Raw genomic sequence first — 57,671 nt, forward strand, 5'->3', positions numbered from 1 at the left:
AAGTATAAAAGTGCTCCTGTTACAATTGCTAAAAGCGCAGCACCAATGACTAACTTATGCCACGTTTTTAACGATTGGAAAACATTTTTTATCTTTTCCATTTAAACACACCCGTCCATTTTCCTAAATTTGCATATTAATTAGTGACTTATAATTTTCGATAAGATTATCACGTACGAGAGCAGCCGTTTTCATTTGGGATTCAGCTTTCTTTTGCTGAATTAAAACATCATGTGTTTCTCCTACCCCTTTTGTTAATAAATCATATACCGCTGTTTGCGCATTGTTTTGCGTTTGATTCATATCTTCCAATAAATCGATAAACTTTTTCCCCGGAGCTACAGATGTTTCCGAAGTTTTCGGTGCACCAATTGACTGAATCGCTCCAAATGGCTGTGCATTTAACATTGGTTGGATTTTCATATCCCCAGATTCCCCCTTTATCCTCTGCCGATTTCTAAATCTTTATCAAGCATTTTTTTATTCGCATTTAACACACTTGTATTTGCTTCATACATTTTTTGGGCAACCATTACATTCGTCATTTCAGCAGTCACATCAATATTCGGATAACGTACATATCCTTCTTCATTTGCATGCGGATGTGTCGGGTCATACACTAAGTTTTCCGTTTTATCTGCTTCAATACTTTTTATTTTCACTCCGTTAGTAGGAGCCCCGTCTAACATATTCGCAAAACTATTATTATTAGATTCAAGTACTACACTACGGCGCTCATACAAATCTGCCCCTGGAGCTGCTGTTGTATTCGCATTTACAATATTGTTAGAAGTAACTTCCATCCACTTTCTCGCTGTCGTTAGCCCTGAGCCACTTGCATTAATTGCCTGAAACATCGTTGTCTCTCCTTCTACTTTTAACGCCCACGTGCTGCTTGGTTAATTGCATATTGTGTATTAATCGCGTTAATTGAAATACCATATAATTGGTTTGCTTTCATTAAATCTAGCATTTCTGTCGTTACATCCACACTATTTCCATCTTTATTCGTTTGCATTGACTTCGTTTGAATATTTGCATATGTATTTTTCGTATTTACTGTCGGCAAGTGCATTTCATTCGTTTGATATAAATCTGGATTGCTCTTTAAATCCGCAGCATTGTTCTTATATAAAGCACTACTCTTATTCATTTGCTCAGCAAATGTAACGTCTTGTGCTTTATAGCCAGGTGTATTCGCATTTGCAATATTACTAGAAACAGTATTTCGTTTCGTCACTAAATAATTCATATAGTGGCTTACATCACTCACTAAATCCGGCATATTCCACACCCTTTCTTTTCTAACTTGTCATTTTGAACATAATGATCCACTGATGGAAGTTTCACTTCATTATTTATTTTCTTATATGTATTTATTAAAATATTAACGATTATGTACCCTTACATATTTTATTCCATTTTTTCATTGTTGTCTTTAGAAAAATACAAAAATATGAAAAAGAATACAAAAAAACTGTATACGCGCAGTAATCTATGTAACATTTCAATATATTTACGACAATCCGTAGTTTATTTTCATATTTTTTAGATTACTTCTATTTTTTACAGTCATAAAATGAAACCTCAATCAGCGGAATTCTTTATTTAAACGACGGAATGGATCCCCTTTTAAAAAGGGGCCCATTTCCAAACTTTATTATTAATATTTACCGTAAAATGAATTTGCTTTCATTCGCCCATCATTTGTCATAATCATTTCTTCCAAAATCTTTTGCTTATCTCGAATATGCTGGGCCGCTTTAATAATTAATGGACTTACTTCCGCTGCAACTTGCGCGCGCGTTTCTTCATCCAATGTCATCATCCAGCGATTCAACATCGCACTCTTCTCTGCAAACTCTTCATCTGATACTTGCAATTCACCAATTCCGTTAAAACAGCCGACAAACGTTCGATAAATATCATTGTTCATTCTCAAGTGCTCCACGGTAACCGTCTATTAAATCTTGTAGCACTTGTACAATTGCATCAATGTCTTTTGCTTCACGTGTTACTTTCATCGTTTGAATTTGAACGCTAATCCAATCGTATAAACCATAAAGACTATCATATAAATCCTTTGTAATATCGGGATTTAATTGTAACTTTAACTCTTCAAAAATACGTTCTAATTTTTCAAGAATAGCATCGCCATCTTGTAATTTAAAACCGTTTAACAAATCTTCTAATTTACGAAACTCTATGATACATCTTTCATAAATATAAATTGTATTTTTAATCGGATTACTCGTCATAATATCATTTTGCATATAACGTTGCCATGCTTGCATATAATCACTTCCTCACATTTCATTAATCGTCACTTTTTGTTTTTGTCATTGCTTGAATTGTCTTCAGCTGACTATCAAGTAATGCTAACTGACTTTCTAGTTTTGCATATTTATCGATAATTGTTTTTTGTTTTTCCTTATTAATTGTATCAATATCTTGAATTTTTCTCTCTAAATCAGTTACTTGCTTTTCAATGCTTTTAGAGCGTTTCCCAATAATCCCTTCATCTCCAAATATACCATCAAACTTTTTCTCAGCATTATGACCTAAACCATTGAGACCAAAGAAAAATTGTTTCGTAGTTTCTGGATTCTCTTTAAAAGCAGCTTTTAATTTCTCTTCATCAAGTGTCATGTTCCCAGATTTATCAATTTGAATCCCGAAAGAAAATAAAAATTTATCATCTTGAGAAAATTTAAAAATACTTGTCATTGCATTACTGATTGCAAACGAAACATTATTACCTTGCATCACTCCATTTTCACCAGCAAATAAATCTAAACTTTTAACAGCCTTATTATACTCATCTTTCATTTTTTTAATTAAATCTATCGAATTTTTTATATCAGAATCTTCGATAGTTAATGTAATTGGCTCTGTAGTTACCTTTTCTAAATTAATGGTTAATCCTGGCATCGCATCTATCTTATTTGTCTTACTAGTCCCTTTAACTCCATTTATTGTATATTCAGCATTTGTCGCTCCTGTCACTTGATGTGCAATGTTATTCACTCCATCCGTTGTTTCAGAAGTAACCAATCCTATCTTTTGTAAAAATCCATTTGGACCATCACTTAATTTTAACTTCCCGTCTTCTCCGGCAGTAGTAGATGTAAAAAACAGTTGATCGCCTAACGTATATACTGATGCACCATAATTTCCGTTATTAATTTTATTGACAAGATCTTTATACGTCATATCTTTCGAGATTTCAACTTCTTTTCCATTTATCTTAAATACGTCATCTACTCCAAGTTTTAAATCTAAACTAAATTTTTCTTGTGTACCTTCAGGAGTTTTTGGTGGAGTAAGTGAAGCTGTAGTTATTTGATGCCTTTCTGCTAATCGTTCTACTGTAATTGTATGAGTTCCAGAAATTGCAGCAGCATCCGTTTGTGCTGTCATAAACCCATCTTTCGATAGCGTTATTTTCTTTTCATCACCTTTAAATGCGTGAAAATCTTTAAATACTTGCATCAAGTTTCCAAACTCTTTTTTCATACTTGCATATATATTATTTTCATTTGTTAATGTTTGCTTTTGTGTAGTATATGGTGATTTTCTCATTTCCAAAGCTTGTAGCTCTAAATCTACTAACTTAGATGTATCTATCATGTTATTTCCTAAATTCCATATTTGCTGCCTGCCACCATAATCAGATATTGTTCCTGCCATCTTCCTCACTCCTTATCCTTTACATATAATCTAAAATACTCGTTTTACTCATCGTACTAACCGCCTTAAGCGTCGCTTCGTATGTTGCGTTTATGTATGCTAACTCTGAAATAGCTGCTGCTAAATCCACATCTTCAATCTCTTTACGATTTTCTTGTAGCGCTAAGTTTTGCTCGCTTAAAATCGTCTTAAACGTATCAACAGTGTTCATCGTTGAACCAACTTCCGTCGTACGGTTAATGACACTATCTAAGTTTTTCTTATTTTCCTCTAAAAACGGTTGTAATGCTTTTTGATCACCGCTTTGCAAAGCATCTTTCATCTTAGCTAACGTTTGAATAACTGGAGTTAATAACTCATCACCTTTACGAAACGCTTTAATTTCATAGCCGTCATTCAGCTTCCACATTACATCCTTTTCGCCACCTTGATATGTACCATCATCCGCAAATGGCGGTTTCTCTGCACTATCCCCACCAAAAAGGTAACGACCTTGTTCTTTTGTATTCGCTAAATAGACGACTTGTTTTAGAATTTGATCTACTTCTGTTCCAATTGCTTTCAATTCTTTTTCACTATTCGTCCCATTTAATGCTTGTATCGTTAATTGATCTACTCTCGTTAAAGACTTCACAATACCTTGCAATGTATTTTCTGTTTGACTTAGAACATTTCTAGAATCCGCTATATCTTTCTGCATTTGTTCAATATTCGCCAATGAATGTTGAATCGCAAATGATTTACCCGCTGCAAGTGGATCTTCACTCATAAGAAGGTTTTTCTTCCCTGAAGTTACTTGATTTCGGTGGTATTGTTGTTGTACATTCAAATCCATTAACTGACTCTTTGCCCAGTTTGCATTTTGAAATGTAGATACTCTCATCTCTATCTTCTCCTTTATCTATATTTGAAGTAGCGTGAAGAAGAAACCACAACTATCTACGGTAATTTCCTTCTCTAACTTCACTGGCCCCTCTCTCCCAACATACAGAAAGAGCCTTTTTGTTTTTATTTAACTTATGAAAGTTATATTTACTAAACATGAATTTCCTATTAGCTAACTTACCCAATAGCCACCTCATATCTCTGGGCTTACTTGGCTTGGTCCACTTAAAGGCTCTGTCCGCTTCTATCCTTCGCCGGATTCTCTCTTCCAGCATAAAGAAAGAGCTTTTGTTTTTATTTAACTTGTGAAGGAGATATTTGCTAAACATGGCTTTCCAATTAACTAACTTATCCTATAGCCATCTCATATCTCTGGTCTTACACGGCTTGGTCCACTTAAAGGCCCTGTCCGCTTCTATCCTTCGCCGGATTCTCTCTTCCCACATAAAAAAAGAGCTTTTTTCTTTTTATTACATGTTATCTAATAATCGAAAATAAACTATCAAACACTTCATTCATCGTAGTAATAGCTTTAGAGTTCGCCACGAAATATTTCTGGAAAGCCATTAAATTAACCATTTCCTCGTCCATATTCACGCCTTCGATACTCATTTTTTCTTGCTGAATACCTTCTAATAAGTCCTTATGTATATTTTGGTAAGCATTTACTGAACTTTTATCAGAAGCTACACCAACTAAAAGTTGATCTAAAGCTTTCTTATACGTCAGTCCACCCTTATAGTCTTTTTCTGTTATACCAGCAAGTTCGTTGGCAGTTTCAGCTGAAATTTTCATTTTTGAAATGTCTTTTGTAAAATCAGGGTTTATTTCAATCTTTTTTGCATCTTCTCCTACAAAGAACTCTTTTTTCATAACTGTATTCACTTGTTGTTTTAACGAATTTACAAATTCATTTAGATTATCTTTATAACCAGTAATCTTTGCTTTCGTATCAATTGCCGATTGAATTGCCCCACCACTTAATGGAATATCTGTTCCGTATATTTGTACAGACATAGGCTCTTTATTCTTCTGTAATTGAAGTGGATATGTATCTTGACCATTTACAGCTAAAATACCATTTATTCTAACACTTGTGATATTAGGATTTGTAGATTCATAAGATACTTCGATATCTGCATATTTAGACATTTCCGTCGTAATACGATCACGTTCATCTAATAGTTGATTCGGTACTTGTGTGCCTGCTTGACCAATTTTCTTGTTCGCTTCTGCTAAACTAGCGGCAAGTCGATTAAACTCATCTACGTGTGCTTCTATATCGGCTGTTGTTTGCATTTCTATTTCTTCAAATTGCTTAGCAAGACGATTTACTTGATTCGTAAACTTCCCAGTTTCAGCAATTAATGTATCGTAGTAGTTTGATTGCTCTGGATTTTTTGCAACTTCACGAAAAGCATTGAAGAATCCGTCCATTAAACTAGATAATGAGTTTTCCCCTGTCGTCCCGACCATAGACTCTACTCGTGCCAAAGTAGAATTCATGTATGCATAGTAAGAGAACTGTGACATTTGATCATTATATTGCTTCGTTTTCACTTCGTCTGTAATACGGTCAACGCCTAATACTTGTACACCGTAACCAATTCTCTGTTCCGGTGAATGGCCATTACTTGCTCCAGCTGATCCGTAATTCACCGCTTGACGCACATAGCCTGGTGTATGAATGTTGGATAAGTTTTGCTTTGTTGTTTGTAGTCCCATTTGGGCCGCTAACATACCTGATAGCGGGGTATTATAATCTGATAATCTCATAATGGTTCACTTCCCCTTTACAAAAGTTCGTTCATAAAGATTTGCGAATTATTGTTTCTCTCCAAATTATATTCAGAAACCGAATCCACAATACTTTCTGTAGTTTTTAATAGTACGTTTAAGTAATATTGATTTTGCAAAAGAATCATTTTTACATTCTCTTCTAATTCAACTATGTTTTTTTGTAATTTTTCCATTTTTTCAATTTCTTCATGAGAAAAATACGAAAATAACGCGCTCACGCGAAATGACTCAGCTCCCTGTTCTTTACAAAACTGAATAACCGTTTCTTCAAATGAGCTTGATAATTCTTTTAAACCATCAATGTACTGCAATTGCTCTACTTGCAACTTTTGAACTGCATTTACATTTTTATGTTTTAAATTCTCATATATTTGTTCTCCAAGCGTTTGAATGTTTTCATATGCTTTTTGAATAATAACGAGTTTTTCATATAATTGTATGTACATATAGCTTCCTTCCCTTTTATAAGACTAAATTTACAATTAAACCATGAATTTCCCCAATTTGATTTAACATTTCTAAATGTCCCGTTTTTGTATTAATTAAATTCATAACATCTTCTAATTCATTTAATCCCATTTCTGCCTGTTTCACAATCGTCATTTTCTGTGAATAGCCATAACGTGGATGACGAGACATAACATCTTTATATTGCAATACATTATCAACGTAAAAATTCAAAAATGATTTTACTGTATTTTTGTATTCCATAACATTATCAAGCGTTAATTCTAATTCTATTTTCTCTTTAATTTCTCCAATGTTATCAACAAACGCTTCCATTTGTTCTAGCAATTTATCTTTTTTCGGATCTGCATGCAAATTATCCGAAAATGCAAGTCCTGTCCTGACATTTGCTTCTTTCGGCATTTGAGTAGCAGGCGGTATATGCGATAAAATTGGGTTATGCGAGATAGAACGCAGCATATATATCACCTATTTATTTTTTTATTTCTTCCTAAAGTTAATCGTAAAATCCAGTTATTTATAATTATACTCTGAACACTAATATTTTGCAGTTATTTTTTATAGAAGATATGTTACAATTTAGCATGAGGTGGCACAATTCTATGAATATTTTTCTTTGTGGTTCAAATCAATTAACAGTATTAGATCAAGAAGAAATTAAAAAATTTTTAACTGACTATGCTCACAAACATAAAATTTACATATTATGTTATAAATCTATTGAAAATGAGGTTCTTCGTTTTTTCATCGAAAACGAAAGACTTGCTCAAAATTTATGTCTTTATACGCTACAACCATTACAAGCAGTTACAGATGAATTTCAAGAAGTCGTTGATTACTTAAAAAAACACGGAGCCGAGTACGTTGCTTTTAATCACCCTACCGAATCCATTTACCGATCAGATTATATGTTTTTTGTAAAACAAATTATTGAAGATACCGATTTAGTTCTCTGTTTTTATAATGGAGACAAACATACATCAGTCATTCCGGTTGACGTTGCAAAAGAAGCAGGGATTGATGCTGTCATTTATGATCTACCAGGTTTACATGAAAAGCAGATGAAAAAAAGCTTTGAACAAAAAATCCGTATGATGTAAAGGGGGAGGCACAATTTCGTTATTGTGCTCATTGTAACTATGATAATTGAACAAGATTATGATCATTTTATCGCGAGTTTTAAACAACAATTCAATATGGATATCGCTTCGTATAAACAAGATAGAATGCGCCGTAGAATCGATGCTTTTATTACGAGAAAAGGCTTTGAAAACTACACTAATTTTTTAAGCAATTTACGTGCCGATCAAAATTTATTTTTAAATTTTATTGACTATATCACAATTAACGTTTCAGAGTTCTTCAGAAATAAAGAACGCTGGCAAACGTTAGAGTCGAAAGCACTCCCAAAATTACTCGAACAAAATAATGGGAAATTAAAAGTATGGAGTGCCGCTTGCGCTGCCGGTGAAGAACCATATACACTCTCTTTAATTTTGTCGAAACATCTAGCTCCATTTCGCTATGAAATACAAGCAACAGATCTTGATTTTCATATATTAGAAACTGCAAAACGTGGGCAATATACAGAGCGTTCTTTAAAAGAATTACCTACCGATTTAAAAGAGCGTCATTTCACAAAAGAGAATGATATATATTCATTGCATCAAAACATTAAGCAAAACGTCACGTTCAAACAACACGACCTCTTAATGCAGTCATTCGATACAAATTACGATTTAATCATATGTCGTAATGTAATGATTTATTTTACAGAAGAAGCAAGAGTAAAGCTGTATGAAAAGTTTAGTCGTTCTTTACGAAAAGGCGGTGTGCTATTTGTTGGTAGTACAGAACAAATTTTAACACCTGAACGCTACAATCTTCAGCGATTCGATACATTCTTTTACGAAAAAATATAAAAAAAGGTCGTCACTTCAAATGCAGTGACGACCTTTTTTTTATATAACTCGAATCAAAATGATACAAACAACCCATATAAAGAGAAAAAGAAACGTCATAGACCATTTATGATCTTGCATCGTTCGTTTCAATGCCTGTGATAATTGTGTCATATTCATTTCTGCAAGCGCTCTCCATACACTTGCATCTCGCTCTTTAGCCGTGCGATCTGTACTGCTAATTAAAATGGTTTCATTAGACAATTTCGTTATATAAGCAGTAATAACCGTTACCATTAAATTTATATTTCCTTCCGATGAATCACTTTCCACTCTAGAAATGAGCGCACTTACATCTAGTAACGGAATATGCACCTTTCTACCAAATGATAGTTGTACTTCAGCGAAATCATACGTTCCGTCTAAGAGAGGCAGTTCTTTTATATGTGCCTGCTTAACAAGTCCTTGCAGGCTTCTCATTACTTGTTCAAATATTTTTTCTGTTTGCTTTCCTTCTCCAGATAACGTATGTAACTTTTTAAAGAGTTGCAACACCGTATCCATCTCTTTAGAAAGCATTTCCTTCATAATCTTTCCATCACCTAAACTTGCAAGTAAAATTCCTATTTCATTATTTTTCATAATGATTTTAGACTGTCCAGTAAACACTAGGTTACTACGCTTTCGTTCTTTCTGAATTTCATGTTCCGAAATAGCTGCAGGCTGTTTTAATGGTTGTAGCGTCTTATTTTCAATTGTTGTACGTTTAATTTCCATTTAAGCGCCTCCATTACTATGAAATAATTAGCCCCATTCTTTATTACTCTTTAAAACTAAAAACAGTACGAATAAACCTGACATTATAGCAAACACATTAGAAGCTTGTACTCCTTGTTCACTATTTTTTTCTTGTTTCTCTTCCTGTTCTTCTATTTGTTCTTTCTTTTTAGAAACGACTTGATTGTCATTTTTGCTTTCGTTCTCTTTTTGCGCCTTTACATTCGTTATTCCTTTGTTGTCTGGCAATGGCTCTTTTATAACGTAAGTGAAATCCTCTTTCTCTTTCAACGATTCTTTTATAAAATCGTTTACTTTCTCGTCTTGCTTTGGAATTTGAACAACTGGAAGTTTTTCTTCTGGAAGCGGAATCTCTACTTTCAAATCTTCCTGCTTCTCAGTTTCTTTCTTATCTTCTAACTTATTTTCATCCTCTTGTTCTTCTATCTTTTTATCATCTTCCGCCTTTTGCTCCAAAACAGAAACGATATATTCACTTTCCATCACAAGTTTATTGCCTGCTGCATCTATTATTTCTACAAATAGTTTGTATGGTCCAATTGGCAAATCATCCGTTATTTCGAATGATTTTTGCCAATCCATGTCGCGCTTATTGTAGTCTAATAAAAAGGTACTCTCTTTATCTTCTTTTCCTTTTAATGTAACGCGAGCTTCTTTCACAACCGATTCTATATCTGACGCTTTTACTCGTATATGTATAGACTCTCCCTGTTTCCGTTCAATTAAGTTCTCTTTCGCCTCATCAATAGTAACTTTATGTAACGTTGGCAATTCTGTATCAATAGTCGGTGTTTCATTTTTAATACGAATAAGCGGGACTTTCACTTCATTTTCTATGAGCTCTTCTTTCTCATTTTCTTTATAACTTTGAATGAGCTGAAGGTTCCAATCACCTTGTAAATCAAAAATCCCGGCTTTATAGTTAGCAATCCATCGCTTCGTTTCTTCTTCATACTCAAAGGATAGCATTCTTTCTTGTGCATATTGCTCGCCGTTTTTTTGTAACTGCAATACACCTTTCATACTTTGAATATTTTTCTCGTTTCGTTCTACAGTAATCCGCACTTCTTCGCCAACATTTAGCTCGGACTTACTTACTGTAATAACCCCTTGATCCGTTTCTATCTTTCTTTCAATATCTTGTTCATTCGCTACTTCTTTTTTTTCCTCTTCAACCGGATTCATTTCCACTCGTTCCGGCTGTTCTTGCACGTTCACTTCATTTGTATTTTGATCTGGCACACTTTGTTCTTCCGCCTTACTTTGCAAGGGAAAGAACAGACACACATGTATGCATAGCCAACCAATTAGAAAAAACTTTACGTTTTTCATCTACTAATTCAAACTCCTATTTCAACGCCTTATAGCGATTTCGTCACTTTTACTCCGAAAAATCCATCTACATTTACAAGTTCCCCATACGCCACTAACACATCATTTACATAAATACGAATTGGTTCATCCATATCTTCATCTAGTACAACCGCTTCATTTTCTTGTAAACTTAATATATCTTGAATGGTTTTCACTGTACTACCAAATACAAATTTCACATTCATTTCTACATTTTGTAGTATGGATGTATCCATATATACTGGCTCAATTTGTTTTACTTCTTTATATTCAATAGGCTGTACAACAGGTTCTACAATTTCTTCTTCTTCAATTTCTTCCTCAATAACCTCTTCTTCCACCATTGGATACAGAAGTCGTCTTACCATTTCTTTCGCTTCTGAAATTGGTAAAATTTGATACATTTTTGATTGAAGAAGATCGCCGATTTCAAGGTTGAACGTAATTTGAACGAGCTCGTCCACTTCCATCGCTTCTCCCAAATACTCCATTTCTTCTTTTAACGAAACAAATTTAACATCTGGTGGTGTCATATCCATCTTTTCTTGAAACATTTCTGACATCGCTGTTGCAGCATGCCCCATCATTTGGTTCATGATTTCTTTAATACCGCTTAGCTCCAGTTCACTAAGTTCTTTCTCTGGGTCAACTTCCCCCGTTCCCATCATCATTAAATCTACCATTGTCAAAGCAACATCTTTCGTAAATACGAATACGTTCTCATTCTTTAGTCCTTCAACAAAATCAACATTTAAAATAACAAACGGAACTGGCACTCCATCATAATGACGAACGTTAATCGCTTCTACATTTGGTGTACTAATCGTAACTGGCTGATTTAAAAGTGTCGATAGTACTGTTGAAGCTGAACCAATTGAAATGTTCGCAATTTCACCAAGTACGTCTTTTTCCTCTTGCGTTAACTGCTCTTTTTCCACATGTTCTTCTACAATCTCAGTTTCCACTACTGCTGCTGGCTCGTCTTTTTCTTCCGCTTCACCAGATAATTGCAGTAATTTATTTATCATTTGTTTCGTATGTTCAACCGAAACAATTTGCACAAGTTTAGAGTTTACAAGATTATCTATTTTTAAATCAAACGATACTTTAACAATCGTATCATTCCCATCAAAACCAGAGATTTTCTCCATCTCTTCTGATAGCTTTACAACTTTAATTGTCGGCGGAGACATGTCTACTGTATCTTGGAAGAATTCCGACATAGACGTTGCGGCGAATCCCATCATTTGATTCATCGCTTCTTGTACAGCACTTAGCTCTAACTCACCAAGTTCTTTTCCTTCTTCCACTTCACCTGTCCCCATCATCATTAAATCAGCAATTGATAAAGCAACATCTTGCTGGAGGACAAGTAGATTTTCCATATCTAGCCCTTTTGTAAACTGAATGTTTAATACAACATGAGGAACTTCAACATCACTTGTATCATATAAATCTACTAACTCTACATGAGGAGCAGTTATACTTACTTGCCTATTTAAAATTGTTGATAATACTGTCGAAGCTGAACCGAATGATATATTTGCGATTTCGCCAAGAATATCGCATTCTTGAGGCGTTAAATGCTCCTTTTCTTTCTCTAGCACAATTGTGCCCGTATCCCCTTTTGTCTGTTGCTCAGGCATTTTTCCTGCCTCCTCATTTCTGTTTTTCTATCCAAGTAATATAAAGTGAAACTTTAATCAGTGGGGCTTTGTTCATCGCCTACTAATTGTTAACCCACACCAACCGGACATTTACGGATAGCCCGACTTCCACCTCGCATTCTCCGAATTTTTGGATGGAAGTCTTACTGCGCGCAAATAACGGGATAAACTCCAATTTATTACACTTATTATATTTTAACAAACTTATTATACAAATCGTGAATATGTATTTATTTCCAGCTATATGTGATTACTTTCTTCATATTAGTAATGATTAGCCAAAAAGCTCCCCAAATGTATACAAGTGGGGAGCTTTCCGTCATTCCTATTATAAACCTTCTGGGTTTAAAATGAGAACCACTCGTCCATCGCCAAGAATCGTCGCACCAGAGAAATAGTTAGAACTCTCTGCAAAGAAGTCACCTAACGACTTTAAGACTATTTCTCTTTGACCGATAATTGTGCTTACAATAAGTCCATAGCTGCGATGTGTATTACGAACAATTAACACAGGAACCATTTGACTATCATATGACTCAAACGCCTCATCTACTGTTTTTTCACCAAATACAGTACTTAAATGCTTCACTTCAATAATTTGATCGCGATAGTTTAACACGTCTTTCCCTTGTAAGGATTGAATGTCTTCTTTCTTAATTCGAACTGCTTCAACAATATTTCCAAGGGGTAAGGCATAACGCTTATCATTCGTTTGAACAAGCATCGATTGAATAATCGATAATGTTAACGGAAGTTCAACTCTAAATGTACTTCCTTTTCCTTCCTCAGAATCAATAATCAAATGCCCACCTAGACTATGAATTGTATGTTTCACAACATCTAATCCAACGCCACGTCCAGAAAGATCCGATACTACTTCAGCTGTACTAAATCCTGGCTGGAAGATTAGATCAAATACTTCACGGTCCGTTAACTTATTTGCCTCTTCTTCTGTTACAACACCATTTTTAATCGCTTTTTCTAATACTTTTTCTTTATGAATACCATTTCCATCATCAGTAATTTGAATAATGACATGATTTCCACTATGAAACGCCTCTAATTTAATCGTACCTGTCTCATTTTTACCTGCATCACGACGTTGCTCAACAGTTTCAATACCATGATCAATCGCATTACGAATTAGATGAACGAGTGGATCACCGATTTCATCAATAACAATTTTATCAACTTCAGTATCTTCGCCTGTAATTTGTAAATCGATTTTTTTCCCTAAATCTTTCGCTAACATACGTACCATGCGCGGGAAACGATTGAAGACCGTTTCAATCGGCACCATACGCATGTTTAGTAGCACATTTTGAATATCTTTTGAAATATCGCCTAATCGATTTAAATGCTCAATTAACTCCTTGTTTTGAATCGTTTGTGCCAATTCATCAATGCGTCCACGTTCAATTACACTTTCTTCAAACATATTCATTAATCTTTCGATTTTCTCTAATTGAACACGAATAGAACGATTCTCACCTTTAGAGTTTTTCGTTTTCGCAGTACTTTTAGCTGGCGCAACACTTGCAGGTTGCTTAGCTGCCTCTGTCGGTGATTCCATCTGTGTAACCACAGCCGGTTGTATCATTTCTTCTACATGCACAACCTCTTGTGTAACGACTTCTTGTCTTGTATGGTTTCCTTGTTTCACTTCTACTTTCTCAATTTCAGAAACATGAAGCACTACTTGTTTTAATTCTTCCACGCTACGATCAGTATCCATAAGCACTGTGAATTCAAATCCGAAAGCATCTGCTTCGATTTCTTCAATACTTGGAACTGTTTTTTGTATATCACCTTGATTTTGCAGTGCTTCAATACACATAATGGCACGTACTGCTTTTAAAATAGCTTGCTGTTCAACAGTTATATGCACTTCATGCGAAACTGTATCATTATTGTTTATATAATTTTGTTCTATATGTTCCGTAGAAGCTTCTACATTACTGTTCAACAACTCTTCTAATTTATGTTTAGTTGAGACTACATCAATATTGCCCATTCCGCCTTGCTGCACATCTGCAACCATCTTCTCCAAATTATCAATGCACTCAAAAATCACATCAATAATATTCACATTTACCACTATATTCCCATGACGGATTTCATCTAAAACATTTTCCATTTTATGCGTTAAATCCGCCATTTCCGTAAATTCCATACTCGCAGACATACCTTTAAAGGTATGAGCTGAACGGAATATTTCTCCGACTACGCCCATATCAGTAGGATTCTGTTCTAAAATTAGCACATTTTCATTCAGCGACTGTAAATGTTCTTCTGATTCTTCAAAAAATATATTTAATAGATCTGTTTGCATTTTAATCCCCTACCTGTCTAACAAACATTTCATTGATGTATAACAATTTAGTGTTTTAAAACAAGAAAAAAGGGGGCCACACGTCTATTCGCTATCATTGTTTCGATTCCTTGTGGCACCCCTTCTATTTTGATTAACTGTTTGCTACTTTTGTTAAAGCTTCGATTACACGATCCGCTTGGAATGGCTTTACAATAAAGTCTTTTGCCCCACCCTTAATTGCATCTAATACCATACCTTGTTGTCCCATTGCAGAACAAATAACAACTTTTGCACTTGAATCAATTTTCATAATTTCTTTTAATGCTTCCAGTCCGTCCATTTCTGGCATAGTAATATCTAATGTTACAATATCTGGTTGAAGTTCTTTATACTTTTGAATTGCTTCTACTCCATTTTCCGCTTCACCGATAACTTCAAATTCAGTATTACTTTTTAATAAGTTTTTAATCATCGTACGCATAAACATTGCATCATCTACAACTAAAATTTTATGTGCCATTCTTTTAGATTCTCTCCCTCTATGTATAAATATATCTTAATATTTCACCTTATCATTCTCACTCATTATACAAAATAAAATGATAAAATTTAATATTTTTTTAAAAGAATTTCTGTATTTTTATTATTTTNNAAAATATACTATTCTTTTATATAAATGACAACGCGACGGTTTTTCTCCCAATTTTGCGGTGAATCATTTGGTACAACTGGCTTTGTATCTGCATATCCTACCGCAGCTAACCTTTTATCATCCACATGATACACCTCGATTAAATGGTGAATCATATTAGCTGCTCTTGCTGAAGATAATTCCCAGTTAGAAGGAAACTTCTCATTATGGATGGGTCTACTATCTGTATGTCCTTCCACAACAATCGGATTTGGTACCGATTGAAAAAATCCGACTAATTGACTAATGATCTCTTTTGCTTCCGGTTTAACGTTTGCATCTCCCGTATCAAATATTAAATTATCTACTATAACGACGCTTACCCCTGTATCCTCTCGATATACATTCACTTGACTAATACCATTGTTATCTACATATGCTTTTAACTTTTTATACAAGTCGTCCATTCGCTTTTTCGAGACCATTTTTTCATCATTTTTTTCATGTGAAATATCTGGTATTGTATTTTCTATTACTTTTGCATCTACTTGCTCCGCGTCACTAAAATTTTCAAGCATCTTTGACAATTTTACTGTATCTTGCTTCGATGTAGCAACTAATAATACAAAGAAAGTTAATAATAACATCGTTAAATCTGTAAAAGTCGTCATCCAACGAGGCGATCCCTTTTGCGGTCTTGTTTTCATCATACCACTCCTTGCAATGTTAGGCTGCTCGTTTTACTTTTTTCATCTTCGTTTCGTAAACATATGTATCCAGCTTTAACTTTAATTTAGAAGGAATTTGCCCACGATACAATTCTGAAATTGCTTCAATAACAAACTTCTTCTCTGTATACAAATCCTCAATACCACGATACACCTTTTCAGCAAGAGGTATTGCAATCATATTCGCAAGTACAGATCCATACAATGTCGTTAACATTGCAACTGCCATCCCTGTACCAATTTGCGATGTATCTTGCAAGTTTTGAAGCATGATAATAAGACCAATTAAAGTTCCTATCATTCCCCAGGCTGGAGCAAAATCACCAATTTTATCTAATAAAGTTGCTCCTTTTCTTAACTCATACACTTCCGTTTCTACATCTTTCATTAACACTTCTTTTAATTCATCTTCATCGTAACCACTTAACATGAGTTGAATTCCTTTTTGAATAAAAGGATTGTCCACTTGCTCTCCATCAACTTCTAAAGAAAGTAAACCATGTTTTTTAGACTTTTTTGAAAAATCCACAAACAAATCTGTTAACTGCTCTAAATCTTCTTCTCTTCTATGTAAAACCGTAAAAATACTTTTCGTATATTTTTTTATTTCCCCAAATCGATATGCTACAACAACCGTCGCTGTTGTTCCACCTAGGACAATTAAAATAGATGAAACATCCAAGAAATTTTTAAAAGCTTTTATTCCACCGCCGCCAAGCATAATCGCCACTATCACTATGGCAAAACCTACTATAATGCCAACTGGGCTAGAAATATCAACCTTCCTTTTTTTTCTTTCTGGTCTAGCAAACACTTGATTTTCGTCTCCCATATTCCTGCCCTTCCCTTTTCATTTTTATAAAATATTTTTTCATTTTAATAATACGTTTTCACATATAACATTTATTATACGCTTATCATCTATTTATCGCAATATACTCATAAAATTGACACATTTCATTTCCATATTAGAATTATGGTATGGAAATATGAGGAGGATCACGATGGAACATAACATTTTACAAGTCATTGCACTAGCAGAAAAACTAAAATACGAAATGCGACATAGCTGGCTTTCTAACGGACGCCAAGAAAGTGTTGCAGAACATACGTGGCGCATGTCTCTAATGGCCATTTTAGTTGAACCTTATTTAGATCAAAAAGTAAGTATTGAAAAATTACTTAAAATGGTTATTATTCATGACCTAGTCGAAGCTGAAGCTGGTGATATTCCTGCCTTTGATACAATGAATAGTCACGAATTACAATTGCAAAAACAACAAAATGAGCAAGAAGCAATTTTAAATATTAAACGAACATTAAAAGGTTCTCTCGGTGAGGATTTATATGATTTATGGATGGAGTTTGAAGCGAAAGAAACGTACGAAGCGAAAGTTGCTAACGCCCTTGATAAACTGGAAGTGAAAATTCAACATAACGAAGCTGATATTGATACGTGGCTACCAATTGAACATAAAATGACATTCCAAGTGGCAAAACATACAAACTTTGATTCTTTCCTATCTAAGTTACAAAAAATTATTGAACAAGATGGAGAAAAGAAATTAGTAGCTGCTGGCATTGACGTTGAAGCCTGCAAACAATAATGAAATAAGACANNTGTCTTATTTCATTATTGTTGATACAGCCTGCTTATAAATAAGTTGTTGCTTTCCATCTACTAGTATTAAAATTGTAAATTTATCTACCCCGACAACTTCTCCCACTATTCTAACGCCACTCTTCAAGAAAATTGTAACAGTACCCTTTTCTTCTCGTATTTGTTTATACAACTCTTCTTGTAAATGTTCCAATTCTTATTCTCTCCTTCATCCATAAAATATCTTAATATAAAAAACTATAAATTATTTATTTATGTACATCTTTTACATTCATAAACTTATAAATTAGTATATCTAAATCTCGACTAAATAACAAAACTTTATCATGATCCAAACCATGTCTAGCGACAAGTTGAATTAGCTCTTTCTTTTTGTTTTCTATTTTATTTTGTAATTGTCCCATCTCCATCTCTCGACTAAAACTCCCTTTTCCCATAATATTACTTGTAAAATTATAGTACAAATCTCTTCATAAAAAAATATAAAAATGGTTTTTTTTACAATTTTTTATAAACAAATTGCAAATTTCATAACATTTCATTTGTATATAACCATATAAATTCAACTAAACATATAATCCAAATGAGCTTACAGGCGTTTGTCTAATTACAAATCAGACTGGCTCCTTTTCCATACAAAAACATACTGTATATAGTAGTCCATGAACTATATAGATTAATTTATTAAAAAGGAGGAAAAAACATGAGCTTTGGTGGTAGTTGCGCTGGTTTCGGCGGTGGATTTGCTTTGCTTATCGTACTATTCATCCTTCTAATCATTATCGGGTGTAGCTGTTGGGGTGGCGGCGGCGGATTCGGATATTAACATATCATATCCTTTGCGCTAACTCTAAAGGAATGCAGTAAGAAAACTAAAAACTATATGAAAACAGCTCATATTTGAGCTGTTTTTTCATACTTTCGTATGAGTGAATGTACCCCTTATTTGCGATTTCACCTAACAAAATATCGTTTACTATAGAATAAGAAACATTTTTACTAAGGAGGATTACAATGATTAAAGGTCTTTATGAAGCACATTTACCCGTCCGTAACTTAGAAGTATCTATATCTTTTTATGAATCACTAGGGCTCAAATTACATAAAAGAGGAGAAGATATTGCTTTCTTTTGGATTAAAGAAAATGAAAGTTGGCTCGGCCTTTGGGAAGGAACAGAATACAAAGTTAATTATCACCCATCTTTACGACATATCGCCTTCCAAGTAAGCTTACACGATTTAGAAAATGCGATACATTGGCTAAATCAAAAAGGAATTTCAGCACGAAAAGACTTTGGAATGGAACCAATTGAACCCATTGTTTTTCCAGAATTAGCACATGCCTCCGTATACTTTAACGATCCTGATGGAAACAGTTTAGAATTGATCACACAATTACCTGTTGGACTTCCTACAAAGGAGAAAGTGTATTTAAGCGAATGGAAAAAACAAGTTCAAGCATCATTATTACATAAGGATTAACCTTTTATGTCAGTTTCTTATTCCACACTTCTTAAAACAAATACAAACTTCAAAAAACTATTTTATGGTCAAACATTAAGTGTACTTGGAGATTGGTTTCATACGGTAGCTTTATTAACATTCGTCTATAGCATAACGGAATCTCCGTTTATGATAGCGCTCACTTTTATAAGTAAAGGATCTTCTTAGTCCTTTCATAGGCGGAATTGTAGATCGTTTTTCTAAAAAAAAGATTCTGATTTTCACCGATGTTTTACGGGATGGCTTTTAGAGATTCTTTCTCCGCAAGTTATTGGTAGCCAGTTAGCTATATGCTGTATTTTCGTTAGTTTTATATGGATTTTCTTATTTTATCGTGGGGAACTTAGTGAAGAATCTACTATCACTTAATGAGGTAGACCCAAAAGTAGCTGAATAGCTACTCGGGCTAACCTCTTTTTTATTTGCAGGAAAAACCAAAAATGAGTACTGAGTATAAAACGAACAAAAGAACCTATCTTTGTACAGAATGTTTGGATTGTCCATTTTAAGATAGTTGTGGACTGTCTATTCATGAGTTGATATGCATTGTATTTCCTAAAATTAATTAACCAGATTTTATAGGGGTAGATTTTGATAAAGAATCTATGCATTGTTTTTTAATATAACGGTAAGTTCTGTGAGTATAATAAACTTTTGCAGTAGCAAGATTATCACAAAGAGAACACTTAATTTGATACGAAGCTTTGCTAACATGGGGAGTGTCTAACAATAGTAATGTTTCTTTCATGTGTGAGGTACAGACCCACATAACGTCACCCCTTCATTAATATTTCACAGTAATCTTTACTCTCAAAACGAAAAATGAAAAAATCTTTACTCTGTGGAGTCACTTTCCTCTTAAGTTTATCTGGCTTTCATTTCTTCAATTGTTCTGCAATTATCTAATTCCAATAGATCGAAATATTTTTTAATTGTTTTATAGGGCGTTTAACTCATTATTTCTGCCTGCCTACGATTATTGTGCTTTCTTTCGGAAAAATTTTTATCAGTTTTATATGATAAAGATGATTTCTAGAAACATCTATTAGACATAAGCTACTACCCAAGTTACTCCTGTTTGTTTACTTCGGAATATTTTATCATCATGAATTCATTGACCACTAAATCTAACTTTTGGCTGAATTCAACGGTTTTTTGGTTAGTTAATCCATATTTCTGCGCTGATATTTCCATTTCGCGTTTGAATTGATTGTATTCATTTAAATTTTTTTTCAGCTTCATGAAGCTGCCTCCAATCATAACGTAAGCATACTACTTTCCGTAAATTGTATAAGGGTGATACGTGTAAAAACTCTCATTCTTTCAAAGATAGGAATTTTATGTTTATTTACACTTTTTGCTCAAGAAGTTTTCGTGTATAGATGGTTACCCATTTCCTTGGCAGCAGGCCCACAGATTTAGCCATGAGTTTATTTTTAAAGCCCGGAATGATTACCCTTTTATTCTTCATTAATCCTTCAAAGCCGCACTTGGCAACCATTTGCGGATCCAACATGTTCTTATTGAACACTTTCGTTCCTGCTCCGGCGAATTGCTGCGTAAGTGTTGTTTTAGTAAAGCTTGGACATAATACTGAAACTTGAACCCCAGTTCCTTTCAGTTCTTCAGCAATCGCTTCCGAAAAGGATAAGACGTACGATTTACTCGCTCCATACATCGACATTCGTGGAACTGGCTGAAAGGCTGCTAGTGAAGCCACGTTTAAAATTTTACCTTGCTTTCGTTTCACCATGTCATCCGCAAAAAGTCTGGTTAAATACGTAAGTGAAATCATATTTAGCTGCAAATATTCCATTTCCTTCTGAATATCCACTTCCGTCATAAATCCAAATCCGCCAGCTCCGGCATTATTAATCAATATATCAATGTTAATTCCCTCAGTTTTCAAGTATCGATGCAAGCTCTCTACCGTTGTATAGTTGCCTAAATCGCCGGCAAAAGTATTTACTTGTATACCATAATCCTTTTTTAAATTCTCGGATTGTTGCTCTAACAACGTTGCGTCTCTGGCAACTAACACTAAGTTATAGCTATGACCTGCAAAAATTTTAGCGAATTCCAAACCGATTCCTTTTGTAGCACCTGTAATTAAAATAGTTTCTGTTCTCATCTGTCTCCTCCCAATGTTTTATTTATCCAGTTGAGCAATGAGAAATTACTTTATCCCTGTCTTGAACAACAGATTCAAAATCTGTTACATCCATTGCCAGGACAAGGGCTCGTTTCCCTAATACTTCGATTTCTTTCACAACTTTCTCGTAAGCCTCTATACGACGTGAACATACTACAACGTTTGCCATCTTCCTTTACCAACACAAACGCTTTTAGGATCCGTTAAACCAAACAATCGTTTTGATACTTTATTTTTTGAATGTTCAAAATTTTATAAAACTTATTATTGTTATCAATTATACTTATAAATTATAATTAAATAAAATTAAAGAATTTAATCTGTAAGTAAGTAATACTAATATTCGAAAAGGGGAGCGGTCATGAACATTGAGCAATTAGTATATATTATTGAGGTCTCAAAACACAGTTCTCTGACTAAAGCAGCACAGAATCTTCATGTGACCCAATCTACGATTAGCCAATCCATTTCCAGCTTAGAAAAGGAGTTAGGGGTTAAGATCCTTAATCGCTCACGAGGACACGGTGCTGTACCAACCGATGAAGGTAGAATCATTCTAAAACTAGCCTACGGAGTACTGAGAAAAATTGAAGAAATAAAGGAAACAGCCAGCTCATTCAACTCCATGGAAGCGGGAGAACTAAGGTTATCTTCTTTACCCGGATTGACGACGTTTCTAGTAAAAGCTATAGCTGCTTTTAGACATGAATATCCACATGTAAATGTGGAGGTTACCGAAAAAAGTGGACATGCTGTAATTGAAGATATTCGACAGCATAAGACCGACATCGGACTGATTACGTATTCGCCCGATTTAAATGTAAATATGGAAGGAATAGCTTTTGAAACACTATTTGAAGGGAAACAGAAAGTATATGTTTCTAAGCATTCTCCCTTAGCGTTTCTTGGTACCATAACTCCTCATGATATACTTGATCAAACTCTCGTTACATATAAAGGTGAATTTATGCAGTATTTTGTTCAAGATTTCTTTAATAAATATAAACCCTTAAAAATCCTATTTACATCAAACAATATGGATGGAGTTCTTCAGGCCATCATCGAAAGTTTAGCTATTACATTTGCCCCTGATTTCGTAATGAAAAATTATCCCCCTGTCAACAATGGTGATATCATTCCCGTTGATTTGATGAATCATAGGACTGTAAATATTTCTTTAGGAATGGTTCGATCAGAGAATAAACATTTATCCACTTTTGCCAACAAATATATTCATCATCTTAAATCCAAAATTATTCAAATTTAAGAAAGCAAAAAGGGAAGCTCGTCGCATGTGAACGTCGAGCTTCTCTTTATACAAATCTATCTTTTAAAATTTAGTCACATCAACCGGTTCAATTCCTTCAGCTGCGCAATGCTCATGGTATTTTTTCAAAAATGACTCCCAATTATCTCTGGCAATAATTTCTCCATTCTCACCTAAATAATCTAATGTTCCTTCAACAATATTAAGCGTAATAACTTCTTCATCCCCTACAGCTTGAGGTGTATGTGAGGAGCCAGCTGGCTCATAAACGACATCACCAGCTTTAGAAACCCAAGGATCTTCGAGATATCTCCAAGCGCCTTGGACAGTATAAACAATGACCGTACCAGGATGAAAATGAGCAGGAAGTTGCATAGCCGCAGGAACTTTTAATAGCGTAACCGTCTGTCCGGTTACTGGATTGGCCTTAAGTAATTTAAACTTCGCATCTCCAAAATAAGGAATCCAAGGTAAATCATCTGGACAAATATTATTAGCATGAAATGCCACTACCTCTTTTACATTTTTTACGTTCTCCATTTATATCCCCTCTTTCAATTTTTTAAAATCATCATATTGATAACGCTTACATTAGTCAGTTGATTAACTACTGCGAATCTATCATTTTCAGTGTGTTCATAATTAAAAATTAAGTGAAGTGATTATTTTTAACTTATAATTAACTTCTACTAATTCACACCCTCAATTTGATATATTCACGAATTAAGTTTAATTATTTTTTTGGGACTTACTTAGCACCAAGTCCCCCATCAAGAGTCAATATTTGTCCTGTACAATAATCAGAAGCTGCTGAAGCAAAATAAAGGACTGCTCCTACTAAATCTTTGTCTCTACCTAATCTCCTTACTGGAACTTGGGAGGCAATAATAGGACCGGCCTTATGCACAAGTGTTCCAGGTATTTCTGGGTTATTCATTCCAGTAGTGAAAACTCCAGGAGCAATAGAATTCACATGTACACCATGGCGGCCCCACTTAACTGCAAGATCCTTCGTTAAAGTCATAACTGCCCCCTTACTTGTTGTATATCCTACAGAATCTACTGCTTCTGGGTCAGTACCTTTAAAGCCGATTGAAGAAGAAATATTAATGATTTTTCCGTATTCGTTGTCTATCATATGTCTTCCTACAGCCTGACACATTAAAAATGTTCCTGTCACATTTGTATCGAGCATAGCTTGCCATTCTGTTAAAGGCATGTCCGTAGCAGGCGTTTCAAAAACCGTTCCGCTACTGTTGACTAAAATTTCGATTTTCCCAAAATGAGAAACCGCTATCTCCACACCTTGAGCGATAGATTCAGGAACTGTTATATCCAATGATAAGGCAAGTGCTTGTCCTCCTAACGCCTCGATTTCTTTCACAACTTCTTCGCAAACTTCTATACGACGTGAGCAAACTATCACATTTGCACCGGCCTCAGCTAACGCCAGTGCCATTACACGCCCTAACCCGCTACCACCTCCGGTAACCATTGCTGTCTGTCCTGTTAAATCAAACAATTGTGTAGATGACATTCTAGACCCCCTTAAAAAATTTTTAATATTCAAAATTTTTAAAACTTACTATATTATGGATTATACTCATAAGTTATAATTAAATAAAATTAAAGATTTTAATGTGCAAATAAATATTATTAATATTCAAAAAGGAGTACAGTATCAATATTGAACAATTACCATAAATATGGACGGAATTTTCCAATTCACCTTTCATTCCAATTGATTTGGTGATTCATAAGTACTTAAATATTTCTTTTAGGTTGGTTCAATCAGAAGATGACTTGCTTTTTTTGCTACCTGCGAAGCTCCAAATTCTGTCTTACAACCTCTTTTACTTCATCTTCTACTTCAATATAATCATCCGAGTAAGTCTCGGACATCTTCTCTTGACAATTCCAACACTCGCTGCGATTCCGTTCCATAATGGCTAATACTTCATGACAATGTACACAACGATCCATTTAGCAACCTCCTTTTCATATTTACTCCTTTCTTTCCCTCCCAGATCCATCATTAATTTTTAAATACTTACTTGCTCCTCTGCTTTTATTGTTGTATGACTTTGATTCGCGGGACGTACAACAATCAAAAACAGTAATCCAATAACGAACATACACAAAGCAGTTACTTGAAATCCATAACGATATCCCATTTCCTCAGTCGCTGCATACTGGATGAAATACCCGAATACGAGCGGAGCAATAATACTTGTTGAGCTTGCAAGAGCAACGTAAATCCCTTGTGCTTTTCCAATGTTTTTTGGAGAAAAAAAATCCATCAATATTGCAGGTGCAAGTGAAAGAATGACATACGCAAAACCTGGAGCAAGGGTGAAAAACAATATGGATATAGCACTTGAATTCACGGCATTTGCTATATATACACAAAGAGCAGATAGCACCATGGTGGAACCGGCAACATTTATTCGTGCTTTACGAATGTCCCCAGTTTTGCGATAAATCCGGTCTGATAGCATAGAAAAGCCAATTTGACTAATGGCGGCGAAAAGAAACGGTAACGACACAGCTAATTTTAATGTTTGATTATCAAAATGTTGAACTTTGGTAAAGTATGCCGGAAACCATATAGCTTGAACGGACAATAGCCAATAGGCACAACCTCCACACAAAATAATAAAAACAAAATTTTTAGATAAAAGATGTGGAAGAAACTGACGCCAAGAAACCTTGGAGAGGGTTGATGAATGCTCCTCCTCTTGATGAAATGAAGGCAACCCGATTTCTTGTGGACTGTCTTTACCGAAAATGATCCATAAAACTAATACAATCAGTCCAACAATCCCCATGACTAGAAACGCAGATCTCCATCCATATTGATTGATCAAGGAGATTAATAATGGTGTAGCAATTGCAGGCCCAATTGTGGCTCCACAGAGAACAGCACCAAAGCCTATACCATGTCTATGTTTTGGGAACCATTTTCCAACTATAGCCGTTGATAGAGCAGGGGCTGCACCTTCGCCTGCTCCCAAGATCATTCTTGTAAAGACTAGCAGAGATAGACTAGAAACAAAAGGTGTAATAAATTGAACAATCAACCATACCAGCGACATCCAAGTTAACATTTTTTTCGTATTTTTGGAATCGGCCATGCCCCCAAGAATGATAGAGGAAAAAGTGAAGAACCAAAAGAAAGAACTTCCCACCAATCCCCATTGCGAAGGACTTAAATGTAACTCTTTCATTACTGGGATGGAAACCAAACCAATGATAATTTTATCAACTTGGTTGATCATACCTGAAGCAACTAGGAATAATAATATAATCCAAGAATATTTTGGGGTGTTCAATATAACAATCTCCCCTTACCTTAAGTTTTCTACAATACCACCGCGACCTTCTTTACCTGCCTTCTCATCTATAAACATCGCTAAATCACGTGCAACTTCTCGGCCGTTTGGCATCGTGAGCCATGATCTTAATAAATGACGTTTACGTTCTGGTTCTTCATAATGTGTATAAAATTACTGCAAGCCTCCCTAAACGTGAAAGCGTTATCATATTTTTGTAGATTGTTTCCTAATAAAAGATCAACTTCAACTCCATCTCCCTTCTCAAATTCTTTGTCAAATAAATTATAACTTCTTAAGTGCTGTCCTCCTTCTCCGCCTATGCAAGAGTGCTTTAAATAACAACCGATACAACTGCATGGATTGTTATTTAGATTATATTCATAATTTTCAGATAAATAAAATTAAAAGTTTTAATATGTAAGTAAATATCGCTAATATTCAAAAGGAACACAGTTATATGCAGTAAACAATTACAATATATTGTTGAAATCACAAAACACAACTCTCCACCTATCTTCTTCACTTCTCTCATCCTTGAGATAGACACAAATAGCGGGATAAACGAGAATGGGGGTATGCTCCTCCCCTTGAAGAGCCTATTCAATCGCACAAGACCGATACATTTTACAGAGTAAGGTATCGGTCCTATTTTCATTAATTACAAAATAACTTTTTTATATTAGTAATACTTACTTACAAATTAAAATCTTTAATTTTATTTAATTATAATTTATGTGTAAAATTAATAATAGAAATGATTCAATATTCAGGGGATTTTTCCAAAGTTTGATCTTTTACGGTTAAATCAAAACAGGGGGTTAAAATATGGACTTAAAGTTATCCGGAAAAAAAGCACTTATTGTTGGAGGAAGCCGCGGAATTGGTAAAGCTACTGCCCGTCAATTAGCTCTGGAAGGTGTAGATTGTACGATTTGTTCAAGAAACGAGTCCTCACTAAAAATTGCGGCAGAGGAATTAGCCCAAGAAACAAAAAGAAATATCTATCCGATTGTGGCAGATACCACTGATCCTGACTCTATTCTAAATTTAGTTGAAAAATCAGCAGCGGCAATGGGAGGCATCGATATTTTAGTCAACAGTGGAGCACGTGTTGGCGGCTTTGAACCAGAAGATTTTAATAGTATTAAAGATGAACTTATTTTGAAAGATTTTGAAGAAAAGTATATGGGCTATTTTCGTTGTATCCGAGCTGTAGCTCCCTATATGATTGAAAATAATTGGGGACGCATTATAAGTATAAGTGGTCTGGCTGCTAGAATTGGCGGTAATTATTTTAGTTCCGGTCCACGTAATGCATCTGTTGTCCATTTAACAAAATCTGCATCATTGGAGTTAGGAAAGCATGGAATTAACGTCAATGCTGTTTATCCAGGGATTGTCGATACTGAAATGTTTAGAAATCGAGTCACTAACGAAGAAGCTGTGCGTCAGATGGCCTCACTCAATGCAATCGGCCGCCTGATTACAGTAGAAGAAATTGCTAATGTCATTACCTTCTTGGCTTCACCTTTGGCAGCATCTATTACTGGTGATGTCATTTCGGTAACCGGTGGAATTGGAGATACCGTTTTTTACTAAAAAGCTAGGATAGATATTGTAACTGTATCTTAGATTACCAATAATAGTGTATTTGAAAACGAGCCTCGCTAAAAGCTGGGGCTCGTTTTTTATAACTTTTTCGATTTCAATCTATCCCTATTGTATATTTAGCAGTATTCAGGAACTTGTCAATCTTAGAAATCGTTGATTCAATGTTCTTAGAAAAAATAGCCATGTTTGCAAAAAAGCCGTGGATCATACCAGGTTCACATGCATATTCAACTTGCACACCAAATTTTTTCAGACGTTCAGCATAAGCCATTCCTTCATCCCGAAGTACATCATTTTCTGCGGTGATTACAATTGCTGGCGGGAGACCACTTAAATCTTCAGCAACCAAAGGAGAAGCATATTCATTATTTTTGTCCTCATCATTCCTTAAATAATGATCACGGAACCAAACCAGCTGTTCACGATCTAGCCCAAATCCTTTTGCAAATGTTTGGTGGGATTCCGTATTAAACTCAAGATTGGTCGCAGGATAAATTAAAACCTGTGCAGTGATGTTAGGGCCTTTTCTGTCTCTCGCCATCATAGTAACTACTGTTGCTAGGTTTCCACCCACGCTATCCCCCCCTACTGCCAATCTAGTAACATCTCCATTAAAAGAGGAACCTTTTTCATAAAACCATTCCAATGCCGCATATGCGTCTTCAACTGGAGTAGGGAATTTATACTCTGGGGCGAGACGATAGTTAACAGATACGACAATACTAGCTGTTCTATTTGCGATCATTCGGCAACTTGCATCCACCACGTCAATGTCTCCTAGAACCCATCCTCCACCATGGTAATAAATAAATATTGGGAAGGGACCTTGCCCCTCCGGTATGTATACTCTACATTTGATTTCTTCATCTTGACTTACCTGTATCATTAAATTTTCTACCTTTGAAACCAGATCCAATGATACAGCGGGGCGTGGTGCGTTGGAAAGCATATCTCTTACTGCTTTAGGATCCATCGTATGAATAGGTGGCATCTGATTACATACTTGTAAAAACTTTTCTGCTTGCGGATCTAAATTTACCAAGAAACATCATCCTCACTTCATTTTTTTCAAACTAACCCGAATATTTCCTAAACCTTTCTTCCTGTCCTGAAACCTTCACATTCACTTCATCATTGGAAAACATACAATGGTGATTTTATTCACCTTATTTCGATGAATAAAATCACCATACAACTTAATATAAGAAAAAAAGACGATTTTACTTCTCACCAGCTGTTTATTCCGCATTAACTAGCAGTAATGAGCTTTCCATCAACAGGGGGATGAAGCCCCTACTGATAAGAAGCTTCACTTTATCTATTTACAGGTACTCCTCCGATATAAAACTCGAAATCTGGGGCAATTTTTCTACCATTTGGCATCATAAGCCACAATCTTAATAAATGACGTTTGCGGTCATCTTCTTCATAATCTTCAAATACTGTGCGTGAATGCATAACTGTATAATTATTAACAAATTGCATATCACCTGGTTCCATCATCATATCAATATGCATGTTCTTATCATGAGTAAGGGAATCTAGTAAATCAAATGCTTCGATTTCTAATTTCGTCAAAGAAACATCTGTTTTCGTTTGTGCAGATTCGATATAATTTCGTATCCATCTGCAGCTTAATTTACCATTGTAATAACTAAAGATTGGTGATGAAACTACTGGAGATGAACCTTGTACTTCTTCCCCGCGAAGATCATGGAAGAATGGGCGATAAAGAATTCCAAGATATTCTGGATACTTCTCAAGAATTTCATTATAAATAGCCATAGAACTTGCGATACTACTTAGACCACCAGATTTTGCTTTGCGAAGGCATAGTAAGCCAACTACATCAGCGAGGTCTGTGTGATAAGGAAGGTGTACATTCGTTTGGTAACCACGTACACTAGTATTTTTAAAGTCGAGACCTACGTCTTTGATATGCCCTAAAAGGTCACCTTTTTTACTTTGAATGATTGGAATACCTAGGTAAAGTCCGAGCCCCCAGTAAATGATACTTGCTTCTTCATCAGTATAACGTTCCATTGGCAATCCACGAATCAATAGGAATCCTCTACCATTTTCCAGCTCGTCAACAAAGTAAGTGATCTCGTCAGCAAGATCCGGAATCTGAAAATCTTCTTTTCCAAACTCAGGTGCTTTTAATCCCTTACGCTGAACATGTAATACAGCCTTCTCAAGTGCAGCAATCATTTTTTCGGACAAATAATAAATCCATGAATCATCTTTAGCTAGTTCAATACCCTTCCACACTGAACGCCCTTGAATTTTTTCCTTTAAAATGATCGACATAAATAATCCTCCTTTATTAATTTGGTTATTTCCCTACTTAAGATGACTGAATTTTTTTGCATTAACAATGAAGAAAAGAGAAGTTCCTTAATCGTTCCTTACCCCTGACCTCTCGCTATCTCCCGAAACATCGATAACACTTACACCATAAAAGACTGAATATTCAGTTTTTTACAAGTGAGTTTCATGAATATATACCGTCATCCAATCACACAAACACCCCTTTCAAAAAATTAAGTAATAGATTCATTGGCCACATAATCCCTCAACATCGTTATGGTCCCCTTACCTCAATTTGATATATTCACTAACTACGACGATTCTTCTTTGAAGTTATTACTGTGCCTTACTTGCTGTATATCTTTTAAATACTCACTTGCTCCTCTGCTTTTATTTTTATGCTGTCTTGCTTTGCGGGACGTACAACGATCCAAAACAATAATCCGATAATGAACATCCCAAAAGCAGTTACTTGAAATCCATAACGATATCCCATTGCCTCAGTCGTTGCATATTGGATGAAATACCCAAATACGAGTGGAGCAATAATACTTGTTGAGCTTGCAAGAGCAATGAACGTCCCTTGCGCTTTTCCGATGTTCTTAGGAGAAAAAAAATCCATAAATATTGCGGGCGCGAGTGAAAGAATGACATAAGCAAAGCCTGGAGCAAGGGTGAAGAACAGGATGGATACAGCAGAAGAATTCACAACATTTGCTAGATATACACAAAGGGCAGATAGCACCATCATGGAACCGGCAAGATTTATTCGCGCTTTACGAATATCCCCAGTTTTGCGATAAATCCGGTCTGATAGCAAAGAAAATCCGATTTGGCTAATGGCGGCGAAAAGAAAAGGTAATGACACGGCTAACTTTAATGTTTGACCATTAAAATGTTGAACTTTAGTAAAATACGCTGGAAACCATATTGCTTGAACGGACAATAACCAATAAGCACAACCTCCACATAAAACAGTAAAAACAAAATTTTTAGATAAAAGATGTGGAAGAAACTGACGCCAAGAAACCTTAGAAAGGGTTGATGAATGCTGCTCCTCTTGATGAAATGAAGGCAATCCAATTTCTTGTGGACTTTCTTTACCGAAAATGACCCATAAAACTAGCACAATAAGCCCAACAGCTCCCATGGCTATAAAAGCAGATCTCCATCCATATTGATCGATTAAAGAGATTAATAATGGTGAAGCAATAGCTGCTCCGCCTGTTGTTCCTAACAGAACGGCACCAAAGCCTATACCATGTCTGTGTTTCGGAAACCATTTCCCCATTATTGCCGTTGATAGAGCAGGTGCTGGACCCTCGCCTGCTCCCAAGATCATTCTCGTAAAGACTAATAGAGACAGAGTGGAAACAAAAGGTGTAAGAAATTGAACAATCAACCATGTAAGTGACATCCAAGTTAACATTTTTTTCGTATTTTTGGAATCGGCCATACCACCAAGAATGATAGAAGAAAAAGTAAAGAACCAAAAGAAAGAACTTCCCACCAATCCCCATTGTGAAGGGCTTAAATGTAATTCTTTCATAAGGGGAACGGAAACCAAACCAATAACAATTTTATCAACTTGATTGATCATACCTGAAGCAACTAGAAATAATAATATAATCCAAGAATACTTTGGAGTGCTCAACGTATAAATCCCCCCTATTTTTACCATCAAGGGAAAGCCTTTTCCTACCATCTGAAAAGGCGTTCCCCATTACATGAATCAATTGGTGTTCTAATAAATTGGTTTATAAAGGTCAGTCTTTCGGATTTAAACTCAATTACTTTAAGTTTTCTACAATACCACCAGATGTTTTTCCACGGACTGGAATACCACCGCGACCGGCTTTACCTGTTTTCTCATCAATAAACATCGCGAAATCATTTGCAATTTCTCGGCCATTTGGCATCGTGAGCCATAATCTTAATAAATGGCGTTTTCGTTCCTGTTCTTCATAGTCTTCATATTGAGTACGTGAGTGAAGAACTGTATAATTATTAACGAATTGCATATCACCTTCTTCTAGCATCATATTATAGTGCATATTTTCATCATGAAGGATGGAATCCAGTATGTCTAAAGCTTCAATTTCAACTTTTGACAAATGGATACCCGTTTTCGCTTGTGCTGATTCAATAAATGTACGGACATATCTGCAGCTCAATTTACCATCATAGTAACTAAAAATTGGTGATGTAAATACTGGTGATTCACCTGGCGACTCCTCACCACGTCGATCAAAGTTGAATGGACGACAGAGAATTCCTAAATACTCTGGGTACTTCTCAAGAATTTCATTATAAACAGCCATTGAACTTATGATACTACTGAAACCCCCAGATTTCCCTTTTCGAAGGCTTAATAATCCAACGACATCAGATCCATCCGCGTGAAAAGGCAGATGCAATTTCGTTTGGTAACCGCGTACATTTGAATTTTCCAAACTCAGACCTTGATCAATGACGTGCCCTAAGAGGTCACCGTTTGCGTTTTGCGATACCGGAATGCCCATGTGAAGTCCGAGTCCCCAATAAATAGTGCTCACTTCTTCATCCGTATACCTTTCCATTGGCAATCCACGAATTAATAGAAAGCCCCTCCCATTCTCTAATTCTTCCACAAAGTATGCAATTTCGTCAGAGAGATCCGGAATCTGAAAGTCTTCCTTGTTAAAATTAGGTGCTTTTAAACCCTTTTGTTTAACAAGAAATAAAGCGCTTTCAAGAGATGCTATTGTTTTCTCAGACAAATAATAAACCCATGAATCATCTTTAGCTAGATCAATACCTTTCCACGCTACTGGTCCTTGAACCTTTTCCTTTAAAATGAGCGACATAAATATTCCTCCTTCAATAATATGGTTAGTTAGTTTCTTACTTAACTTCAATCAATTGTCTTAACTCTCTGCGCAAAATTTTCCCTGTTGAGTTCTTAGGTAACCCCTTAGAAAATTCCACTTGGCTAGGAAGCTTGTATTTAACCAGCTTATCCTGACAAAATCGGATAATGTCATTCATGGTGATTCGTTCATCATTGACTACGACATAAGCTTTTACTTTTTCTTCGTATTCTCCATCTGAAACTCCGATTACCGCCGCCTCTATAACAGCAGGATGTTGATACAGAACTTCCTCCACTTCACGAGGATATACATTGTATCCACCAACAATAATCTTGTCCTTCTTGCGATCCACAATATAGATGTATCCTTCTTCATCCATTGTCGCTAGATCATCAGTGTAAAACCATCCATCTATTAAGACCGCTGATGTAGCTTCCGGCATCCTCAAGTATCCATTCATTACGTTTGGCCCTTGAACTACTAATTCTCCGACTTCTCCTCTGGGCAATTCTTTTCCGTCCTCATTGACAATTTTGCTCTTGAGACCTGGTATATTTAGGCCGATAGAGCCTGCTTTGCGGGTTCCCTTTAAAGGATTAATAGCGACAAGAGGAGCCGTTTCTGAAAGACCATACCCTTCCAAGATAAAAACATTATATTTGTTTTCAAATTTTTGTAGCAGCTCGACCGGAATCGAGGCACCTCCTGAGATACACAAGCGAACGGATAAGAAATCTTCCTCCTTGGATTCAGGCAATTGCAAGATAAAATTATACATCGTAGGAACTCCAGCAAACACTGTTGCCTTTTTTTCTCGAATGGTATTGATTACATCAAGAGGGCTGAATTTAGGTAGGATCAGGACAGTTGCCCCGCAAGCAATTGGTGCATTCAGACAAATAGTCATACAAAAAACATGAAACATTGGTAGAACAGCTACTACACAATCTTTACCATGAAGCTCAATTAATTCTGAAATGGCATCTGCATTTGAAGCCAAATTCCGATGTGATAACATCGCACCCTTTGGTTTCCCTGTTGTTCCTGATGTGTATAAAATGACTGCAAGGTCTTCCTGATCAATGAAAGGGCTTAGCCAAACATTATTGTTTGTTTCCATCAGATGCTCCCATGTACATTCCTGATTCTCGGCATCTGTATAAATAACTAGCATTAGATTTTTCAATTGTTCCTTTACTTCTGATAACTTCGGTTCTACAGATACATGAGCAATAACCGCTTTAACTTGGCTATCGTCTAAAATGTAGTTCATCTCCTCTTTCGTATACAAAGGATTCATCGGAACAACAAATGCACCTAATCGTAAAATGCCGTAATACGTAATGAGAAATTCAGGGCTATTTCCTAATAAAAGAGCCACCCCATCTCCCTTCCCAATTCCTCGGGCAGACAAACCAGCAGCCAATTGATCTACCTGCTGATTTAGTTCTCTATAAGTAACACTTTTATCTCTATAGATATAAGCGATACTGTCTGGGAACTTACTTGCACTTCTTTTCAGATTTTCGTCTAAATTATAACTCATTAAATGATTCCCCCCTTTATTCATATGGAAGTGGTTGAACGATAACTTTTAAGAATATTCAAAATATTATTACGTTAAGTATACTTATAAATAATAATTAAATAAAATTAAAGATTTTAATTTGTAAGTAAGTATTACTAATATTCAAAAGGGATGTAGCCATTATATTGGAAGCCCTTCAGAATATGTGGGAAGAATTAAGAGGAAAATAACATTTATCCTCTAAAAAAGGACAAACCCATATCTCAGGTTTGTCCTTTTACTTATTTCTTATTTAACCCTTTTTCACTTAAAAACTCTTTCATATGCATTCTCTTCTCTTTAGACATAAACGAACTCATTGATTCCGTCCATGTTACGTTTTTCTTGTTTGATGATCTTTCTTTGTAATACGCGCTCATCGTTTCATCGTATTCGTTTAATAATTCATCGTATTTCTTTTCATCATACCCATTTTCATGAAGGATTGCTGCTACTGGTAAACGTGGTTTCACTCCATGTTCTTCATTTGGTACACCAACTGTCATTCCGAATACAGGATATACTTTATCCGGCAAATGCAGCAATTCGCTCACTTCCCTCGGGTTATTACGAATTCCACCAATATAACAAATGCCGTATCCTAACGATTCTGCTGCTAGTGCTAAGTTTTGTGCAAAAAGTGAAGTATCTACCGTCGCAACGATAAAGTCTTCTACTCCTTCATGTTTTATCTCTGTACCATGTTTAGCACATGCCATTTCAAGACGTTTTAAATCTGCACAACAAACAAAGAATGCTGCACAGTCTTTCACGTGACGATTTCCAGATAACTCTGCTAGTTTAGCCTTTAATTCCTGATCTGTTACATATATAACAGAGTACGCCTGTACAAAATGTGAGGAAGCCGCATACTGAGCAGCTTGCACCATTCTTTCTATTACCTCTTTTGAAATTGATTCTTCTTTATATTTACGAACTGAAACATGTTGCTCCATTTTATGTATCATCTCATTCATGAAAATCACTCCTTTTTTCTCTTCATAAAGAAAAATTAACATACCCTTTTCAATATTCACAACTTATAAGCACAAAAAAGCAATTCTTTTTGAATTGCTCTTTTTTAAAACGTCTATTAGTACGGTAAATGAAATTATATTAACGATAATTTCATTATATCAACGATTCGAAAAAGGATATCTATTTACCGACAAATAACGACAGATTTACATCAAATTATTTCTTATCTTATTACGCCGCTTTCAAAACTTTGATACCTTTTACGATGTTCCAAATGAAGTAATATATTCCTACAAGAATGAATACCGCATATGTGATAGCCATTCCAATTCCAGCACCATCAGATTGATTGAAGCTTAGACCGTATACGCCCGACACCGCTAATCCACCAAATAAGATTGCATACGGGAAAATATGTGACCAAAATGCTTTTTTCGCGTGATATTTCACTTCATCCTCCGCAACAAAGTACACGATAATTGGCAGTAAAAATGGTGCGAAAAATATACTAAAGTAACATAGTGAAGATAATATATTATTTCCTTTCATCCGAATCACCTCTAATGTTTTTTGTTATCTTTATTATGTCAGGGATCCACTTTAGAAACTATCGCTTTACCTTTCATTAAGATGACAGTTTTGTAAGATTTTCCTCATTAAAAGGAATCCCGCCTGAAATGTCAGGCGGGATTCCTTTTTAACTATATTCGATTCATAAACCAATATTGAGTAATTGCTAAATACTCTCGTATATTCGATTGAATAATAATCGGCTTCGGTGTTTTTGCTGGAAGACCTTCTAATGTCAATCCTTGTTTTTCTGCAATCTTTTTCGCTCGGAACATATGAAAATCGTTCGTTACAATCATCCCTTTTTTCATATATTCAGGGATAAGAGGTTTTGAGAATTTAATATTTTCATCTGTACTTGTCGACTTGTCTTCCATTAAAATTCGGTCTTCTGCAATATTTTGTTTCATTAATCCTTGTTTCATCGCTAATGCTTCTGTAATATCTTCTCCTTTTCCTTTTCCTCCAGACACAATAGCGATTGTTTTATCATGTGATTTTAAATACTCAGCTGCTTTATCAATACGATATTGCAATGAATAAGACGGTTTCGTTCCATTTACTTTCGATCCGAGTACAATTATATAATCAGCATCGTAGGTCGCATTCATATGCCCATGCTTATAAATGTTATATTGTAAAAACCCCGCATACACGGCGCAAATCATTATAACAACTAAAATGTACTTAATTATTTTCTTCTTTCTCATATTCATATACTCCTATTTTCTTTACTTTCTTCATGATAATATCCATTTATTTGTTTGTATACAGATAAATTCCAATTAACCCTAATTTATCCTCCTAAAGGTAATATTTCTATTACTTTCGGGAATAGTAAGTACAACTTCGCACGAAGGAGTGTCCCTATTGCTTCTCTTTTTATGTAACGTATCAGTCTTTTTCATCTTATTTTTACTATCACTTAAGTTACTCGGAAAATCCGCATTAGCACAACTAACTCCTCATGATTTTGGGGCTATTATCTTTTTATCTTATTTAGCTTTTCAAGCTATACCAGTCTCTGGTACTTTGCAAGCCTTTCTCGGTATGGTTGTTATTACATGTTTGCATTTGCTCCTTACGAAATTAAGCTTATTCAACAAACTAAATCGTTTCATTCTCGGACACCCCATCATTTTAATTAAACATGGTGATATAATTTTTGAGAACTTACAAAAAAGCAGATATCCAATCGCTGAATTACTTTCTAATCTTCGCGTTGCAGGATATCCAAGTGTTCATGAAATTGAATATGCAATTTTAGAAGCGAATGGAGCTATTAGTATTTTACCAAAGAGAGAGCTTGTACCATTAACTCCAAAAGATTTAAACATTGATGTTACATATGCTGGATTACCTATCGCCCTTATCGTTGATTCACAAATTCAATACGATAACTTAAAATTAATTCATAAAGACGAAAAGTGGTTGTATAAAGAATTAAAAGAAAAAGGAATTACAACTATTAAAAACGTTGCTTTTGCGTCTGTTCAAGAAACGGACGGATCATTTGCTATTAGTGTAAAGGAATAAAAAAATCCCCTTAATTGTTTAAGGGGATTTTCTTCATCATATTGCTTCTTTCTCTCCTGCCATGTTTAATGGAACAGGATGTTTCATACGATTCATCGTAAATACGATAATCGCTGTCATTACTTCCGCAACAGGCATAACGAGCCAAATTCCATTTATACCAAATAATTTCGGCATAATCCATAACAATGGAATAATAAATAGTAACCCGCGGCTCATTATAATAAGTACCGATTTTTTCGTTTGTCGCACTGATTGGAAGTACTCTCCATACACAATGTTATAGCCTAAAAATACGTATTGGATAAAGAACAAGCTAATACCTGTTAATGTTAACTCCAATAATTCTGGAGATTGGACATCAAATAGACCGATGATATATTTCCCGAAGAATAATCCGACAATTATCGCAACGCCCCCGAGTACAACTGCAATTTTTACAGCAAACTGCAATCCTTCACGAAGTCTCTCTGATAAATTTGCACCGTAATGGAAACTAGCAATTGGTTGCAATGCAGCACCTACACCGAAGAATAATAGCAATGTCATTGCATGAATACTATTCACCATCGCATAGGAAGCAACACCTACTTCTCCTGCATATTGGACGAATGCGATATTAAAACCAATCGTTACGATTGCTACCGTACTTTCAGCTGTAAAGCTCGGGAAACCTATTACCATAATTTGTTTAATTGTATCCCATTCAAAATGGAATTTCGTCCACTTTAAAATACTATTTTTTCTAAAGAAGTGGGTTAATAATACAAGGAAACCAATCGCTGCCGAAAGAATAGTCGCTGAAGCAGCACCTGTTACGCCCCATCCCAAAATAAAAATAAAGATATAGTCAAACACTATGTTTAATATAGCCGTTACAACAAGACCTGCCATTGCTAAATTAGGATTTCCATCATTTCGTATAAATGTACTTAAAATATTTTCTAAAACGTATATCATTCCAAATGTTAATAACACGTGTAAATAGTCTAACGCATATGGTAAAATCACTTCATTTGCACCGAACAGATTTGCTAAATCTTCTATTCTCCATAAGCAAATAGCCGCTAAAACACCTACGATAATAACTGCCACTGTCATAGATTGAGTAAAAATAGATCTTGCTCTTTCTAATTTATTTTCACCTAGTGCAATGGAATATAACGTTGCCCCGCCCATTCCAATCCATAATGAAATCGAGAAGAAAATTGAAAACGCTGGAATCGCCACGTTTACCCCTGCTAAACCGTTCGCTCCAACTCCCCTACTGATCATGACCGCATCAATCACAATATTAACTGACATTAATACCATTCCAAGAACAGCTGGTATTAAATAAGAAATAAATAAACTTTTAATTGGTTTTTCTCTTAATTTTTCTGTTGCTTCCATACTATTGCTCCTTTTTTCAACGCTCTGTTCACAGTTTAAACCTTCAAGTAACTTGAAGGTCAAGAGAGAATTGAAAAATAGGTAACTGAATTATACTAATAAATATTAATCTGTAATCCACTCAAAGGTTTTCACCTTATTTTTCTACTACAGGAATTTGAATTTCTGTTACTTGCTCATCTGGATTTTCTGTTACAGACCAATCAATCAACCCAATCTCAATCGAATCTCCATTCACTTCGTAACCTTCTTTATCAATGTATGTAAGTAACTTCTTATACGTTGCATCTGTTTCTTCATACGGTCCATGATGATAAGAACAAGCAAATAAACCTTCTTTAATTTCATCTGAACTATGCAATTCATACGGCATATAATCCAAAAGAATAAACACACTGCTATACGCTTGAAACTCCTTTTGCATTAATGCTTTTTTTGAAATTGTCACACCTATATCTCCTGAAAATAGACTATCATCAATTTGCTTCATATTTTTTTGAAGCGAATGGATATAATATTCAAACATATCATCTGTCGTATTCGGCGCCACTGCAATCGCGGTTATTTTTCTTTTCGGTATCTTTTTCATAACAATTCGATCTGTTTCCGCTTTCGTCGCCTTCTTTATTAAATGAATTCTATGTTCCATTTTCGCCAAAGCATACTCAACTTCTCTTTGTTTTTTCAGCATCAGTTCTTGTTGCTTTTCAAGTAAATTGAGTGCGTAATCTGGATTTCTTTCATCAATATATTTCTTAATTTCCTTTAACGGAATATTTAACTGCCGTAAAAATTTTATCATATCCAATAGTGAAAACTGATCGATTGTGTAATAGCGATAATTCGTTTGCGGATCTACAATAGACGGATGAAAAATTCCTTTTTCATCATAATAGCGTAAAGTAGATTCCGCTATATTATGCATTTTTGCCATTTCTCCAATTGTAAAACGTTTATTTAATAACATATACCCTACTCCAATTCGTTAAAAATGTAGCCTTATTTCTTCTTATTATATAGTGATTACCTCCATACCTAAATCGAATCCTATCATGAAAATCTGCTATTTTTTCATTGATTTTTAATAAATTTTATTATATATTAATTACAGGTTCAAATTACAAGTTCAAAAGAACCTGTAATAAGATCCTTTGTTTAATGGGTTTTTACATATTTTCATTAGGCAAATTCCGAGAAATCGTTTAATAAAAATACAAAGTGATAAGGAGAGGATTAAATGGAATTCGAATTTTTCTTTCAAATCGCACTTATTTTATTAAGTACAAAGCTTGCTGGTGATCTTAGTGTTAGATTAGGCCAACCTTCTGTACTTGGTAAATTAATTGTCGGTATCGTTATCGGTCCAGCTGTATTAGGTTGGATTGAAAATTCAGAGCTTCTAACGCAATTAAGTAATGTCGGTGTTATTCTTTTAATGTTTATGGCTGGACTTGAAACAGACTTAGAGGAATTAAACGCAAATCGTAATTCTTCTTTAGCTGTTGCACTCGGAGGTATCATTCTTCCATTCGTAGGTGGTTACGTTTCCGGCCTTGTTATGGGAATGGAACAAGGGAACGCTGTCTTTTTAGGGTTACTTCTATGTGCAACAAGTGTTAGTATTTCCGTTCAAACGCTACGCGATTTAGGTAAGATGAAAACACGTGAAAGTACAACGATGCTTGGAGCAGCTGTATTCGATGACATTCTTGTTGTTATTTTATTAGCATTTGCAATGAGCTTCTTAGGTACAGATGATGTTAACTTAACAATGGTTATCTTGAAGAAAGTAGTATTCTTTGCTTCTATTATTTTAATCGGTTGGAAAGGTGTTCCAGCGATTATGCGTTGGTTATCACCACTACGCGTATCGGAGTCTATCATTAGCGCAGCACTTATCATCTGTTTCTCATTCGCATATTTCGGCGAACTATTAGGAATTGCTGGTATTATCGGTGCTTTCGCAGCTGGTATCGCTATTTCTCAAACGAACTACAAACATGAAGTAGAAAAGAAAGTAGAACCAATCGCTTACGCTATGTTCGTACCAATATTCTTCGTTAGTATCGGTATGAATATTACATTTGACGGTATTGGTGATCAATTTTGGTTCATTTTAGCATTAACAGTTATCGCTGTATTAACGAAACTAATCGGTTGTGGATTCGGTGCACGCATGACTGGATTTGATGCAAAGTCTTCTGCAATTATCGGTGCTGGCATGGTTTCACGTGGTGAGGTTGCACTTATCATCGCAGGAACAGGACTTTCTTCTGGCTTATTAGCACAAGATTATTTCACAGCTATCGTTATTGTCGTTATTTTAACAACAATGATTACACCACCAATGTTAAAATACACTTTTGGTGCTAAAGATAAAGCAATGAAAGCAAGTAAATAACTTTACTATAATAAAAGGAGATTACTATCTTATAGGATAGTAATCTCCTTTTTACTAGTTAAATACGTTCCATCGCCGTCTTCACTGTTCCAACAACGAAAGCAATTTCTTCACTTGAAATAACAAGAGGCGGTGCTAATGTTAAGACATTATTATAGCCGGCCGTTGTCATACCATTGCGTCCGATAATTAATCCCTTTTCTTTACAAGCATTTACAACACTTGCAATTTTATCGTTATCAATTGGCTCTTTCGTCTCTTTATCATTTACTAGCTCAATTCCAACTAATAGCCCTTTCCCTCTAATATTCCCAACAAGCGGATGTTCTCCAATTTCTTCTTTTAATTGATTTAATAAAAGTGAACCCATTTGTGCAGAGCGCTCAATTAAATTTTCATTTTCCATAATTTCTAAATTTTTAAGCGCTAATGCACAAGCAGCTGGATTCCCACCAAATGTATTAATATGGCGGAAGAATTCATATTCTCCCGTTCCTTTAAATGCTTCATATATTTCTTTTTTCACAGCTGTTGCAGATAATGGTAAGTATGCACTCGTAATCCCTTTTGCCATCGTAATAATATCTGGCTTTACATCATAATTCATAAATCCAAATGCTTTTCCTGTGCGCCCAAAACCGCAAATAACTTCATCACTAATGAGTAACGCCCCGTGTTTTTGACACGTTTCATGAACAGCTTTCATATAGTCTTGTGGCGGCATTAATATGCCTCCTCCTGTAATAATTGGTTCCATAATAAAAGCTGCAATCGTTTCACTTAATTCCCATGTCATAACACGATCTACTTCTTTTACACATTCTACATCATAAATATTTTGTGACTCCATTTCTGGCATGCGGTAGCAATCCGGCGGCGTTACATGTAAAAATCCTGAAGCAAATGGCTCATATTGATATCTGCGCTGTGCTTGTCCAGTTGCTGCCATCGTTGCCATTGTATTTCCATGATACCCACGGTAACGTGACATAAATTTATAACGATGTGGCTCACCTTTTTGAGCATAATATTGCCTTGCTATTTTAAAAGCTGTTTCATTCGCTTCTGAACCACTATTAGAGAAGAATATAACATACTCTCCACCAAGCCACTCATTTAACTTTTCTGCAAGCTTTATAGCCGGCTCATGTGATTGTGACATCGGAAAGTATGATAACGTTTGTAATTGTTCATAGGCCGCCTCTGCAAGCTCTTTTCTTCCGTATCCACTATTCACACACCAAAGACCACTCATACCATCTAAATATCTTTTCCCTTGTATATCTTCAACCCAGCATCCTTCTGCTTTTGCCCCTACCATTGTATTATTTGGACTAAAGGGACGCATTCCGTGCCAAACATATTGCTCATCTTTTGCTAATAATTCATCAGTTTGTTTCGTTTTCATCATTTCTTCCACCTTCCATAACAACTTATTTTTCACAAAAGCTGCACTGGTGCCATGATGATTTAAATTTCTCCCTGCTATTTTCATTCCACAAAACAAAGACAAATCCTACCCAAAATAAAGTAATATTTATAATAAAATGCCAAAAGAAAAAGGAGCTTTTCTTATATATCGAAAAGCTCCTCTTTTTTTAATGTGAAGATGCATCGCTAATACCATGACCAGTATTAGATTTCACAAGAATTTCATCAAATTTCGCTGCGTCCTCTTTCTTACTGGATAAAACAGTTCCTAAATAGGCTGCAAGGAATCCAAGCGGAATAGAAACAATTCCAGGTGTCGTATATGGGAATATCGCTTCCCCGACAAAAATAGCTTTTCCAGCTACAGGATTCCAAACGTTTGGACTTAACGCTACGAGAACGATTGCTGACACAAGACCTACAATCATACCAGAGATCGCACCCGTTGTGTTAAAACGCTTCCAATATATTGTAAATAATATAACTGGTAGGTTTGCACTAGCAGCAACTGCAAATGCTAGTGAAACTAAAAATGCTACGTTCAATGTTTGAGCAAATAACGCTAGTATAATAGATAATACCGCTACTCCAATAGACGCATAACGAGCCATGGATACTTGCTCTTTTTCCGTTGATTTCCCTTTACGAATAATCTCATTATAAAAATCATGTGCGAAAGCTGATGCTGCTGTTAATACAAGCCCTGCCACTACAGCTAAAATAGTTGCAAAGGCGATTGCTGATACGAAAGCAAATAAGAAATCTCCACCTAACGCTTTAGCTAATAGAGGTGCTGCCATATTACCAGCAGGGTTCGCTTTAATAATTGCCTCATTTCCTACAAACGCCGCTGCTCCAAACCCTAGGAAAATTGTCATAATATAAAACGCACCAATTAACCACGTAGCGTACACAACAGATTGACGTGCCGTTTTTGCATCACGTACTGTAAAAAAGCGGACAAGAATATGCGGTAATCCAGCTGTACCAAGTACTAGTCCTAAATTTAAAGAAAGTGTATCGAGACCATCTTTATACTTTACTCCCGGATTTAAAAATGAATCTTTTAATGGAGTAGCTGTTTTCATTTGAGCGAACATTTCAGTTACACTGAAATTAAATTTTGAGAAAACGATAACAGAAATAATAAATGTACCAGCCATAAGTAGTACAGCTTTAACAATTTGTACCCAGCTCGTAGCAGTCATACCACCAAAAATAACATACACTGTCATAAGTGTGCCCACGATTAATACAGATGTCGTATATTCTATGCCTAATAATAATTTAATAAGTGCACCTGCACCAACTAATTGTGCAATCATATAAAAAATTGAAATCGTCATCGTATTAAGCGCGGCAATACCACGAACTTTTTTCGCATCAAAACGTGCGGCAATCATATCAGCAAGCGTGTATTTCCCTAAATTTCTAAGCGGTTCTGCAACGAGATATAGTACAACTAAATAAGCAACTAAAAAGCCGATACTATAAAAGAAGCCATCAAATCCAGTTAGCGCTATTGCTCCAGCAATACCGAGAAATGAAGCAGCAGACATATAATCCCCAGCAATGGCTAGACCATTCTGCCAACCCGTTAATCCTCCTCCAGCCGTATAAAACTCACTCGCATTTTTCGTTTTTTTCGATGCAAAATAGGTTATAACGAGCGTACCGAGGACGATAATTAAAAATAGTGCAAAAGCAGTCGTATTCAAATTCAGCCCCTCCCCTTTTGCATGTCTTGCAGAATTTTTTGTGAGATTTCATCAAATGATTCTGCTTTTTTGCTATAAATCATACATAATGCCCATGTCATTATAAATTGTGCAAAAGCAAATACCCATGCCCATGTAACATCACCAAATGCTGGTGTATTGAGCACTTTTGAATATGATGTTAATATTGGGAGCGCAATAAAAAAACTTAAAAAGAAAATACTCATCGGAACAATAAACTTCTTTTTCGTATTTAATAGTAATTGAAACTCTTCTGACTGAACAACTTCTGTATAATTCACTTCATTTTGCAACTTACGTGCTGACGTATCATCTCGTTTCATTCTCTAGTCCCCTCTCTTACTTAAAATACAATTCCCCCTTGCATGACAAAAGACAAAATTTTATAAATATTCAGAAACCTATATTCATTTTAGACAATCCATACATTCCTGCAAAGATTTTTCGATAGACATTTTTCGTCAATTTCTCCAAAATTTTTAATATACTTTTTCAAAATAAAGTGTAACTTGATTCCATAGAGATTTTGTACACTCCACACGGATTAATAGCCCAGTTCACACAAATAGCCGCATGAAGTGAAGCTCGATAAATCTTTTCCTCATTAAAAATAGAAGTAGTGCTTATCGCACTACTTCTGTCTTTTTTTCCTTTTCTAAATTACGGGCTGTTTCGCTTAATTCAACTTCTTTCCCATCTTTAAGCGTTCCAAATATAAAATCGAACACTGGATTTGAAACACCAAACCAAAACTTTTCATTTTTATAATGGTGTAATATATGCTGTTTTTTTAACCATCTTCCAAACTTAGTGACGGGGCGAATCGGCTTATGTGCAATATAATGTTTCCATTCATAAACGAGGAGCATGATAATCATTCCGATTCCAAATGAAAGTGTAATAGTAACACTTTTTGTAATACCATATGCTATAAGTAAATATATAGTAAAGCTAGGTATACTAAACCATACAGGCAAAAATAAAAGTTTTAAATCATCTGGATATACGTGATGATCATAATGTAACCTTCTTAACATTTTTAATAAAAATGCATTTTTGGGTGGCTTTAAATGGAATAAAAAACGATGTGTCATATATTCGTTAAGCGTATAAAAAACAATCCCAAACACACATGCTAACATACCTATCCATGTAAAAAATTGCATTTTTAAAATAATGATAAAAATAAATAGAATACTATACATAATAACGATATCATGTTGCAAAAAGAACTCTTTCCCCACTCTCTTCATCTTTCTTCCCCCTTTTCCCCAAAAAACAGCCGCAACATATCGTTACGACTATTTCTTTTCTATTCCTATTTTATTCTTATTCTATTCACTTTACAAATTTGCCTGCTGCTCTATTGTCGAGAAAAAATTGTTCGACCCAAATATATTTTGCTTCGGAATAATATGTTCCACTGCAAATACTGTTACTTCGCCCCTTTGGACTTCCCCAATAATGAGCCCAAATAATTCATGATTTACCGCAAAAGTCGGTTGCTTCGTTTGCAGCAATCTTGCTGCAATATGAAATACTGCCTCATATAATGGATCCCTATCAGTAATTTCTTTTCGGATTTTTGGTGCTAACGTAATAATAATTTCTTTTCCGTCAATAGTGGTTCGATACATAAAAATCTCCCCTTCAATCTTATGTGAACAACTGTAAAGCCTTGTATGCAAAATGGATAGAATATCCTACTAAAATAATACCTGCTCCGGCTGTTATATAGCCAAGTGCTTTTCGCTTTAATAAAGTCCTTCCAAAATGTACAGAAAAAGCAATATTTAAGTTCCACAAAATAATACCAACAATAATGCAAAGACTGTACAAAAAAGCTTCTTGTTTCGTTACCTTTGTAAGTAATGAGCTAAGTGTACTTCCGTAAATGCCAAACCAAAAAACAAGATTTAATGGGTTTGATATCGCAATTAAAAAACCTGCCATAAAAGATTGTTTAAGGCCACCTACCTCTTCTTTGTTATATTCCATATTCGAGTGTGAAATTCCTTGTTTTACACTTTGAAACCCTAAATAAAATAACAAGAAAAAACCAATGCAATACATAAATGCTTGTACATATGTATACATAAACACAGAAGATAAACCGAAATAAATAAGAAGCATAAACAAAATATCAGCAGTCATTCCTCCAATTCCTACAATCCACGCATGCCAAAATCCACGTTCAATTCCTCTTTTTAACATTTCAATATTAATCGGACCTACCGGCGCAGCTAATGAAATACCTAACACAATTTGTTGTATAATTGCTCCAAACATCGCTCTATCCTTTCTACTTCCTTTACTATTAAGTAATGATGTGAATTTTAAAAATAGACTAGCTTTTATAAGAAATATTCACTACTAAAATACCCTTTTTTATCCAAAATATACAAAAGAGCCATCCAGATGACGGCTCTTATTTTTCTACTTTATGATGGAAAGGACATTTCCCTTTAATCGGCTCAATATCATCCCCAATGAAATATTGCTTCCATTCTCGATGATCAGGATCACCATAATGACTAATGTTAGGATGTTTCGGCAACTGATCCCACTTTTCAACTCGCTCACGAACCATTTGTCTTGAATACGCTCCTTTAGGACGATCTCCTTCTAATCCATCGAAAATAGTTCGTGGTTGAAACCCAATAACGAGAGAATTTCCTAAATGTCTAGTTTTTCGCTGTTTATAAGCCGGTGCATTCCCAAATGCAAATATTGGTTCACCACCAAATGAAAATTCCCATAAATAGTGGTCTGGATTTTTTGGAATTTGCTGCGGCCATGTTTGATCATCGTTTTCATGTAAATACTGTAGTACTTTCCAAAAATAATCTCGATAATATTCGAGTGATTGCTCTTCACGTTCAGGTTCTATAAATAGAAAAAATCCTCTTCTTACAAGCGGTCGTTCTTTCATTAACTCCAAGAAAGATAACATTGTATTTGACAAATGACCCCAATCATTATGAGAAAGAAACGAGTATCGGAGCTCATTCTTTTTTAAAGCTGTTAAACCGAAATAACATGGAAAAGTTGGTTCTAACACAACACTCGAAAAATTATGAAATTCTTCTGCAACCCATTTTGGTATGTCGGCTCTATTTTTCATTCCTTCATTATCTAATAAATAAGACTCACCCATTCTTTCACCTCATTATGTACAGCATTCACTTAAGAATATTACATATTCGGCTTGTCCTATACCTTTTAAAAATTCAGTTGAAAAATTATTTAAAAATACAAAAATTTAAAACCGCTTACTTGACTAAATTCTACCAATTCGTGTATATTTGAATTAATCATTTAGCAGAATATTCAAGATTATAGCACTTTTAGTTTATATTATCTTTTGAATGAATTTCACTAAATGAAAATAGTAAACGCTTTTAGGAGGAATTGTAACATGCAAGGAAAAGTAAAATGGTTTAACAACGAAAAAGGTTTTGGATTTATTGAAATGGAAGGCGCTGACGATGTATTCGTACATTTCTCTGCTATCCAAGGCGACGGCTACAAAGCTTTAGAAGAAGGTCAAGAAGTATCTTTCGACATCACTGAAGGAAACCGTGGACCTCAAGCTGCTAACGTAGTAAAACTTTAATCCAACATATGACAGGAGGTTACCTTACTTGGTAACCTCCTTTGTTATTCCTTTGTATATTTCCGTTTTACAGAGCAAAAACTATGTGAAATGCGCAAAATACAAAGGAGGCAACAACAATGGGATCACATGTAAATGATTTTGAAGAAGTAAAATTCCGTGTAGAAACGGCACAAAAAATGGTAGGTTCTGCAACAATTTCAATGGATCCAGACACATTAGAGCATGCCACTACTGCCGTAGAAGCAGCTCGCTCTCAACTTGAAATTATGAAATCTGTTGCGACAGATTTAGATGAGCCATTTCTAATGAATGAGGAAAAGAAATTAAGCAAGTGCGAGCATCAATTAAACGAAGCAAAGCACTAAAAAAAAACATCCAGAGAATTTTCTCTGGATGTTTTTTTATGACAACTGTTCTCCATACTTTTTCAATGTTTCTCCAACTGTACATTGCCTAATACAAAATGAATGGGCGTAATATTTACTATTTGTCTTTCGATTATGTTCTCGCAAAAAACATCCTTCACAATATGTTTCTAATAAGTCATTTACCTCCGTAATGAGTTGCTTTTTATCCACCTTTGCACCTCTCTATTCGGTTATTTCTTTATGACTATCAATGACCGTCCCTTCTAATGCTTGCGTCGCTAATTGATGTGCTTCTTTATTTTGTTTTCTAGATATTGGCTCACATACAAGTTTTAATTTCATTTGCTTCGCCTTTTGTTCAATTTGGTCTAAATAATGATTTAAATGCTCATCATAGCAAGGCCATTCTCCGGACAATTGCTGCAGCACCACTTGAGAATCTCCGCGAAGTGTAACTGCCTCATACTTAATCCCTAATTCCTCGAGTATATTCATACCGTATAACAATGATGCATATTCTGCTTCATTATTATCATATATACCTTCCATATATGCATTGCGGCGAATTCGGTAGTTTGTATTTCCTTTTTTATAGTACACACATATACCGACTCCAGCTTCTTTCGTCTGTAAATCATACCCACCATCAAAATAAACGTATATTTCTTGAAGCTCTTCCTCCACTTGTTTACTCAGCTTTTTCATTTCCTTTAATGACCATTCTGCATCCATTTCATCGTAAAATGAAAGTTCTTTCACTCTTCCTGTTTTCTCGAAGTCCTCCGCAAATTGAAGTGCTTCCTCTATGTTCATATAATCTGTTGTTAATTCCGTTTGCAAACCACGCTTCGTTTTATACAGCCAATGAATTTTATATTTCATACTAGATTCCCCTTATGTAAGACTTCTTATATATTTTATTATATTTTATCAAGAGACACTGCAATATATTCACTATAATCACATACAAAAAGAGCTATCCCCTATAGGAACAGCCCTTTCATCTATTACATAAATCTTTCAAATTGTACTCGCTTATTAATCCAGTACATTACAGGCATACCAATTGCCATTACTACGAATTCACCCGCTGCACATGTTAACCAAGTCAACATAAATGGTAAATCAAATGCAAGATGAAGTTCGATTGCAATCATAAACATTGTAATCGTAAAGATCACTGTATTAAAAATCATACGAGCCCAAACACCTTTAATAAATCGCATCGAAATAATCGTTGCAACTAATGCAAGAATAGATTGCCCTACTCCAAATACTAAATCGTAAGCGATCATTGGTGAGAAAAAGAGATTCGTTAAAAATACACCTAATACAATTCCGTAAATTGCTTTCTTATTAAATACAACGAGATGATTAAACATCTCTGAAATACGAAACTGTACATTCGTAAAGCCAAATGGCTGAATAAGCATAGAAACAGCAATATATAATGCCGCTAAAATACCATTACCGACTAATGTTCTTATATTCATGACAAAATCTCCTTAGTTTTTTTACGTGGGATGGTTTCGAACCACGTTATTCGTTTTTTAAGCAACAAGATTACATTTTACGTGGTAGCCCACCTTTCGTCAATAGATTCCTATCATAAACTACCTTTTTTCTTTTAGACAACGTATAATGAAACATATGAAATATTTAGGAGGTTTCACTTCATGACTGCAACAATTCAAAACGAAAAAGTGATCGTTTCCATCTCTGAAAAAGGTGCAGAATTACAAAGCATTCGCTTAAAAGAAGACAACACAGAATATTTATGGCAAGGTGATTCTACTTATTGGGGGCGCCGCGCACCAATTTTATTCCCAATTGTCGGCCGATTAGTAGATAATACATACTATGTAGATGGAAAACCTTATTCTTTAACACAACACGGCTTTGCTCGTGATCTTACATTCTCTGTAAAAGAGCAAAGTGAAACAAAAATCACTTATATCGTTACGAGTAATGAAGAGACACTACAAAAGTATCCATACAAATTTGAATTACTTGTTTCTTATGAGTTAGAAGAACAAAATATACATGTTACATATGAAGTAAATAATCCTTCTTCAAAAGAGATGTTCTTCTCAATTGGAGCACACCCTGGATTCAATTTCCCATTAGTAGACGGCGAATCTTTTACAGATTATCATCTATCATTTAATGGTTCAGAACGCTTAGAAACAAGTGTACTAGAAGGACCTTATCTTTCAAGTAACAAGCAACTAATCGCTGAAAATACGAAAGAGTTACCCCTTACATACGATCTATTCAAAAATGACGCACTTATTTTTGAAAATATGAATACGAATGAAATTTCAATTCGTTCTCATAAACATAATAAATTTGTAAAAGTAGAATTTGACGGATTCCCATTTGTCGGTGTATGGACACCAGGAGATAATGCACCTTTCTTGTGTATCGAACCTTGGTATGGAATCGCTGATGAAGTAAAACCAGCAAAAGATTTCAAAGAAAAAAAAGGAATCCAGTCTTTACAAGCGAATGAAACATTTACATGTCGTTATAGCATTACAATTGGATAAGTACTCTATCCCCTACTTCGAGAACACTTTTAAGTAGGGGATAATCTTATAATTTGGAGGTTTCGCATTTTGATTGAAGTATATATTGATGGTGCAACAAAAGGAAATCCTGGCCCTTCTGGTGCGGGAGTGTTTATTAAAGGCATACAACCGCCTGTACAATTATCATTACCACTTGGGACAATGTCCAATCATGAAGCAGAATACCATGCTTTACTTGCAGCATTAAAATATTGCACGGAGCATAATTATAGCATTGTATCTTTTCGTACAGACTCTCAGCTTGTTGAGCGCGCTGTTGAAAAAGAATACGCAAAAAATAAAATGTTTGCACCACTATTAGAAGAAGCATTGCAATACATAAAAAGTTTCGACCTCTTTTTTATTAAGTGGATTCCAAGTAGTCAAAATAAAGTAGCTGATGAATTAGCTAGAAAAGCTATCTTACAAAATTAACGGGGGTATGATTGTGAAAAAAAATTGGATTGCTCCTCTTGCTTTATTATTTGTCTCTTTTATTTGGGGAGCTACGTTTGTTGTCGTTCAAAATGCTATGTCTTTTGTCGGGCCATTTACTTTCAATGGCATTCGCTTTTTATTCGCTGGAATTATTTTATTATTCGTTCAAATGATTTTCTCACCGAAAATTTCAAAACAAGAATTAAAACATAGTAGTTTAGCTGGATTAATGGTTGGGTTCTTCTTATTTGTCGGCTATTTATTACAAACATTCGGCTTACTTTATACAACGTCTTCAAAAGCTGGTTTCTTAACTGGACTTAGTATCGTCATGGTTCCAATTCTGTCTTTTATCTTTTTAAAACAAAGGGCTACAATTTTCATCGTACTTGGTATTGCTGTGGCAACAGCAGGTTTGTATTTATTAACGGCTGGTGATTCTTTTCAATTAAACATTGGAGATATACTCGTTCTCGGTTGTGCAGTTGCTTTCGCTGCCCATATTCTAGTTAACGGCTTCTTTTCTAAGAAAATATCACCTTTACTGTTAAGCACATCGCAAGTATTAGCTGTTGGTATGTTTTCTTCTATTTGCGCTTTTTTGTTTGAAGATTGGGAAAAATTATTTTCAGTATCACTATGGACGAATCAGTCCTTTTTATTCGCACTCTTTCTAACTTCCCTGTTTGCAACATCCATTGCCTTTTTCATCCAAACATCAGCACAAAAGCATACATCTCCAACGAGAGTAGCAATTATTTTCGCAATGGAACCTGTTTTTGCTGCATTAACTGGTGTTCTAGTTGCAAACGAGCAGCTTTCCGTCTCTGCTATCGTTGGGTGTCTTTGTATTTTCTTAGGAATGATTTTTGTTGAATTACCTTCCAAAACAAAAAAAGAAGCGCGGGCTGCGTGAAGTTACGCTTGTAACTTCCGCATAAAAGCCTTAGCGCTTTTTTTATCTGTAATTTCTTCTTCTTTCAATCGTTCTAATAACGCTACAAAATAACTGCCATCAAACTGCAATTGATGTTTAATCGTCGCTTCTATTGCTGCGTTCACAATCCCATCAGATGAACCAGTATATCCTTGTCCGAACATAATAAATCCTTGTGCTTCCTCTGATAGTTTAAATCCTTTCGTATGTAAGAATGAAAGATAATCTTCTACTGTTTGCATGATATTCCCACCTACTCAAAAATTCTCCACTTCCTATCATACATGTTTTTACACGCTATGAGAATGAAATTTCTTTGACAACTTTGTAAATTGAGCGTCTACTTCACTTGTAATAGAGGATTTCCTAACAATATGAAGGAATATGTACAGTAGAACTTATTTCATATTAAAGGGGAGACACGATGAAACAAGCGCTATTAATTATCGATGCTCAGCAAGAATTAATTGATGGAAATGAAAAAGAAAGTGAAGTTTTTCGTAAAACCGAGCTATTATCTACACTAAATATAGCCCTGCAGAAAGCAATAGATTCAAATGCTCTTATTGTTTTCGTAAGAGATATCGATGTTGCTTCTGGTAGTGGCGTAGGCTTTGAAGTACATAATCAAATTAAAGTACCTCAGTCTGCAATCCTTATTAATAAAGCTGCAACAAATTCATTTTACGGTACTTCGTTACTTGAACTTTTGAAAGAAGAAAAAATTAATCATATTGTTATAGGTGGCTGTAAAACAGAACATTGCATCGACACCGCTGTTAGGACAGCTACTGTACAAGGCTTTGATGTTACGTTAATTAAAAACGGTCATTCAACAACTGATTCTAACGTATTGTCTGCAGAGCAAATTATCTCTCACCATAATAAGATTTTACACGGTCATTATAACGTTGATCATTTTTCTATGGTGAGAGATATCGAGGAAGATCTCTTTCAACCAACTCATGACCAATATCGTGATTAAATGAACGATAAAAAAGAATCCTTACGCAAAAAGGATTCTTTTTTATCCAAAAATTTGTGCTGCAATGCTATATAACTCATTATTCTTTTTTAATAATTGATTGCTATTTTTCATCATAATTGGCGGCATATTCACCTTTTGAAAACCAAAATTCTCTAACCTTTTCATAAAATCCGCTTTTCCTTCTGGTACATCCATTCTTAATTTACCTTTATGCCATTTGGCTAAATAATGAACAATATCCATTGCCATCTCATCATTTTTTGCGACTACCGGTCCTATTATTTTATTTTCCGGCGTTTGTACACTCAAACCATATCCTAGTACCTTTTGTTCCTTATCCTTCACAACGATACACTGTTCACTTTGTATAATTCTTTTCTTTAAAAATGTTTTTCTATTTATTCCAAACGCATATTCATCTATTTTTATTATTTTTTCTAAATCACCTTCTTCATAATTCATCATATAATCTTCATTTCCTACACAATGATCAGTCGCATTGTACGAGTTACATATGTATTTAGAAACATAGCTTACTGCCCTAAATCCTAATTTTTCATATAAAGGCTTCCCCTCATCCGTAGCAATCAACATAATTGGAGTATGAGCTGATACGCTTTTAATACATGCATCCGTTATTATCTTTCCAATCCCTCTCCCCTTATAATCTGGATGTACAATCACCATTCCGATAGACGCTAAATTCTCCCCATATAATATTATTGCCGCGCTAGCAATTAGTTCCTCTTTCTCATTCCAAACACCGTATACAATGCCTGAATTGAAGATTGTCTCAATTTCTTCTGTATTATAATCCCAGCCAATATAAGAAGATAGTGTAACAATATCCTCTATTTTTTCTTTTCTAATACGCTCCACTCTCATTTCCAATTCAATCATTTTCCATCTCCTTATTTAGACGTTTGAATCATTCTTTCCGAATCAACTTGTACATGTTTCCATTTATGTGTCACACACATATCCTATTTTGACCAAGACTATATTGTAAATGAGGTGACAACATGCCCATTACGAATCGATTTTCTACCACCACTAACGGCGCACTCGCTATTACAGGAAACACTTTAGGCTTAAGTAAAATTAGTAATCAAAACCGTGCTGGTACAATCGGGGCAATTGGTGCATTCGTAACTACGAATACTGCTTTACAAGTACCGAGTTTTCCTGCTGGTACAACATTAAACTATACACAAAATAGTTCTACCGCTATTTTAACTATTCCTGCTGGTAGTACTATTCTTTACGCAGAACTCGTTTGGGGTGGAAACTATTTATCTCGTGATCAAAACATTACAAGTGTATTAGGCAACCCCGTTTCTTTTACAACCCCTGTTTCAACATACTCGGTTACTCCTTCAGCTGTTACAGCTTCTAATCAAACATTCGTTTCTGGATCAGTCACATTTGGATTTTATACGCGTTCAGCAGATGTAACGTCACTCATTCAAGCTGCGGGAAGCGGTTCTTATACGACTGGATCTGTTCCTGGACTTGTGGATCCTATAGATGCTTCTAATGGAACAATTAATTCAGCTGGATGGACGCTTATCGTTGCTTATCAAAATGGGACATTACCCGCAAGAAACTTAACCATTTATGTAGCAGGCAACCGTGTTTCTGCAGAAACTGGTAGTGCCGATGTATCTGTCTCAGGATTTTTAACACCTTCAGGAGGACCTGTAAGCGGGAGATTATTTTTAAGTTCTACCGAAGGAGATGCTGATTTAACCGGAGATCAAGCATTATTTGGACCCAATTTCAGTTCATTAAATGCTTTATCTGGGCCAAATAATGCTGTAAATAATTTCTTTGGTTCTCAGGTCAATAATGCTGCCGGAAACTTAGATACAACTGGGACATTTGGAACGCGAAATCAAAGTGCCTCTACAGGCACAAATATCTCCGCCGGTCGGCAAGGTTGGGACATTACTTCTATTGATATTTCTCCTTATTTAACAAATTCTCAAGTGTCCGCCGCAATCCGTTTAACAACTAACGGAGACGCGTATATGTTAAATACAGTCGGTTTACAAATCAATATAAATTCACCTAATATACAAGCAACTAAAAGCGTGAATAAAAGTGTTGCTGCAATTGGAGATATTCTCACTTATACAGTTACTGTTCCTAACACCGGTCTTCTTCCTGCAAATAACGTTACTTTTACAGACATTCTCCCTAATGGCACTTCCTTTATACCTGGCAGCGTAACGATAGATAACGTACCACAAACAAATGCAAATCCGTCCGCCGGTATATCTCTTGGGACAATTAATAATAGCTCTTCTCGTACAGTAACTTTCCAAGCGACTGTCGTTTCTCTTCCAAGTCAAAACCCTATCGCTAACACTGCTAATATTACCTTTCAATATACACCAATTGCCGGAGGAACCACTTTTAACGGCCTTGCAACAAGCAACTCTGCCGGAACACAAATTAACCTCGCAGATATTAATGGCACAAAATCAGTTAACAAACTATTTACCGATATTGGTGAAACGTTAACTTACAGTATTACCTTAGCTAATATAGGTAATATCCCAGCAACTAACGTTATATATACAGATCCGATTCCTAGCGGGACTACTTTTATTCCTAATAGTGTAACTGTTAACGGAGTTACCCAAGCTGGCGCAAATCCCGCTACTGGTATATCAATTGGATCTATTGCCGCAAATTCTACTACTACTATTTCATTTCAAGTATTCGTTCCTTCTATCCCCCAAACAAATCCAATATTAAATAGTGGTACAACGACATATCAATACGTTCCTGTACCAAATCAACCGGCAGTAAGTGGGACTGATACGACAAATATTGTCTCCACTCAAGTGAATAATGCTACTGTAACAATGACGAAAGCAGTAGATAAAAACTATGCAGATATTGGCGATACACTGACTTACACTGTTGCCTTTACAGGTACAGGTAATATGAATGCGAACAATGTTATTTTTACAGATGTCATTCCTACTGGAACAACTTTTATTCTAAACAGTTTAACAATAGATGGCACAACACAAGTTGGCGCAAATCCGGCTAATGGTGTGAATATAGGATCTATCCCAACTGGCACGACCAAAAATGTTTCATTTCAAGTAGTAGTAAATACAATTCCTCCATCAAACGTCGTATCTAATGGATCAAGCGCTTCTTATCAGTACACCGTCAATCCTAGTCAATTACCCGTTACAAAAAACATTTCTTCTAATCTCGTTTCCACTCAAATTAACAATGCGAATTTATCATTAACAAAATCTACAAATAAACAATTTGTCACAACTGGCGAAACGATAAGTTATACAATCCTTATTTCAAACAGTGGAAATACACCCGCTAATAACGTTCAACTAACAGATCCACTTCCAAATGGAACGATATTAACACCAGGTACTGTAACGCTAAACGGCGTCTTACAAAATGTAGATTCTCTCGTTGGTTTACCTATCGGTACAATTCCTAGCGGAGCTACTTTTACCCTTTCTTTCCAAGTAACAGTCATCAATATTACTGCACAAAATCCTATCGTTAATAACGCTTTCGCTTCTTATATTTATACTGTAAATCCAAGCCTGCCACCAACTTCAAAAACAACAAATTCTAATTCTGTTACATCAACAATTAGACTAGCGAATGTTCAAGCTATTAAATCTGTAAATCAAACGTTTGCAGAAGTTGGAGATGTATTAACTTACACCTTTGCTCTTACAAACGACGGAAACGTTGCGGCAAACAATGTATTACTATCCGATTCCATTGCGAATGGTACTTCCTTTATACCAGACAGTGTTATGATTAACGGTGTTACTCAGCCGGGCGTTATACCAGCTAGCATCAATATCGGTAGTATCAATGCTAGTACTACAATTACAGCTTCATTCCAAGTATTAATAACTAGCATTCCAAATCCAAATCCTATTTCAAATAGCGCTTCTATTTCCTATAACTTTATAGTTGACCCAAATGCTTCACCTGCAAACAAAAACGCTACTTCCACAACTACATTCACTCAAGTAAATGATGCAAATGTCATTTCGGCAAAAACAGTGGACCGAGCATTCGCTACCGTTGGGGATATATTAACTTATACCGTTATTTTAACGAATACAGGAAGCGTTTCTGCTGACAGTCCAACTTTCGTAGATACTAATCCAGATGGTACTACCTTTATCCAAAACACTTTCCTTATTAACGATGTGCTCCAAAATAACGCCGATCCAAATATCGGTG

At 35.3% G+C, this 57,671-nt stretch carries 65 protein-coding genes, 1 pseudogene and 1 riboswitch (2 of these 67 cut by a window edge); of the genes and pseudogenes, 17 read left to right on the forward strand and 49 right to left on the reverse strand.

What is annotated here, in order from left to right:
* From fliF to COC96_RS04435, 11 genes are all read right to left on the reverse strand, one after another.
* Positions 1-101 carry the start of a flagellar basal-body MS-ring/collar protein FliF gene (gene fliF / locus COC96_RS04380; protein WP_098267331.1) on the reverse strand. The gene continues 1,480 nt to the left of window position 1, outside the view, so the window shows 101 of its 1,581 coding nt (coding positions 1-101); its start codon is at positions 99-101; the stop codon falls past the left edge of the window.
* Between the two features lie 22 nt (positions 102-123).
* Positions 124-423, reverse strand: a complete 300-nt coding sequence (gene fliE, locus COC96_RS04385) for a flagellar hook-basal body complex protein FliE (protein WP_098267330.1) — start codon at positions 421-423, stop codon at positions 124-126.
* Positions 424-440: 17 nt separating this feature from the next.
* Positions 441-857: a flagellar basal body rod protein FlgC gene (gene flgC / locus COC96_RS04390; RefSeq protein WP_098267329.1), complete on the reverse strand. Its 417-nt coding sequence runs from the start codon at positions 855-857 to the stop codon at positions 441-443.
* Positions 858-877: 20 nt separating this feature from the next.
* Positions 878-1,294, reverse strand: coding sequence for a flagellar basal body rod protein FlgB (flgB, locus tag COC96_RS04395; RefSeq protein ID WP_141536050.1), 417 nt, complete (start codon positions 1,292-1,294; stop codon positions 878-880).
* 369 nt (positions 1,295-1,663) lie between these two features.
* Complete coding sequence (locus tag COC96_RS04400; protein ID WP_141536049.1) at positions 1,664-1,936, reverse strand: flagellar biosynthesis protein FlgG; 273 nt, start codon at positions 1,934-1,936, stop codon at positions 1,664-1,666.
* Positions 1,926-2,294, reverse strand: coding sequence for a flagellar export chaperone FliS (locus tag COC96_RS04405; RefSeq protein ID WP_098267326.1), 369 nt, complete (start codon positions 2,292-2,294; stop codon positions 1,926-1,928). The genes COC96_RS04400 and COC96_RS04405 overlap by 11 nt, the downstream gene beginning before the upstream one ends.
* Before the next feature lie 22 nt (positions 2,295-2,316).
* The gene (locus COC96_RS04410; RefSeq protein ID WP_098267325.1) at positions 2,317-3,690 is read right to left on the reverse strand and encodes a flagellar hook-associated protein 2; all 1,374 of its coding nucleotides are present in this window, start codon (positions 3,688-3,690) and stop codon (positions 2,317-2,319) included.
* A gap of 19 nt (positions 3,691-3,709) precedes the next feature.
* Positions 3,710-4,573: a flagellar hook-associated protein 3 gene (locus tag COC96_RS04415; RefSeq protein WP_098267324.1), complete on the reverse strand. Its 864-nt coding sequence runs from the start codon at positions 4,571-4,573 to the stop codon at positions 3,710-3,712.
* Between the two features lie 479 nt (positions 4,574-5,052).
* Complete coding sequence (flgK, locus tag COC96_RS04425; protein ID WP_098768374.1) at positions 5,053-6,351, reverse strand: flagellar hook-associated protein FlgK; 1,299 nt, start codon at positions 6,349-6,351, stop codon at positions 5,053-5,055.
* 17 nt (positions 6,352-6,368) lie between these two features.
* Positions 6,369-6,821, reverse strand: a complete 453-nt coding sequence (locus tag COC96_RS04430) for a hypothetical protein (protein ID WP_098267321.1) — start codon at positions 6,819-6,821, stop codon at positions 6,369-6,371.
* Positions 6,822-6,837: 16 nt separating this feature from the next.
* A complete protein-coding gene (locus tag COC96_RS04435) occupies positions 6,838-7,302 on the reverse strand; it encodes a YaaR family protein (RefSeq protein ID WP_098267320.1) in 465 nt (154 codons plus the stop codon).
* Between the two features lie 143 nt (positions 7,303-7,445).
* Here COC96_RS04435 and COC96_RS04440 point away from each other — a divergent pair, with 143 nt between their 5' ends.
* On the forward strand, positions 7,446-7,943 hold the full coding sequence (locus COC96_RS04440) for a flagellar motor switch protein FliG (RefSeq protein WP_098267319.1): 498 nt from the start codon (positions 7,446-7,448) through the stop codon (positions 7,941-7,943).
* A 39-nt stretch (positions 7,944-7,982) separates the two neighbouring features.
* The gene (gene cheR / locus COC96_RS04445; RefSeq protein WP_141536048.1) at positions 7,983-8,765 is read left to right on the forward strand and encodes a protein-glutamate O-methyltransferase CheR; all 783 of its coding nucleotides are present in this window, start codon (positions 7,983-7,985) and stop codon (positions 8,763-8,765) included.
* Between the two features lie 39 nt (positions 8,766-8,804).
* Here cheR and COC96_RS04450 read toward each other — a convergent pair whose 3' ends face one another.
* The 7 genes from COC96_RS04450 to COC96_RS04480 form a co-directional block, all read right to left on the reverse strand.
* The gene (locus COC96_RS04450) at positions 8,805-9,521 is read right to left on the reverse strand and encodes a hypothetical protein (RefSeq protein ID WP_098267317.1); all 717 of its coding nucleotides are present in this window, start codon (positions 9,519-9,521) and stop codon (positions 8,805-8,807) included.
* A gap of 27 nt (positions 9,522-9,548) precedes the next feature.
* Positions 9,549-10,874 carry a transglycosylase gene (locus COC96_RS04455; protein WP_098267316.1) on the reverse strand — a complete coding sequence of 442 codons (1,326 nt, stop codon included), beginning with the start codon at positions 10,872-10,874 and terminating at the stop codon, positions 9,549-9,551.
* A gap of 29 nt (positions 10,875-10,903) precedes the next feature.
* On the reverse strand, positions 10,904-12,541 hold the full coding sequence (locus COC96_RS04460; protein WP_098267315.1) for a flagellar motor switch protein: 1,638 nt from the start codon (positions 12,539-12,541) through the stop codon (positions 10,904-10,906).
* A 349-nt stretch (positions 12,542-12,890) separates the two neighbouring features.
* A complete protein-coding gene (locus COC96_RS04465; RefSeq protein WP_098267314.1) occupies positions 12,891-14,894 on the reverse strand; it encodes a chemotaxis protein CheA in 2,004 nt (667 codons plus the stop codon).
* A gap of 133 nt (positions 14,895-15,027) precedes the next feature.
* On the reverse strand, positions 15,028-15,396 hold the full coding sequence (locus tag COC96_RS04470; RefSeq protein WP_098267313.1) for a response regulator: 369 nt from the start codon (positions 15,394-15,396) through the stop codon (positions 15,028-15,030).
* Between the two features lie 140 nt (positions 15,397-15,536).
* Positions 15,537-16,214: an OmpA family protein gene (locus COC96_RS04475; RefSeq protein ID WP_141536185.1), complete on the reverse strand. Its 678-nt coding sequence runs from the start codon at positions 16,212-16,214 to the stop codon at positions 15,537-15,539.
* A gap of 19 nt (positions 16,215-16,233) precedes the next feature.
* Positions 16,234-17,067 (reverse strand): flagellar motor protein MotP, encoded by an 834-nt coding sequence (locus COC96_RS04480; RefSeq protein WP_098267311.1) that lies wholly within the window; start codon positions 17,065-17,067, stop codon positions 16,234-16,236.
* A gap of 172 nt (positions 17,068-17,239) precedes the next feature.
* Here COC96_RS04480 and COC96_RS04485 point away from each other — a divergent pair, with 172 nt between their 5' ends.
* Entirely contained in the window at positions 17,240-17,842 is a 603-nt protein-coding gene (locus COC96_RS04485) for an HD domain-containing protein (RefSeq protein ID WP_098267310.1), read from the forward strand.
* A gap of 18 nt (positions 17,843-17,860) precedes the next feature.
* On the opposite strand, the gene hfq is transcribed toward COC96_RS04485, so the two are convergent.
* Positions 17,861-18,049, reverse strand: a complete 189-nt coding sequence (gene hfq, locus COC96_RS04490; protein WP_097902226.1) for an RNA chaperone Hfq — start codon at positions 18,047-18,049, stop codon at positions 17,861-17,863.
* Between the two features lie 55 nt (positions 18,050-18,104).
* Positions 18,105-18,320, reverse strand: a complete 216-nt coding sequence (locus COC96_RS04495) for an aspartyl-phosphate phosphatase Spo0E family protein (protein WP_098267309.1) — start codon at positions 18,318-18,320, stop codon at positions 18,105-18,107.
* A 239-nt stretch (positions 18,321-18,559) separates the two neighbouring features.
* On the opposite strand from COC96_RS04495, the gene COC96_RS04500 reads away from it, so the two are divergent.
* The 3 genes and pseudogenes from COC96_RS04500 to COC96_RS04510 all read left to right on the forward strand — a co-directional run.
* Positions 18,560-18,682 carry a YjcZ family sporulation protein gene (locus COC96_RS04500; protein ID WP_000007806.1) on the forward strand — a complete coding sequence of 41 codons (123 nt, stop codon included), beginning with the start codon at positions 18,560-18,562 and terminating at the stop codon, positions 18,680-18,682.
* A 188-nt stretch (positions 18,683-18,870) separates the two neighbouring features.
* A complete protein-coding gene (locus COC96_RS04505; RefSeq protein WP_098267308.1) occupies positions 18,871-19,338 on the forward strand; it encodes a VOC family protein in 468 nt (155 codons plus the stop codon).
* A gap of 6 nt (positions 19,339-19,344) precedes the next feature.
* A pseudogene (locus tag COC96_RS04510) lies at positions 19,345-19,597 on the forward strand (MFS transporter); the annotation flags it as partial.
* Positions 19,598-20,427: 830 nt separating this feature from the next.
* Here COC96_RS04510 and COC96_RS04515 read toward each other — a convergent pair.
* From COC96_RS04515 to COC96_RS04525, 3 genes are all read right to left on the reverse strand, one after another.
* On the reverse strand, positions 20,428-20,601 hold the full coding sequence (locus COC96_RS04515; RefSeq protein ID WP_098267307.1) for an aspartyl-phosphate phosphatase Spo0E family protein: 174 nt from the start codon (positions 20,599-20,601) through the stop codon (positions 20,428-20,430).
* Between the two features lie 106 nt (positions 20,602-20,707).
* Positions 20,708-21,490 (reverse strand): SDR family NAD(P)-dependent oxidoreductase, encoded by a 783-nt coding sequence (locus COC96_RS04520; protein WP_098267306.1) that lies wholly within the window; start codon positions 21,488-21,490, stop codon positions 20,708-20,710.
* A gap of 22 nt (positions 21,491-21,512) precedes the next feature.
* Positions 21,513-21,680, reverse strand: a complete 168-nt coding sequence (locus tag COC96_RS04525; RefSeq protein ID WP_225316043.1) for a hypothetical protein — start codon at positions 21,678-21,680, stop codon at positions 21,513-21,515.
* A 192-nt stretch (positions 21,681-21,872) separates the two neighbouring features.
* On the opposite strand from COC96_RS04525, the gene COC96_RS04530 reads away from it, so the two are divergent.
* Positions 21,873-22,778, forward strand: a complete 906-nt coding sequence (locus COC96_RS04530; RefSeq protein WP_098267305.1) for a LysR family transcriptional regulator — start codon at positions 21,873-21,875, stop codon at positions 22,776-22,778.
* A gap of 63 nt (positions 22,779-22,841) precedes the next feature.
* Here the strand turns inward: COC96_RS04530 and COC96_RS04535 are convergent, their stop codons facing one another.
* The 4 genes from COC96_RS04535 to COC96_RS04545 form a co-directional block, all read right to left on the reverse strand.
* Entirely contained in the window at positions 22,842-23,318 is a 477-nt protein-coding gene (locus COC96_RS04535; protein WP_098768375.1) for a 2,4'-dihydroxyacetophenone dioxygenase family protein, read from the reverse strand.
* A gap of 208 nt (positions 23,319-23,526) precedes the next feature.
* Complete coding sequence (locus tag COC96_RS04540; protein WP_088231100.1) at positions 23,527-24,315, reverse strand: SDR family NAD(P)-dependent oxidoreductase; 789 nt, start codon at positions 24,313-24,315, stop codon at positions 23,527-23,529.
* Between the two features lie 278 nt (positions 24,316-24,593).
* A complete protein-coding gene (locus COC96_RS27470) occupies positions 24,594-24,761 on the reverse strand; it encodes a hypothetical protein (RefSeq protein ID WP_170933768.1) in 168 nt (55 codons plus the stop codon).
* A gap of 59 nt (positions 24,762-24,820) precedes the next feature.
* Positions 24,821-26,110 (reverse strand): MFS transporter, encoded by a 1,290-nt coding sequence (locus COC96_RS04545; RefSeq protein ID WP_098267303.1) that lies wholly within the window; start codon positions 26,108-26,110, stop codon positions 24,821-24,823.
* An 828-nt stretch (positions 26,111-26,938) separates the two neighbouring features.
* On the opposite strand from COC96_RS04545, the gene COC96_RS04550 reads away from it, so the two are divergent.
* On the forward strand, positions 26,939-27,712 hold the full coding sequence (locus COC96_RS04550) for an SDR family NAD(P)-dependent oxidoreductase (RefSeq protein ID WP_098267302.1): 774 nt from the start codon (positions 26,939-26,941) through the stop codon (positions 27,710-27,712).
* A 106-nt stretch (positions 27,713-27,818) separates the two neighbouring features.
* Here the strand turns inward: COC96_RS04550 and COC96_RS04555 are convergent, their stop codons facing one another.
* The 8 genes from COC96_RS04555 to COC96_RS04590 all read right to left on the reverse strand — a co-directional run bounded on the left by COC96_RS04555 (position 27,819) and on the right by COC96_RS04590 (position 36,711).
* Positions 27,819-28,766, reverse strand: coding sequence for an alpha/beta hydrolase (locus COC96_RS04555; protein ID WP_098267301.1), 948 nt, complete (start codon positions 28,764-28,766; stop codon positions 27,819-27,821).
* A gap of 272 nt (positions 28,767-29,038) precedes the next feature.
* Positions 29,039-30,034, reverse strand: a complete 996-nt coding sequence (locus COC96_RS04560; RefSeq protein ID WP_098267300.1) for a TauD/TfdA family dioxygenase — start codon at positions 30,032-30,034, stop codon at positions 29,039-29,041.
* A 364-nt stretch (positions 30,035-30,398) separates the two neighbouring features.
* Positions 30,399-31,688 carry an MFS transporter gene (locus COC96_RS04565; RefSeq protein WP_225316044.1) on the reverse strand — a complete coding sequence of 430 codons (1,290 nt, stop codon included), beginning with the start codon at positions 31,686-31,688 and terminating at the stop codon, positions 30,399-30,401.
* A gap of 136 nt (positions 31,689-31,824) precedes the next feature.
* On the reverse strand, positions 31,825-32,880 hold the full coding sequence (locus COC96_RS04570; protein ID WP_098267298.1) for a TauD/TfdA family dioxygenase: 1,056 nt from the start codon (positions 32,878-32,880) through the stop codon (positions 31,825-31,827).
* A 37-nt stretch (positions 32,881-32,917) separates the two neighbouring features.
* Complete coding sequence (locus COC96_RS04575; RefSeq protein ID WP_098267297.1) at positions 32,918-34,432, reverse strand: long-chain-fatty-acid--CoA ligase; 1,515 nt, start codon at positions 34,430-34,432, stop codon at positions 32,918-32,920.
* Between the two features lie 263 nt (positions 34,433-34,695).
* Positions 34,696-35,430, reverse strand: coding sequence for an oxygen-insensitive NADPH nitroreductase (nfsA, locus tag COC96_RS04580; protein ID WP_141535947.1), 735 nt, complete (start codon positions 35,428-35,430; stop codon positions 34,696-34,698).
* A gap of 232 nt (positions 35,431-35,662) precedes the next feature.
* Entirely contained in the window at positions 35,663-35,980 is a 318-nt protein-coding gene (locus tag COC96_RS04585) for a DUF4870 domain-containing protein (protein ID WP_098267295.1), read from the reverse strand.
* 152 nt (positions 35,981-36,132) lie between these two features.
* Positions 36,133-36,711, reverse strand: a complete 579-nt coding sequence (locus COC96_RS04590; protein ID WP_141535948.1) for a YdcF family protein — start codon at positions 36,709-36,711, stop codon at positions 36,133-36,135.
* Between the two features lie 160 nt (positions 36,712-36,871).
* Here COC96_RS04590 and COC96_RS04595 point away from each other — a divergent pair, with 160 nt between their 5' ends.
* Positions 36,872-37,537 carry a DUF421 domain-containing protein gene (locus COC96_RS04595; RefSeq protein ID WP_098267293.1) on the forward strand — a complete coding sequence of 222 codons (666 nt, stop codon included), beginning with the start codon at positions 36,872-36,874 and terminating at the stop codon, positions 37,535-37,537.
* Between the two features lie 36 nt (positions 37,538-37,573).
* On the opposite strand, the gene COC96_RS04600 is transcribed toward COC96_RS04595, so the two are convergent.
* Together COC96_RS04600 and COC96_RS04605 are read right to left on the reverse strand one after the other, a co-directional pair.
* The gene (locus tag COC96_RS04600) at positions 37,574-38,929 is read right to left on the reverse strand and encodes an MATE family efflux transporter (RefSeq protein WP_098267292.1); all 1,356 of its coding nucleotides are present in this window, start codon (positions 38,927-38,929) and stop codon (positions 37,574-37,576) included.
* A 136-nt stretch (positions 38,930-39,065) separates the two neighbouring features.
* Positions 39,066-39,896, reverse strand: coding sequence for a MerR family transcriptional regulator (locus tag COC96_RS04605; RefSeq protein ID WP_098267291.1), 831 nt, complete (start codon positions 39,894-39,896; stop codon positions 39,066-39,068).
* A 270-nt stretch (positions 39,897-40,166) separates the two neighbouring features.
* On the opposite strand from COC96_RS04605, the gene COC96_RS04610 reads away from it, so the two are divergent.
* Positions 40,167-41,330, forward strand: coding sequence for a cation:proton antiporter (locus COC96_RS04610; protein ID WP_098768376.1), 1,164 nt, complete (start codon positions 40,167-40,169; stop codon positions 41,328-41,330).
* A 58-nt stretch (positions 41,331-41,388) separates the two neighbouring features.
* On the opposite strand, the gene COC96_RS04615 is transcribed toward COC96_RS04610, so the two are convergent.
* From COC96_RS04615 to COC96_RS04645, 7 genes are all read right to left on the reverse strand, one after another.
* Positions 41,389-42,738, reverse strand: coding sequence for an aspartate aminotransferase family protein (locus COC96_RS04615; protein WP_141535949.1), 1,350 nt, complete (start codon positions 42,736-42,738; stop codon positions 41,389-41,391).
* Positions 42,739-42,928: 190 nt separating this feature from the next.
* Complete coding sequence (locus COC96_RS04620; protein ID WP_218009834.1) at positions 42,929-44,479, reverse strand: solute symporter family protein; 1,551 nt, start codon at positions 44,477-44,479, stop codon at positions 42,929-42,931.
* 2 nt (positions 44,480-44,481) lie between these two features.
* A complete protein-coding gene (locus COC96_RS04625; RefSeq protein WP_016088563.1) occupies positions 44,482-44,823 on the reverse strand; it encodes a DUF485 domain-containing protein in 342 nt (113 codons plus the stop codon).
* Positions 44,824-45,123: 300 nt separating this feature from the next.
* On the reverse strand, positions 45,124-45,753 hold the full coding sequence (locus tag COC96_RS04630; protein WP_098267288.1) for a sterol desaturase family protein: 630 nt from the start codon (positions 45,751-45,753) through the stop codon (positions 45,124-45,126).
* Between the two features lie 90 nt (positions 45,754-45,843).
* The gene (locus tag COC96_RS04635; protein WP_098267287.1) at positions 45,844-46,137 is read right to left on the reverse strand and encodes a cytoplasmic protein; all 294 of its coding nucleotides are present in this window, start codon (positions 46,135-46,137) and stop codon (positions 45,844-45,846) included.
* A gap of 19 nt (positions 46,138-46,156) precedes the next feature.
* The gene (locus COC96_RS04640; RefSeq protein ID WP_098267286.1) at positions 46,157-46,789 is read right to left on the reverse strand and encodes a LysE family transporter; all 633 of its coding nucleotides are present in this window, start codon (positions 46,787-46,789) and stop codon (positions 46,157-46,159) included.
* Positions 46,790-46,928: 139 nt separating this feature from the next.
* Complete coding sequence (locus tag COC96_RS04645) at positions 46,929-47,657, reverse strand: YqcI/YcgG family protein (protein WP_098267285.1); 729 nt, start codon at positions 47,655-47,657, stop codon at positions 46,929-46,931.
* A 261-nt stretch (positions 47,658-47,918) separates the two neighbouring features.
* Here COC96_RS04645 and cspB point away from each other — a divergent pair, with 261 nt between their 5' ends.
* Positions 47,919-48,116: a cold shock-like protein CspB gene (cspB, locus tag COC96_RS04650; protein ID WP_001161731.1), complete on the forward strand. Its 198-nt coding sequence runs from the start codon at positions 47,919-47,921 to the stop codon at positions 48,114-48,116.
* A 119-nt stretch (positions 48,117-48,235) separates the two neighbouring features.
* On the forward strand, positions 48,236-48,484 hold the full coding sequence (locus COC96_RS04655; RefSeq protein ID WP_097902247.1) for a DUF2564 family protein: 249 nt from the start codon (positions 48,236-48,238) through the stop codon (positions 48,482-48,484).
* A gap of 36 nt (positions 48,485-48,520) precedes the next feature.
* Here the strand turns inward: COC96_RS04655 and COC96_RS04660 are convergent, their stop codons facing one another.
* The 3 genes from COC96_RS04660 to COC96_RS04670 form a co-directional block, all read right to left on the reverse strand.
* Positions 48,521-48,697 (reverse strand): zinc-finger domain-containing protein, encoded by a 177-nt coding sequence (locus COC96_RS04660; protein ID WP_000358801.1) that lies wholly within the window; start codon positions 48,695-48,697, stop codon positions 48,521-48,523.
* Positions 48,698-48,709: 12 nt separating this feature from the next.
* The gene (locus COC96_RS04665; protein ID WP_098267284.1) at positions 48,710-49,369 is read right to left on the reverse strand and encodes a ribonuclease H family protein; all 660 of its coding nucleotides are present in this window, start codon (positions 49,367-49,369) and stop codon (positions 48,710-48,712) included.
* 125 nt (positions 49,370-49,494) lie between these two features.
* Positions 49,495-49,980 carry a QueT transporter family protein gene (locus COC96_RS04670; RefSeq protein ID WP_001026466.1) on the reverse strand — a complete coding sequence of 162 codons (486 nt, stop codon included), beginning with the start codon at positions 49,978-49,980 and terminating at the stop codon, positions 49,495-49,497.
* A 6-nt stretch (positions 49,981-49,986) separates the two neighbouring features.
* Positions 49,987-50,031: riboswitch (PreQ1 riboswitch) on the reverse strand.
* A gap of 132 nt (positions 50,032-50,163) precedes the next feature.
* On the opposite strand from COC96_RS04670, the gene COC96_RS04675 reads away from it, so the two are divergent.
* The 3 genes from COC96_RS04675 to COC96_RS04685 all read left to right on the forward strand — a co-directional run bounded on the left by COC96_RS04675 (position 50,164) and on the right by COC96_RS04685 (position 52,411).
* Positions 50,164-51,036 (forward strand): aldose 1-epimerase family protein, encoded by an 873-nt coding sequence (locus COC96_RS04675; RefSeq protein WP_098267283.1) that lies wholly within the window; start codon positions 50,164-50,166, stop codon positions 51,034-51,036.
* Positions 51,037-51,105: 69 nt separating this feature from the next.
* A complete protein-coding gene (locus tag COC96_RS04680; RefSeq protein ID WP_097902251.1) occupies positions 51,106-51,492 on the forward strand; it encodes a reverse transcriptase-like protein in 387 nt (128 codons plus the stop codon).
* Between the two features lie 13 nt (positions 51,493-51,505).
* Complete coding sequence (locus tag COC96_RS04685; protein ID WP_141535950.1) at positions 51,506-52,411, forward strand: DMT family transporter; 906 nt, start codon at positions 51,506-51,508, stop codon at positions 52,409-52,411.
* Positions 52,412-52,413: 2 nt separating this feature from the next.
* On the opposite strand, the gene COC96_RS04690 is transcribed toward COC96_RS04685, so the two are convergent.
* Positions 52,414-52,674 (reverse strand): DUF6123 family protein, encoded by a 261-nt coding sequence (locus COC96_RS04690; RefSeq protein WP_002117829.1) that lies wholly within the window; start codon positions 52,672-52,674, stop codon positions 52,414-52,416.
* Positions 52,675-52,856: 182 nt separating this feature from the next.
* Between COC96_RS04690 and COC96_RS04695 the strand changes: the two genes are divergently transcribed.
* The gene (locus tag COC96_RS04695) at positions 52,857-53,417 is read left to right on the forward strand and encodes a cysteine hydrolase family protein (RefSeq protein WP_098768377.1); all 561 of its coding nucleotides are present in this window, start codon (positions 52,857-52,859) and stop codon (positions 53,415-53,417) included.
* 42 nt (positions 53,418-53,459) lie between these two features.
* Here the strand turns inward: COC96_RS04695 and COC96_RS04700 are convergent, their stop codons facing one another.
* Positions 53,460-54,320, reverse strand: a complete 861-nt coding sequence (locus COC96_RS04700; protein ID WP_098267280.1) for a GNAT family N-acetyltransferase — start codon at positions 54,318-54,320, stop codon at positions 53,460-53,462.
* A 122-nt stretch (positions 54,321-54,442) separates the two neighbouring features.
* Between COC96_RS04700 and COC96_RS04705 the strand changes: the two genes are divergently transcribed.
* Positions 54,443-57,671: the 5' end (the start) of a DUF11 domain-containing protein gene (locus tag COC96_RS04705; RefSeq protein WP_098768378.1), read on the forward strand. The gene runs 11,804 nt beyond the window's last position; the window shows 3,229 of its 15,033 coding nt (coding positions 1-3,229); the start codon lies at positions 54,443-54,445; its stop codon lies beyond the right edge, outside the window.

The sequence above is a fragment of the Bacillus cereus genome (assembly GCF_002577405.1).
GTDB classification, from domain to species: Bacteria; Bacillota; Bacilli; order Bacillales; family Bacillaceae_G; genus Bacillus_A; species Bacillus_A cereus_AU.

What these genes read in the sequence shown, in the direction of transcription:
- COC96_RS04430 (WP_098267321.1), bottom strand. Translation starts at nt 6,821, where the DNA reads ATGTACATACAATTATATGAAAAACTCGTTATTATTCAAAAAGCATAT.
- COC96_RS04525 (WP_225316043.1), bottom strand. Translation starts at nt 21,680, where the DNA reads ATGGCAAACGTTGTAGTATGTTCACGTCGTATAGAGGCTTACGAGAAA.
- cheR (WP_141536048.1), top strand. Translation starts at nt 7,983, where the DNA reads ATGATAATTGAACAAGATTATGATCATTTTATCGCGAGTTTTAAACAA.
- COC96_RS04635 (WP_098267287.1), bottom strand. Translation starts at nt 46,137, where the DNA reads ATGTATCGAACCACTATTGACGGAAAAGAAATTATTATTACGTTAGCA.
- COC96_RS04480 (WP_098267311.1), bottom strand. Translation starts at nt 17,067, where the DNA reads ATGGGAGACGAAAATCAAGTGTTTGCTAGACCAGAAAGAAAAAAAAGG.
- COC96_RS04400 (WP_141536049.1), bottom strand. Translation starts at nt 1,936, where the DNA reads ATGAACAATGATATTTATCGAACGTTTGTCGGCTGTTTTAACGGAATT.
- flgK (WP_098768374.1), bottom strand. Translation starts at nt 6,351, where the DNA reads ATGAGATTATCAGATTATAATACCCCGCTATCAGGTATGTTAGCGGCC.
- COC96_RS04600 (WP_098267292.1), bottom strand. Translation starts at nt 38,929, where the DNA reads ATGGAAGCAACAGAAAAATTAAGAGAAAAACCAATTAAAAGTTTATTT.
- COC96_RS04475 (WP_141536185.1), bottom strand. Translation starts at nt 16,214, where the DNA reads ATGAAAACAAGACCGCAAAAGGGATCGCCTCGTTGGATGACGACTTTT.
- COC96_RS04530 (WP_098267305.1), top strand. Translation starts at nt 21,873, where the DNA reads ATGAACATTGAGCAATTAGTATATATTATTGAGGTCTCAAAACACAGT.
- COC96_RS04645 (WP_098267285.1), bottom strand. Translation starts at nt 47,657, where the DNA reads ATGGGTGAGTCTTATTTATTAGATAATGAAGGAATGAAAAATAGAGCC.
- COC96_RS04610 (WP_098768376.1), top strand. Translation starts at nt 40,167, where the DNA reads ATGGAATTCGAATTTTTCTTTCAAATCGCACTTATTTTATTAAGTACA.
- COC96_RS04630 (WP_098267288.1), bottom strand. Translation starts at nt 45,753, where the DNA reads ATGAAGAGAGTGGGGAAAGAGTTCTTTTTGCAACATGATATCGTTATT.
- COC96_RS04405 (WP_098267326.1), bottom strand. Translation starts at nt 2,294, where the DNA reads ATGCAAGCATGGCAACGTTATATGCAAAATGATATTATGACGAGTAAT.
- COC96_RS04615 (WP_141535949.1), bottom strand. Translation starts at nt 42,738, where the DNA reads ATGAAAACGAAACAAACTGATGAATTATTAGCAAAAGATGAGCAATAT.
- COC96_RS04590 (WP_141535948.1), bottom strand. Translation starts at nt 36,711, where the DNA reads ATGAGAAAGAAGAAAATAATTAAGTACATTTTAGTTGTTATAATGATT.
- COC96_RS04505 (WP_098267308.1), top strand. Translation starts at nt 18,871, where the DNA reads ATGATTAAAGGTCTTTATGAAGCACATTTACCCGTCCGTAACTTAGAA.
- COC96_RS04690 (WP_002117829.1), bottom strand. Translation starts at nt 52,674, where the DNA reads ATGCAAACAGTAGAAGATTATCTTTCATTCTTACATACGAAAGGATTT.
- COC96_RS04440 (WP_098267319.1), top strand. Translation starts at nt 7,446, where the DNA reads ATGAATATTTTTCTTTGTGGTTCAAATCAATTAACAGTATTAGATCAA.
- COC96_RS04670 (WP_001026466.1), bottom strand. Translation starts at nt 49,980, where the DNA reads ATGAATATAAGAACATTAGTCGGTAATGGTATTTTAGCGGCATTATAT.
- COC96_RS04435 (WP_098267320.1), bottom strand. Translation starts at nt 7,302, where the DNA reads ATGCTGCGTTCTATCTCGCATAACCCAATTTTATCGCATATACCGCCT.
- COC96_RS04550 (WP_098267302.1), top strand. Translation starts at nt 26,939, where the DNA reads ATGGACTTAAAGTTATCCGGAAAAAAAGCACTTATTGTTGGAGGAAGC.
- COC96_RS04410 (WP_098267325.1), bottom strand. Translation starts at nt 3,690, where the DNA reads ATGGCAGGAACAATATCTGATTATGGTGGCAGGCAGCAAATATGGAAT.
- COC96_RS27470 (WP_170933768.1), bottom strand. Translation starts at nt 24,761, where the DNA reads ATGGATCGTTGTGTACATTGTCATGAAGTATTAGCCATTATGGAACGG.
- COC96_RS04665 (WP_098267284.1), bottom strand. Translation starts at nt 49,369, where the DNA reads ATGAAATATAAAATTCATTGGCTGTATAAAACGAAGCGTGGTTTGCAA.
- COC96_RS04560 (WP_098267300.1), bottom strand. Translation starts at nt 30,034, where the DNA reads ATGTCGATCATTTTAAAGGAAAAAATTCAAGGGCGTTCAGTGTGGAAG.
- COC96_RS04540 (WP_088231100.1), bottom strand. Translation starts at nt 24,315, where the DNA reads ATGTCATCTACACAATTGTTTGATTTAACAGGACAGACAGCAATGGTT.
- COC96_RS04500 (WP_000007806.1), top strand. Translation starts at nt 18,560, where the DNA reads ATGAGCTTTGGTGGTAGTTGCGCTGGTTTCGGCGGTGGATTTGCTTTG.
- COC96_RS04450 (WP_098267317.1), bottom strand. Translation starts at nt 9,521, where the DNA reads ATGGAAATTAAACGTACAACAATTGAAAATAAGACGCTACAACCATTA.
- COC96_RS04515 (WP_098267307.1), bottom strand. Translation starts at nt 20,601, where the DNA reads ATGAAGCTGAAAAAAAATTTAAATGAATACAATCAATTCAAACGCGAA.
- COC96_RS04470 (WP_098267313.1), bottom strand. Translation starts at nt 15,396, where the DNA reads ATGGCACATAAAATTTTAGTTGTAGATGATGCAATGTTTATGCGTACG.
- COC96_RS04415 (WP_098267324.1), bottom strand. Translation starts at nt 4,573, where the DNA reads ATGAGAGTATCTACATTTCAAAATGCAAACTGGGCAAAGAGTCAGTTA.
- COC96_RS04640 (WP_098267286.1), bottom strand. Translation starts at nt 46,789, where the DNA reads ATGTTTGGAGCAATTATACAACAAATTGTGTTAGGTATTTCATTAGCT.
- COC96_RS04485 (WP_098267310.1), top strand. Translation starts at nt 17,240, where the DNA reads ATGGAACATAACATTTTACAAGTCATTGCACTAGCAGAAAAACTAAAA.
- nfsA (WP_141535947.1), bottom strand. Translation starts at nt 35,430, where the DNA reads ATGAATGAGATGATACATAAAATGGAGCAACATGTTTCAGTTCGTAAA.
- COC96_RS04455 (WP_098267316.1), bottom strand. Translation starts at nt 10,874, where the DNA reads ATGAAAAACGTAAAGTTTTTTCTAATTGGTTGGCTATGCATACATGTG.
- COC96_RS04460 (WP_098267315.1), bottom strand. Translation starts at nt 12,541, where the DNA reads ATGCCTGAGCAACAGACAAAAGGGGATACGGGCACAATTGTGCTAGAG.
- COC96_RS04700 (WP_098267280.1), bottom strand. Translation starts at nt 54,320, where the DNA reads ATGATTGAATTGGAAATGAGAGTGGAGCGTATTAGAAAAGAAAAAATA.
- COC96_RS04655 (WP_097902247.1), top strand. Translation starts at nt 48,236, where the DNA reads ATGGGATCACATGTAAATGATTTTGAAGAAGTAAAATTCCGTGTAGAA.
- COC96_RS04465 (WP_098267314.1), bottom strand. Translation starts at nt 14,894, where the DNA reads ATGCAAACAGATCTATTAAATATATTTTTTGAAGAATCAGAAGAACAT.
- COC96_RS04570 (WP_098267298.1), bottom strand. Translation starts at nt 32,880, where the DNA reads ATGTCGCTCATTTTAAAGGAAAAGGTTCAAGGACCAGTAGCGTGGAAA.
- COC96_RS04675 (WP_098267283.1), top strand. Translation starts at nt 50,164, where the DNA reads ATGACTGCAACAATTCAAAACGAAAAAGTGATCGTTTCCATCTCTGAA.
- cspB (WP_001161731.1), top strand. Translation starts at nt 47,919, where the DNA reads ATGCAAGGAAAAGTAAAATGGTTTAACAACGAAAAAGGTTTTGGATTT.
- COC96_RS04695 (WP_098768377.1), top strand. Translation starts at nt 52,857, where the DNA reads ATGAAACAAGCGCTATTAATTATCGATGCTCAGCAAGAATTAATTGAT.
- COC96_RS04520 (WP_098267306.1), bottom strand. Translation starts at nt 21,490, where the DNA reads ATGAGAACAGAAACTATTTTAATTACAGGTGCTACAAAAGGAATCGGT.
- COC96_RS04575 (WP_098267297.1), bottom strand. Translation starts at nt 34,432, where the DNA reads ATGAGTTATAATTTAGACGAAAATCTGAAAAGAAGTGCAAGTAAGTTC.
- COC96_RS04585 (WP_098267295.1), bottom strand. Translation starts at nt 35,980, where the DNA reads ATGAAAGGAAATAATATATTATCTTCACTATGTTACTTTAGTATATTT.
- COC96_RS04535 (WP_098768375.1), bottom strand. Translation starts at nt 23,318, where the DNA reads ATGGAGAACGTAAAAAATGTAAAAGAGGTAGTGGCATTTCATGCTAAT.
- COC96_RS04625 (WP_016088563.1), bottom strand. Translation starts at nt 44,823, where the DNA reads ATGAAACGAGATGATACGTCAGCACGTAAGTTGCAAAATGAAGTGAAT.
- COC96_RS04605 (WP_098267291.1), bottom strand. Translation starts at nt 39,896, where the DNA reads ATGTTATTAAATAAACGTTTTACAATTGGAGAAATGGCAAAAATGCAT.
- fliE (WP_098267330.1), bottom strand. Translation starts at nt 423, where the DNA reads ATGAAAATCCAACCAATGTTAAATGCACAGCCATTTGGAGCGATTCAG.
- flgC (WP_098267329.1), bottom strand. Translation starts at nt 857, where the DNA reads ATGTTTCAGGCAATTAATGCAAGTGGCTCAGGGCTAACGACAGCGAGA.